General features: G+C 63.0%; 59 protein-coding genes, 1 pseudogene and 1 riboswitch (2 of these 61 cut by a window edge). Of the genes and pseudogenes, 41 read left to right on the top strand and 19 right to left on the bottom strand.

Annotated features, from left to right (window positions below; all coding sequences use genetic code 11):
* The 6 genes from JQ641_RS18220 to JQ641_RS18195 all read left to right on the top strand — a co-directional run.
* On the top strand, positions 1-104 hold the 3' portion of the coding sequence (locus tag JQ641_RS18220; RefSeq protein ID WP_211997348.1) for a TetR/AcrR family transcriptional regulator. The gene continues 538 nt to the left of window position 1, outside the view; 104 of the gene's 642 nt are visible here — the last part of the coding sequence; its start codon lies beyond the left edge, outside the window; its stop codon occupies positions 102-104.
* Between the two features lie 248 nt (positions 105-352).
* Positions 353-607 (top strand): PilZ domain-containing protein, encoded by a 255-nt coding sequence (locus JQ641_RS18215; RefSeq protein ID WP_211997347.1) that lies wholly within the window; start codon positions 353-355, stop codon positions 605-607.
* 211 nt (positions 608-818) lie between these two features.
* On the top strand, positions 819-1301 hold the full coding sequence (locus tag JQ641_RS18210; protein ID WP_211997346.1) for a peptidoglycan-binding domain-containing protein: 483 nt from the start codon (positions 819-821) through the stop codon (positions 1299-1301).
* A gap of 123 nt (positions 1302-1424) precedes the next feature.
* Positions 1425-2102, top strand: a complete 678-nt coding sequence (locus JQ641_RS18205; protein ID WP_211997345.1) for a TetR/AcrR family transcriptional regulator — start codon at positions 1425-1427, stop codon at positions 2100-2102.
* Positions 2099-4789 carry a molybdopterin-dependent oxidoreductase gene (locus JQ641_RS18200; protein ID WP_211997344.1) on the top strand — a complete coding sequence of 897 codons (2691 nt, stop codon included), beginning with the start codon at positions 2099-2101 and terminating at the stop codon, positions 4787-4789. Before JQ641_RS18205 ends, JQ641_RS18200 begins: the two co-directional genes overlap by 4 nt.
* A complete protein-coding gene (locus JQ641_RS18195; RefSeq protein ID WP_211997343.1) occupies positions 4786-5694 on the top strand; it encodes an FAD binding domain-containing protein in 909 nt (302 codons plus the stop codon). Before JQ641_RS18200 ends, JQ641_RS18195 begins: the two co-directional genes overlap by 4 nt.
* Before the next feature lie 10 nt (positions 5695-5704).
* On the opposite strand, the gene JQ641_RS18190 is transcribed toward JQ641_RS18195, so the two are convergent.
* The 3 genes from JQ641_RS18190 to JQ641_RS18180 all read right to left on the bottom strand — a co-directional run bounded on the left by JQ641_RS18190 (position 5705) and on the right by JQ641_RS18180 (position 8712).
* Positions 5705-6172 (bottom strand): hypothetical protein, encoded by a 468-nt coding sequence (locus JQ641_RS18190; RefSeq protein ID WP_211997342.1) that lies wholly within the window; start codon positions 6170-6172, stop codon positions 5705-5707.
* A 56-nt stretch (positions 6173-6228) separates the two neighbouring features.
* Complete coding sequence (locus JQ641_RS18185) at positions 6229-7428, bottom strand: extensin-like domain-containing protein (protein ID WP_211997341.1); 1200 nt, start codon at positions 7426-7428, stop codon at positions 6229-6231.
* 354 nt (positions 7429-7782) lie between these two features.
* Positions 7783-8712, bottom strand: coding sequence for a DUF2147 domain-containing protein (locus JQ641_RS18180; RefSeq protein ID WP_211997340.1), 930 nt, complete (start codon positions 8710-8712; stop codon positions 7783-7785).
* Positions 8713-8879: 167 nt separating this feature from the next.
* On the opposite strand from JQ641_RS18180, the gene JQ641_RS18175 reads away from it, so the two are divergent.
* The 3 genes from JQ641_RS18175 (at position 8880) to JQ641_RS18165 (ending at position 11951) form a co-directional block, all read left to right on the top strand.
* Positions 8880-9749, top strand: coding sequence for a DUF2147 domain-containing protein (locus JQ641_RS18175; protein ID WP_211997339.1), 870 nt, complete (start codon positions 8880-8882; stop codon positions 9747-9749).
* Between the two features lie 244 nt (positions 9750-9993).
* A complete protein-coding gene (locus JQ641_RS18170) occupies positions 9994-10314 on the top strand; it encodes a hypothetical protein (RefSeq protein ID WP_249150523.1) in 321 nt (106 codons plus the stop codon).
* A 206-nt stretch (positions 10315-10520) separates the two neighbouring features.
* Positions 10521-11951 carry a FecR family protein gene (locus JQ641_RS18165; RefSeq protein ID WP_211997338.1) on the top strand — a complete coding sequence of 477 codons (1431 nt, stop codon included), beginning with the start codon at positions 10521-10523 and terminating at the stop codon, positions 11949-11951.
* Positions 11952-12070: 119 nt separating this feature from the next.
* Here JQ641_RS18165 and JQ641_RS18160 read toward each other — a convergent pair whose 3' ends face one another.
* A complete protein-coding gene (locus tag JQ641_RS18160) occupies positions 12071-12607 on the bottom strand; it encodes an NUDIX hydrolase (protein WP_211997404.1) in 537 nt (178 codons plus the stop codon).
* 95 nt (positions 12608-12702) lie between these two features.
* Here JQ641_RS18160 and JQ641_RS18155 point away from each other — a divergent pair, with 95 nt between their 5' ends.
* Entirely contained in the window at positions 12703-13134 is a 432-nt protein-coding gene (locus tag JQ641_RS18155) for an NUDIX hydrolase (RefSeq protein ID WP_211997337.1), read from the top strand.
* A 64-nt stretch (positions 13135-13198) separates the two neighbouring features.
* On the opposite strand, the gene JQ641_RS18150 is transcribed toward JQ641_RS18155, so the two are convergent.
* Together JQ641_RS18150 and asd are read right to left on the bottom strand one after the other, a co-directional pair.
* Complete coding sequence (locus JQ641_RS18150; RefSeq protein ID WP_211997336.1) at positions 13199-13369, bottom strand: hypothetical protein; 171 nt, start codon at positions 13367-13369, stop codon at positions 13199-13201.
* 118 nt (positions 13370-13487) lie between these two features.
* On the bottom strand, positions 13488-14357 hold the full coding sequence (gene asd / locus JQ641_RS18145) for an archaetidylserine decarboxylase (RefSeq protein WP_211997335.1): 870 nt from the start codon (positions 14355-14357) through the stop codon (positions 13488-13490).
* 34 nt (positions 14358-14391) lie between these two features.
* Here asd and JQ641_RS18140 point away from each other — a divergent pair, with 34 nt between their 5' ends.
* Entirely contained in the window at positions 14392-16056 is a 1665-nt protein-coding gene (locus tag JQ641_RS18140) for an aminotransferase class III-fold pyridoxal phosphate-dependent enzyme (RefSeq protein ID WP_211997334.1), read from the top strand.
* A gap of 195 nt (positions 16057-16251) precedes the next feature.
* Here the strand turns inward: JQ641_RS18140 and JQ641_RS18135 are convergent, their stop codons facing one another.
* The 3 genes from JQ641_RS18135 to JQ641_RS18125 all read right to left on the bottom strand — a co-directional run bounded on the left by JQ641_RS18135 (position 16252) and on the right by JQ641_RS18125 (position 18774).
* Positions 16252-16869 (bottom strand): hypothetical protein, encoded by a 618-nt coding sequence (locus JQ641_RS18135; protein WP_211997333.1) that lies wholly within the window; start codon positions 16867-16869, stop codon positions 16252-16254.
* Positions 16870-16989: 120 nt separating this feature from the next.
* Positions 16990-17679 (bottom strand): class I SAM-dependent methyltransferase, encoded by a 690-nt coding sequence (locus JQ641_RS18130; protein WP_211997332.1) that lies wholly within the window; start codon positions 17677-17679, stop codon positions 16990-16992.
* 39 nt (positions 17680-17718) lie between these two features.
* Entirely contained in the window at positions 17719-18774 is a 1056-nt protein-coding gene (locus JQ641_RS18125; RefSeq protein WP_211997331.1) for a glycosyltransferase family 4 protein, read from the bottom strand.
* 135 nt (positions 18775-18909) lie between these two features.
* On the opposite strand from JQ641_RS18125, the gene JQ641_RS18120 reads away from it, so the two are divergent.
* The 6 genes from JQ641_RS18120 (at position 18910) to JQ641_RS18095 (ending at position 27009) form a co-directional block, all read left to right on the top strand.
* The gene (locus tag JQ641_RS18120) at positions 18910-20310 is read left to right on the top strand and encodes a TAXI family TRAP transporter solute-binding subunit (RefSeq protein WP_211997330.1); all 1401 of its coding nucleotides are present in this window, start codon (positions 18910-18912) and stop codon (positions 20308-20310) included.
* A gap of 226 nt (positions 20311-20536) precedes the next feature.
* Positions 20537-21220, top strand: coding sequence for a L,D-transpeptidase (locus tag JQ641_RS18115; protein WP_211997329.1), 684 nt, complete (start codon positions 20537-20539; stop codon positions 21218-21220).
* Positions 21221-21471: 251 nt separating this feature from the next.
* A complete protein-coding gene (locus JQ641_RS18110) occupies positions 21472-22449 on the top strand; it encodes a Bug family tripartite tricarboxylate transporter substrate binding protein (RefSeq protein ID WP_211997328.1) in 978 nt (325 codons plus the stop codon).
* Between the two features lie 334 nt (positions 22450-22783).
* On the top strand, positions 22784-23149 hold the full coding sequence (locus JQ641_RS18105) for a GYD domain-containing protein (protein WP_249132819.1): 366 nt from the start codon (positions 22784-22786) through the stop codon (positions 23147-23149).
* A 438-nt stretch (positions 23150-23587) separates the two neighbouring features.
* Entirely contained in the window at positions 23588-25225 is a 1638-nt protein-coding gene (locus tag JQ641_RS18100) for an N-acyl-D-amino-acid deacylase family protein (RefSeq protein ID WP_211997327.1), read from the top strand.
* A gap of 215 nt (positions 25226-25440) precedes the next feature.
* Positions 25441-27009 (top strand): DUF4403 family protein, encoded by a 1569-nt coding sequence (locus tag JQ641_RS18095; RefSeq protein WP_211997326.1) that lies wholly within the window; start codon positions 25441-25443, stop codon positions 27007-27009.
* Between the two features lie 199 nt (positions 27010-27208).
* Here the strand turns inward: JQ641_RS18095 and JQ641_RS18090 are convergent, their stop codons facing one another.
* The 4 genes from JQ641_RS18090 to JQ641_RS18075 form a co-directional block, all read right to left on the bottom strand.
* Positions 27209-27421: a dodecin family protein gene (locus tag JQ641_RS18090; RefSeq protein WP_192738120.1), complete on the bottom strand. Its 213-nt coding sequence runs from the start codon at positions 27419-27421 to the stop codon at positions 27209-27211.
* A 192-nt stretch (positions 27422-27613) separates the two neighbouring features.
* Positions 27614-28135 carry a PRC-barrel domain-containing protein gene (locus JQ641_RS18085; RefSeq protein ID WP_211997325.1) on the bottom strand — a complete coding sequence of 174 codons (522 nt, stop codon included), beginning with the start codon at positions 28133-28135 and terminating at the stop codon, positions 27614-27616.
* A 91-nt stretch (positions 28136-28226) separates the two neighbouring features.
* Positions 28227-28604, bottom strand: a complete 378-nt coding sequence (locus JQ641_RS18080) for a PRC-barrel domain-containing protein (RefSeq protein ID WP_211997324.1) — start codon at positions 28602-28604, stop codon at positions 28227-28229.
* Between the two features lie 130 nt (positions 28605-28734).
* On the bottom strand, positions 28735-29322 hold the full coding sequence (locus JQ641_RS18075) for a hypothetical protein (protein ID WP_211997323.1): 588 nt from the start codon (positions 29320-29322) through the stop codon (positions 28735-28737).
* Between the two features lie 183 nt (positions 29323-29505).
* Between JQ641_RS18075 and JQ641_RS18070 the strand changes: the two genes are divergently transcribed.
* Both JQ641_RS18070 and JQ641_RS18065 read left to right on the top strand, forming a co-directional pair.
* Positions 29506-30258 (top strand): response regulator, encoded by a 753-nt coding sequence (locus JQ641_RS18070; protein ID WP_211997322.1) that lies wholly within the window; start codon positions 29506-29508, stop codon positions 30256-30258.
* A gap of 2 nt (positions 30259-30260) precedes the next feature.
* Positions 30261-31586 (top strand): ATP-binding protein, encoded by a 1326-nt coding sequence (locus tag JQ641_RS18065; protein ID WP_211997321.1) that lies wholly within the window; start codon positions 30261-30263, stop codon positions 31584-31586.
* Between the two features lie 68 nt (positions 31587-31654).
* Here the strand turns inward: JQ641_RS18065 and JQ641_RS38720 are convergent, their stop codons facing one another.
* The gene (locus JQ641_RS38720; protein WP_349628584.1) at positions 31655-32089 is read right to left on the bottom strand and encodes a hypothetical protein; all 435 of its coding nucleotides are present in this window, start codon (positions 32087-32089) and stop codon (positions 31655-31657) included.
* Between the two features lie 40 nt (positions 32090-32129).
* Between JQ641_RS38720 and JQ641_RS38880 the strand changes: the two are divergent.
* The 10 genes and pseudogenes from JQ641_RS38880 to JQ641_RS18010 form a co-directional block, all read left to right on the top strand.
* Positions 32130-32534, top strand: a pseudogene (locus JQ641_RS38880) (transglycosylase SLT domain-containing protein); the annotation flags it as partial.
* A gap of 263 nt (positions 32535-32797) precedes the next feature.
* A riboswitch (TPP riboswitch) is annotated at positions 32798-32936 on the top strand.
* Positions 32924-33937, top strand: coding sequence for an FAD-dependent oxidoreductase (locus tag JQ641_RS18050; protein WP_211997319.1), 1014 nt, complete (start codon positions 32924-32926; stop codon positions 33935-33937). It overlaps the preceding riboswitch by 13 nt.
* Positions 33928-34125 carry a sulfur carrier protein ThiS gene (thiS, locus tag JQ641_RS18045; RefSeq protein ID WP_211997318.1) on the top strand — a complete coding sequence of 66 codons (198 nt, stop codon included), beginning with the start codon at positions 33928-33930 and terminating at the stop codon, positions 34123-34125. Before JQ641_RS18050 ends, thiS begins: the two co-directional genes overlap by 10 nt.
* Before the next feature lie 178 nt (positions 34126-34303).
* On the top strand, positions 34304-35086 hold the full coding sequence (locus tag JQ641_RS18040; protein ID WP_211997317.1) for a thiazole synthase: 783 nt from the start codon (positions 34304-34306) through the stop codon (positions 35084-35086).
* On the top strand, positions 35073-35681 hold the full coding sequence (locus JQ641_RS18035) for a thiamine phosphate synthase (protein ID WP_211997316.1): 609 nt from the start codon (positions 35073-35075) through the stop codon (positions 35679-35681). Before JQ641_RS18040 ends, JQ641_RS18035 begins: the two co-directional genes overlap by 14 nt.
* Before the next feature lie 141 nt (positions 35682-35822).
* Positions 35823-37739, top strand: coding sequence for a phosphomethylpyrimidine synthase ThiC (gene thiC, locus JQ641_RS18030; protein WP_211997315.1), 1917 nt, complete (start codon positions 35823-35825; stop codon positions 37737-37739).
* A gap of 161 nt (positions 37740-37900) precedes the next feature.
* A complete protein-coding gene (yaaA, locus tag JQ641_RS18025; protein ID WP_211997314.1) occupies positions 37901-39457 on the top strand; it encodes a peroxide stress protein YaaA in 1557 nt (518 codons plus the stop codon).
* A 24-nt stretch (positions 39458-39481) separates the two neighbouring features.
* Positions 39482-40525, top strand: coding sequence for a tRNA guanosine transglycosylase family protein (locus tag JQ641_RS38875; protein ID WP_211997313.1), 1044 nt, complete (start codon positions 39482-39484; stop codon positions 40523-40525).
* A gap of 92 nt (positions 40526-40617) precedes the next feature.
* The gene (locus JQ641_RS18015; RefSeq protein ID WP_211997312.1) at positions 40618-41016 is read left to right on the top strand and encodes a hypothetical protein; all 399 of its coding nucleotides are present in this window, start codon (positions 40618-40620) and stop codon (positions 41014-41016) included.
* A 293-nt stretch (positions 41017-41309) separates the two neighbouring features.
* Positions 41310-41591 (top strand): helix-turn-helix domain-containing protein, encoded by a 282-nt coding sequence (locus tag JQ641_RS18010; RefSeq protein ID WP_211997311.1) that lies wholly within the window; start codon positions 41310-41312, stop codon positions 41589-41591.
* A 259-nt stretch (positions 41592-41850) separates the two neighbouring features.
* Here JQ641_RS18010 and JQ641_RS18005 read toward each other — a convergent pair whose 3' ends face one another.
* A complete protein-coding gene (locus tag JQ641_RS18005; protein WP_211997310.1) occupies positions 41851-43623 on the bottom strand; it encodes a caspase family protein in 1773 nt (590 codons plus the stop codon).
* Positions 43624-44559: 936 nt separating this feature from the next.
* On the opposite strand from JQ641_RS18005, the gene JQ641_RS18000 reads away from it, so the two are divergent.
* Together JQ641_RS18000 and JQ641_RS17995 are read left to right on the top strand one after the other, a co-directional pair.
* Positions 44560-44946, top strand: coding sequence for a RidA family protein (locus tag JQ641_RS18000; RefSeq protein ID WP_211997309.1), 387 nt, complete (start codon positions 44560-44562; stop codon positions 44944-44946).
* A 4-nt stretch (positions 44947-44950) separates the two neighbouring features.
* Positions 44951-45643, top strand: coding sequence for a glutathione S-transferase family protein (locus tag JQ641_RS17995; RefSeq protein ID WP_211997308.1), 693 nt, complete (start codon positions 44951-44953; stop codon positions 45641-45643).
* Positions 45644-45750: 107 nt separating this feature from the next.
* Here the strand turns inward: JQ641_RS17995 and JQ641_RS17990 are convergent, their stop codons facing one another.
* Positions 45751-46191 (bottom strand): hypothetical protein, encoded by a 441-nt coding sequence (locus JQ641_RS17990; RefSeq protein ID WP_192740022.1) that lies wholly within the window; start codon positions 46189-46191, stop codon positions 45751-45753.
* 274 nt (positions 46192-46465) lie between these two features.
* Here JQ641_RS17990 and JQ641_RS17985 point away from each other — a divergent pair, with 274 nt between their 5' ends.
* From JQ641_RS17985 to JQ641_RS17965, 5 genes are all read left to right on the top strand, one after another.
* Positions 46466-46720 (top strand): hypothetical protein, encoded by a 255-nt coding sequence (locus JQ641_RS17985; RefSeq protein ID WP_211997307.1) that lies wholly within the window; start codon positions 46466-46468, stop codon positions 46718-46720.
* A 176-nt stretch (positions 46721-46896) separates the two neighbouring features.
* Entirely contained in the window at positions 46897-47148 is a 252-nt protein-coding gene (locus JQ641_RS17980; RefSeq protein ID WP_211997306.1) for a hypothetical protein, read from the top strand.
* A gap of 196 nt (positions 47149-47344) precedes the next feature.
* The gene (locus JQ641_RS17975) at positions 47345-48112 is read left to right on the top strand and encodes an SDR family NAD(P)-dependent oxidoreductase (protein WP_211997305.1); all 768 of its coding nucleotides are present in this window, start codon (positions 47345-47347) and stop codon (positions 48110-48112) included.
* A gap of 119 nt (positions 48113-48231) precedes the next feature.
* Positions 48232-49404, top strand: coding sequence for a cytochrome P450 (locus tag JQ641_RS17970; protein ID WP_211997304.1), 1173 nt, complete (start codon positions 48232-48234; stop codon positions 49402-49404).
* A gap of 111 nt (positions 49405-49515) precedes the next feature.
* The gene (locus tag JQ641_RS17965) at positions 49516-50016 is read left to right on the top strand and encodes a collagen-like protein (RefSeq protein WP_349628583.1); all 501 of its coding nucleotides are present in this window, start codon (positions 49516-49518) and stop codon (positions 50014-50016) included.
* A gap of 147 nt (positions 50017-50163) precedes the next feature.
* Here the strand turns inward: JQ641_RS17965 and JQ641_RS17960 are convergent, their stop codons facing one another.
* Entirely contained in the window at positions 50164-50385 is a 222-nt protein-coding gene (locus JQ641_RS17960; protein WP_192740028.1) for a hypothetical protein, read from the bottom strand.
* A gap of 146 nt (positions 50386-50531) precedes the next feature.
* Complete coding sequence (locus JQ641_RS17955) at positions 50532-50798, bottom strand: DUF2277 domain-containing protein (protein ID WP_211997302.1); 267 nt, start codon at positions 50796-50798, stop codon at positions 50532-50534.
* Positions 50799-50931: 133 nt separating this feature from the next.
* Between JQ641_RS17955 and JQ641_RS17950 the strand changes: the two genes are divergently transcribed.
* The 4 genes from JQ641_RS17950 to JQ641_RS17935 all read left to right on the top strand — a co-directional run bounded on the left by JQ641_RS17950 (position 50932) and on the right by JQ641_RS17935 (position 53360).
* Positions 50932-51177, top strand: coding sequence for a DUF2188 domain-containing protein (locus tag JQ641_RS17950; RefSeq protein ID WP_192740030.1), 246 nt, complete (start codon positions 50932-50934; stop codon positions 51175-51177).
* A gap of 77 nt (positions 51178-51254) precedes the next feature.
* Positions 51255-51869, top strand: a complete 615-nt coding sequence (locus JQ641_RS17945; protein ID WP_211997301.1) for a hypothetical protein — start codon at positions 51255-51257, stop codon at positions 51867-51869.
* Positions 51870-51937: 68 nt separating this feature from the next.
* Positions 51938-52996, top strand: coding sequence for an alpha/beta fold hydrolase (locus tag JQ641_RS17940; RefSeq protein ID WP_211997300.1), 1059 nt, complete (start codon positions 51938-51940; stop codon positions 52994-52996).
* A gap of 19 nt (positions 52997-53015) precedes the next feature.
* The gene (locus JQ641_RS17935) at positions 53016-53360 is read left to right on the top strand and encodes an MmcQ/YjbR family DNA-binding protein (RefSeq protein WP_211997299.1); all 345 of its coding nucleotides are present in this window, start codon (positions 53016-53018) and stop codon (positions 53358-53360) included.
* A 37-nt stretch (positions 53361-53397) separates the two neighbouring features.
* Here the strand turns inward: JQ641_RS17935 and JQ641_RS17930 are convergent, their stop codons facing one another.
* Positions 53398-54072 (bottom strand): hypothetical protein, encoded by a 675-nt coding sequence (locus JQ641_RS17930; RefSeq protein ID WP_211997298.1) that lies wholly within the window; start codon positions 54070-54072, stop codon positions 53398-53400.
* Between the two features lie 310 nt (positions 54073-54382).
* Here JQ641_RS17930 and JQ641_RS17925 point away from each other — a divergent pair, with 310 nt between their 5' ends.
* A protein-coding gene (locus JQ641_RS17925) for a pyridoxamine 5'-phosphate oxidase family protein (RefSeq protein WP_211997297.1) crosses the window boundary here: on the top strand, positions 54383-54780 show its 5' portion. The gene runs 208 nt beyond the window's last position; the window shows 398 of its 606 coding nt (coding positions 1-398); its start codon is at positions 54383-54385; its stop codon lies off the right edge, out of view.

Here is a 54780-nt window from a genome sequence, read left to right as displayed (position 1 = left end):
TCATCTTCCAGGCCAAGCCCTCACCGTCGCCAGAGCAGATCGCAACCGTCGTCGACAGCGCGACGCGGGTGTTTCTGACGGCGTATCGGGCGAAGCGGGACTGACGGCGACGTCGCTCCCTACAAAGACTGTCATCCCCCGCGCATGCGGGGGATCCAGTACGCCGCGGCTTCTCGGCTCTATCACTGATGTCTCTGGAATACTGGATCGCCCGCCTTCGCGAGCGACGACAGTTGAGGTTGGGCACACATCTTCGCATTCCAGCGGCGCCTCCGCCTCCCGTTCCTTCAAATTGTCCGCAACTGCAACCGGGCGCTCCCTCTCCGCGTTTGACCCGCGGGAGGAATCCGCCATGGCAATTTTCGGTCGAAAGCCCCGGCCCTCGCGCCGGCGAACCAACCAAGCCGCATGGATGACCATCGACGGCAGTTTTGCCGCGCGTCAATGCACCGTCATCGACATTTCAGAGGGCGGTGCGCAATTGCGGGTGGAAGACCCGCAATTCGTCAAGCCGCATTTTCATCTGAAGTTCGACCGGGCCTCCCCGGGCAGGGCCTGCAAGGTCGCCTGGAAGAAGGGCGACCTGATCGGGATCAAGTTCGTTTAGGGCGGACGGCGCCGCCTGCTTGCGCTGACCGCCGCGCGGCTGCGCGCGATGCGGTGCAACAATCCGCGCACGCCATGGAACAAGTGTTCCCGCCAGAAGTTGCCTGCGACGAAACCAAAATCGACCTTTGATTCAAAAGCTGGGTTCGTATTTGCGCCGACGCAGGCTCTCAAAGCGCAATCATTTGAGAGACTCGGGGGAACAAGAGGCCATGCGTGTCCTGATCCTTGCATTATCGATCCTGGGAATTCTTGTCTGCTCGGACGCTGCCAAGGCGGGGCCCAGCACGACCACGCGCGATCAGGCCGCATCCGTCGATGAGGCGGTCTTCACCGACGAAGCAACCCAGGAAACCGAGGATCGGATCGGCCTCGACAAGCGAAAGCGCCGCGACCTGCAGCGCCGGCTGACCCGGCTCGGCTTCGACACCAGGGCCAACGGGAAGTTCGACGCGCGGACCCGCGCCGTCATCACGCGCTGGCAGGCCGCGCGCGACTATCCCAAGACCGGCTTCCTCAACACGTTGCAGCATCAGGCACTCCTGAACGAGTCGGTCTCGACGGCGAACGCCAGCGCCCGCGACAACAAGTCCGGTAACGAGCGCCGCGCCCGTCGTCGCGGCGGAAGCAATCCGGTTGGCGTGATCGGCGGTGTCGTGGGCGGCGTAGTCGGCGGAATTTTCGGACGCCGGTAATCCGCAAATGCTACTGGGCTTGAACCCGGCCGCCGCGACCGGCGGCGAGACGTGGGGCAGTTAGCCGCGCCCCTACACAAATCCGTCATTTGACACTTCGTCTCATTTTGTCAAATTCGTCAAATGAAGCCCCGCGACCGCATCCTCGATGCCGCCATGCTGGTGTTCCGCCGGCAGGGGTTTCGGCGTTCGTCGATCGAGCAGGCGGCGGAGGCCGCCGGCCTGACGCGGCAGGCGCTCTACCATCATTTCAAATCCAGGGAAGAACTGTTCCGCGCCGTGATCGAGCGGCTGCATGAGAACGCGCTGGCCGCCGAGATCGCGGCGGGCGAGGCCACCGAAAAGGCCGGCGGCGGTCTCGCCGACATCCTGATCGCAGAGATCACCGCGCGGATCGGGCAGTTGATCGCGCCGCTCGAGGGTTCGCCCCATATCGAAGAGCTGTTCTCCGAGCACCTGCTGCAGGCCCGCGACATCTACCAGAAATATGCCGCGCATTATGCCGCGCAGCTGACGTCCACGATCGAACGCGTCTGCCGCAAGCAGCGTCTCGCGATCAAGGGCATGACCGCGCCCGACTTCGCGCGCTGCGTCGAGATGGCGTTCAACGGCACCAAATCAGCCTATCCGGCGATGCAGCCGGCCGACGCCTTCCTGCGGGATTTCGGCATCATGGTGCGCACGCTGGTCGCCGGCGCCGTGAGTCCAGCGCCGAAGCCGCGTTCAAGGGACACTGCAAGAGAAACTGCAAGAAAACCTGTCGCAAGCAAAACCGCCCGCAAATCAGGAGATCGCAGATGAGTACGATGACGATCAACGGCCGTGTCGCGCCCCTGCCCGACGACCTCGACGCCATGCTGATCGATGTGGTCAGAAGCGATCTCGACCTCACCGGCACCAAGCTCGTCTGCGGCGCCGGCGTTTGCGGCGCCTGCACCGTGCTGGTGGATGGTGCGCCGGTGGCGAGCTGCCTGATGCCGGCCCGCGCCGCCGCCGGCAAGACCGTCACCACGGTCGAGGGCATCGGCGCCGAAAAGCTGCATCCGGTGCAGAAGGCGTTCATGGTGCACGACGCGCTGCAATGCGGTTTCTGCACGCCGGGCTTCATCGTCGAGGCCGCGGCGTTCCACGGCCACTGGCGCGCGACACGAGGAACGGCAACTCCTTCGCGCGACGAGATCGGCGCTGTCCTGTCGGGGCATCTGTGCCGCTGCGGCGCCTATGACGGCATCTTCAGCGCGGTGGCCGCGGCCTGCAGCGGCCAGTTCGACGGCGGCGACATCGTCTCGCCGCGCGTCGAGGCGCGCGACAAGGTGACGGGTGCTGCAAAATACACCGTCGATATCAAGCATGAAGGCCAGCTCGAAGGCGTCATCCTGCGCTCGGAGATCGCCCATGGCAAAATCGGCGAACTCGATTTCGCGCCCGCGCTGGCGCTGCCGGGTGTCGGCGCCGCGATCTCGTTGCTCGCCGAAGACCGTATCGTCCGCTTTGTCGGCCAGCCCATCGCCGCCGTCGCGGCCAGGGATCGCAAGACCGCGCTGGCGGCGATTGCCGCGATCAGGATAACCAGCGAACGTCTGCCCTCGGTGATCGGGCTCGATGAAGCCCGCAAGCCCAATGCGCCCGTGGTGTTCGAAAAGGCGGACCGCAAGAAGGCCGGCAACGTCTCCGAAGGCGGCGGCTCGCCGGCGCCGTGGAAGGCGAACATCCGCGGACCGTCGGCGGCGTTCTCGCTCAAGCCCAAGCTGGTGCGGAGCTGGGTCGAGGGCGCGCGGCAGGAGAAAAATCCGCTGCTGGTCGAAGGCGTATTCCGGACCGGCACGCAATCGCATACCTGCCTGGAGCCGCATGCCACGGTCGCGCATTTCGAAGGCGACCGCCTCACCGTGCACGCCTCGACGCAGAGCGTGTTCCATTTGATGGAGCTGATCGCCAAACGCTACAAGCTCGACCACGACAAGGTCCGCGTCATTGCCGACCACGTCGGCGGCGGTTTTGGCTCGAAGGCCAGCCTCGGCGCGGAGACAACGATCGCGATCGATCTGGCGCGCGCCGCCAACGCTCCGGTCCGCGTCGCCTTCGACCGCCATGAAGAACTTTCGGTGACCGGCTATCGCCCGGCGTCGGAGGTCAAGATCGCGCTGCTGCCCTCCGAGCAAGGCGGCTTGAAAGCGCTGTCGGTGACGGCCTATGCCGACACCGGCGCCGCGATCAATTCCACCATCGCCACCCTGGCGCGGCTGATCTATCCGGCGGAAGGCAAGGAGCTCGCCGATTTCGACGTCATCAGCAATCTGCCGCCGGGGGCGGCGTTTCGCGGCCCCGGCGGACCGCCGATGGCGTTCGCGGTGGAGCAGGCGATCGACGAAGCCGCGCTGCGGATGAAGGTCGATCCGATCGAGCTGCGCAAACGTTGGGATACCGATCCCAACCGGCGGCGGCTTTATGAATGGGCGCAAGGGCTCGACGTCTGGCGCAACCGGAAGTCACGGGCCGAGCAGACCGGCCGCTATCGCCGCGGCGTCGGCGTCGCCACCGGCTACTGGCTTTATCTCTGGCAACCCGGCTCGAAGGTCGAAGTGTCGGTCAAGGGCGGCCGCCTGATCGCGAGCACGGCGATCCAGGATATCGGCACCGGCAGCCGCACCGTGATCGCCAATACGGTGGCGCGCGAATTCGGCCTCGAGCCGCATGAGGTCGAGGTTCACATCGGCGATTCCAATTTGCTGGTAGGCCCGGGCTCGGGCGGCAGCCGCACCACCGCCTCGGTGGTGCCGCCGACATTGCTCGCGATTCAAAAGCTCAAGGCCGCGATCGAAAAAAATGCAAAACGAAAGCCGGCGCCGGGCTCCAATGCGCCGTGGCGCGAATTGCTGGCGGCGTCGCCCGACCTCACCGCATCAGGCGTGCGGCCGGAGGACAGCAGGCAGATGGCGCCGGGCGTTGAGTCGCCGCTGAAGCAGGTGGGGATTTTGGGCTGGATCTTCGGCAAGATGATGCGCTGGATGTCCAACATGGTGATCGGCGCCGGCGTGCCCAGTTCAGTGCAGGTGATCGAGGTCGAAGTCGATACCTGGCTTGGCCATGTCCGTGTCCTCAACGTCCACACCGGCATTGCGGTCGGCAAGATCGCCGCGCCCGCACTGGCGCGCAGCCAGGCGGCGGGTTCGGTCATTCAAGGCATCGGCTATGCGCTTTATGAAGCGCGCGAGATCGATGGACGCACCGGCGATACGCTGAGCGGCGGGCTGGAGGATTACCGGATTCCCGGGATCGCCGACACGCCCGTGATCGACGTGCATTTCGACGAAGCCGGTTTCGATCACGTGCTCGGCGGCAGCGTCGGCATCGGCGAGGTCGCGACCGTGCCGACGTCGCCGGCGGTCGCCAACGCGATCTACAACGCCACCGGCATCCGGCCGATGGAGTTGCCGATCCGGCCCGACCGTTTGATCTCGGCGCTAAAAGGGAGGGCCGCCGCATGACACCGGCCATGACGACCGAATTCCGCGCCGCCGGCACTGACCTTTCCGAACGTCGCCGCAGCGGCGTCTCGAAGGGCCCGCTGATGGATATCGTGCCCGCGTCTGATATCTCGGGCATGAACTGGGGCGCCGACGGCACGCTGCGCATCGGCGCCTACACGACCATCGCCGCGATCGCCGCCGATCGAGGCATCGCCGCCGCCTATCCCGGCATTGCGGCGTCGGCGCAGGGCCTCGCAACACCGCAGATCCGTCACCTCGCAACGCTCGGCGGCAACATCGCGCAGCGTTCGCGCTGCTGGTATTTTCGGAATCCGCATATCGCCTGCCTGAAGAAGGGCGGCACGGATTGTCCGGCCCGCGATGGCAATCATCTCTATCATGTCGCCTTCGATCTCGGCCCCTGCGTGGCGCCGCACCCTTCCACGATGGCGGCAGCGCTGCTGGCCTATGATGCGACCATCATCACCTACACGCGAAGCGGGCTGTCGATACCGGACGTGCTCGGCGACGGCTCCAACGGCACCGTCGACAATTTGCTGCAGCCGGGCGAGATGATACGCGGCATTGAACTGCCCAAGCCCCTGGAAGGCGAGCGCGCATTCTACAAGCGCGCGATCAGCCGCGCCTATGCGGAATGGCCGCTGGTCGAGATCTGCGCCCGCGCGGTCGTCAAGGACGGCGTGTTCCAGTTCATCCGCCTCACCGCCGGCGGCATCGCGCCGGTGCCGCTGCGGCTGAAGGCGGCGGAAGGCGCCATGCAAGGCAAGGCGGCCAATGCGTTGAACATTGAAGTGGCCGCCAAGCTTGCGATGTCAGGCGCAAAGCCGTTGCCGATGACGGGCTACAAGCTCGATCTCCTGGAAGGCGTGGTGCGGGATGTGCTGGAGAAGCTGGGGACGTAATGTTGTAGGGCTACTGAATGCCTAACGCCCGATCGCGCCATGCATTCATCAGCGCGGCCAGTTCCAGGATATTGAAAGGGCCGAGAACCGCAACACTTCGCCGCGGTCCGAAGAAGTCGTCTTCATGGTTGCGGTCCAAATAGATCACGCATGGCGGACGTTCAAAGGAGACATTGAATTCCGAGGCCGCACGCCACGCGCATCTCACCCGGTCACCTCCATAATCTATTGTCGTGAATCCCCACGCACTGAGTTCGATCGTCGAGTCCCTGAAATAATTGACGAGGGCGAAGAGCAGAGAGAATCCGCCGATCACGACCCCCAACGCCTTGTGCTGCGGACCGTCCTGAAAGAAGACGTACACGCAGAACAATGCCAAGAGCAAAGCCGGTACCACGCTGGCGCTCTTGGGCGTGGACAGCGTCACCGGCCCCGGATATTGGGCGAGCACGTCATAGATGGTGATGGATTTTTTCATGCCGTCCGTCCGGCTTTTCCAACCCCCGCATCGCGCGCGACGATGACTGCGGAGGGCTAATGCCCGTCGAATTCGTCTTCTTCGTTGACCTTGCTTGAGTGCCGGTGCGCCCTCCTGCCGCCGAGCGAACCCGTCGTCCAGGGCTCGCGCGATGACGCGTAGGGACTGCGCCCTCCGGCCCTACCCGCGACCTGATCGCCGGAGACCGCTGCCGGCTGGCAGATCACCCGTCCGCTGGAGCGGCGCATCAGATCGACGTGGATATGGTCTTCGTGGTGACGGTTGGAGCCCGGCGCCAGCACGGTGTTGAACTGCTGGCAGGCACTCGCCTGCACGTCGCGCAGAAAGCCCTGCTCTTCCGGCATGCCGCGCCAGCCGCCCTTCACCGTCACGCGCCTGCCATCGGCCAGCGTAAAGGAGGCGATATCGAGCGCGTTGCCAAAAGCATGTTCGGAAATATGCGAATTCGGATTGCCGTTCATGCCGCGGCAGGAATAGGCGGAGATCTGCCTGATCTCGACCACGCGCACGCCGAACCAGCGCTGAGCGGCAGGCTGCACCGAATCGGCGAGCCAGCGGTCGAGCACCGAGACGATCGGACAGGCCAGCGTCGCGGTCGGCTTGATCGCGACCGGCCCTACCGTGTTGACGGGATCGCCCAGCGTTGGCCCGAGCCGCGGCGGCGCGGCGGCGGGCGCCTGCGAATAATTCGGGGATGCCGGGTAGCGCTCGCGCGGCGGATAGGAAGGCGCGGCCATATAAGAGCCGCCGCGCCGGTCGCGCGATTGCGGCGCGCCTTCGGCCGGCAGATCGATTTCGTCGTCCTGCTGGGCCACGCCCGGCGCGGTCAGCGAGATCGGCCCGTTGGACGGCCCGCCATAGCTCGGCTGGCGCAGCGCCTGATCGGAATAGGTCTGCGACGGTGCCGCGGCAGGCGCCGGCCGGACCGGCCAGCGCGGCTGGTTGCCGATCGTGCCGGGCGGCCGCAATTCGTCGGCGAAACCGAAACTCGGGCTGCCCTCGCCGAGGGCTGCGACTTTCAGCGGAAATTGCGCGCCACAGGCGCCGGGACCGGAAATCGGCTCAATCCGGACCAGTTCGGGGGTCTCCTTGACCGCTCCGGACTTCAGGCATGCGACCTCGGCCTCGGCCCGCCACGGTTCACGCTCGGCGGACTGAAACAGTCCGCGGCCGCAACCCGCCAAGGAGACAAGGACGAAGGAGCCGACGAGATACAAACGAACTCCACGCGTCATCCGCGCACGTTCGGCGAATTTATTTAAGAAGTCTTCAACACGTTGATTTCATGAATCATTTACCATGTTGCCTGGAACAGCCCGCTGTGGACAGGTCGGGATGGGCAACAACGCTGACTTGTTTTGGCGGGGAACGCTTTGTTAGCGTCGAGCGTTATGAGCGGGCACGACGTGAACCAAGGGGTATTCCCATGACCATGGTCAGCAGACTGAGCGTTGTAACCGCGTATCTCGCATTCGCCTTCGTCGGCGCCATTGTGATCGGCGTGTTCTAGGCTTCCCCTTCCAGGCGTGAAGCCAATCGAAAACTGTTCGCCCGGTGGTCGCTCCACCGGGCATTTTCATGCGTGATGATTACGAGCGCGGCTCCGCAACAGTCCGCTGCGACGACATCAGGCTTTCCGCAGTAGTGGTAGTCGGCCTGGCGTTGATCCGGCGCCAGTTGTTGCCGGAGCAGTAGAAGCGGCCGAGCGCGCAGGCTTCGACGCGCAGCGTGTTCTCGCCTTTCATATTCATGGTGCCGTAATAGGTGTCGCCGCTGGCCTGGCTGTAGACGCTGCCGGTCCACTGCTTCTCGCTTTTCGGCTTCATGTTGATCAGGACGGCCTCGCCCTTGTCGTTGGACGACGAATTGAGCACGTAGCCGCAAAGCGCGTTGCCGCATTTGGCGATACGTACCGATCCCTTGCCTTCGGTCTGCCAGTCTCCAACAGGCGTGTCGGCATCGTCGGCGACATCATGCGAGACACGCGAAATCTGCGGCACGGCCGTCGGGCGCGCCGGCTCGGCCGGCTTCGCAACCGGTGGCGCAGGTGGTGGGGGCGGTGGCGCGGGCGGAACAGCGAGTGTTGCCGGCGGAGCGGGCGACTGCGGCGCGGGCACGATTTGCGTGGCGGCGGCGGCCGGCCTGTACACGGCCGGCGGCGGAGCGGCGACGGATTGAACCGGCGGCGGCACGACCGCCGGTGCGGTTGGCAATGTCCTCGTTGACTCGCTGATCCTGCGATCATCGCGATAGCGATCCTCGTCGTTGTAACGATCACGGTCGTCATAACGACCTCGGTCGTCATAGCGATCCCGGTCGTTGTAACGACCTCGGTCGTCATAACGGCTTTGGTTGCGCGAGGTGCCCGAAATCGAAACCGAGGCGCAGGAGGTCGAACGGCAATATCTGGACGCGTCGATCTGGATGCGATGGCCGCCGACCACGAATGAAATCGAGTCGCCGGCATACGCGGACGGACTGAGCAGCATCAGTGCGGCGAGAAAACAGAAACGCTTCATCGGACCCTTCCCGGATTAAGCGCCGAAGCTAGGCCGCGGGCGGTTCCCCGGATGTGATTTGAGTCACCTGGTTCCCCCGTGACCTACGTCACAGAAGGCGCGCGCCGCCGGGCATAGGGTCCGCGCAAGTTCATCGCCAACCAATTCAAGCCGCTCAGGAGGCTCTCATGAAGAAGCTCTACATCCTCGCAGCCCTGCTGTTGGCCACCACCTCGGCCCATGCCGGTGGCTTCTCGTTCCAGATCGAAGGCCAGCGCGTGCACATCCATGCGCCGCGCGGCTGTGCCTCGCTGTCCTGCATCAACATCACGGCACCCGGCTTCAAGGGCCTCAATTCCAACCGCGACGACGATGATGACGACGTCGCACCGGCTCCTGGACGGCCCCAAATCAGCGATTCCAAACGCTATGATGACGACCGGCGCTATAACGACGACAAGCGCTACAACGACGACCGGCGGTACAATGACGATTACGCGCCGGCGGCCGGCAAGTCCCGTTACAAGGGCTACCAGGCCAAGCGCTACAACGATGATGACTATGCAGCACCGCCTCCGCGACAGGACCGCGCGCCGGCCCCTGATCAGGCGGCGGCACCCGCGCCTCCCCCGGCCCCGGCTCCGACGACCTATGCCGCCGCGCCTCCGCAGGCCGACGTCGCACCACCGGCCCCTCCTCCGGCTGCCGAGCCTCCTCCCGCCAGGTACGCAGCGCCCGCTCCGGCTCCGGTCGACGCGCCTCCCTCGTTCGATCCGGACTCGCCGATCGGCGTCTGGGCCACCGAAGAGAACAAGGGCAATGTGCGCATCGAGCAGTGCGGCGACAATCTCTGCGGCTATGCCGTCAAGACCGGTGAAAAGATCCTGATCAACATGCGGCCGCAGGGCTCGAAATGGGCCGGCCGGATCAACGATCCCAACAGCGGCCGCAAGTACGACTCGACGATGTCGATGAAGAGCAACGGCTCGCTCCGCGTGCAGGGCTGCGCCTTCGGCGGCATGTTCTGCGGCGGCCAGACCTGGAAGCGCGTGAGCTGATCTTTCTTCGAACTGGACGTGAAGGGCCTCGTGACACGTCACGGGGCCCTTTCTCGCGATTCCATTCGTTAACGACTCCTTACTCGCGACCTGCGACGAAACAATTCTCCGCGCGACGAAACCGTTTTGGTCCCGCGACGAAGAAATCCCGAAACCGAGCCCGCGTAGTTCTCTTGCCCAACGAGGCGCCACCCGGCGCGCAACTCGGGCGCACCACTCACCAAACCTGCAAGAGGGACACTCCATGGCTTTCGCACGCTCCACCATCCGCAACTGCCAATTGCTGATCGCGGCCACGCTTGCATTCGGGATGCTGACGACCGTTTCCCAGGCCCATACGCAAGAGCAGGAGCAGATGTGCGCCGGCGACGCGATGCGGCTGTGCGGAGCGGAAATTCCCGATGTCGATCGCGTCACCGCCTGCATGATCCGGCAGCGCGCGTCGCTCAGCGACGGTTGCAAGGCCGTGTTCCGTTACGAGCCCCCGGCCGCCACGCCCGTCAGCTACGCGCCGTCGGCGAGGCCGTCGAAGCCGCTGAACCTGACCCCGAACAAGCGCGGCTGATCAACTCTCTATGTAAGCTGAGAAAGCGCCATGCCCGGCAATGCCGGACGTGGCGCTTGTCCGTTTTGCCTGACCATGACAACAAGGCGGAAACGTTCATCCTGCATTCAGTCCGGCAGCGCTGAAATCGCGGCGCCGCTCCTCGCCCTCGTCTCTCCCTGGTTTGCTGCCCTGTTTCCCGCCCTGATTTCCCGGAACTCTCCTTGATGCTGCGCCGGTTGCGATTCGCGCTTCTTCTGCTGTTGGTTTGCGGTACGCTGGTTGGCGCGACGAACGGTTTCGCAGGCCCCTCCGTCACAGCACGATCGGCGCAGGCCGAACCTGCGCCTGCGGCGCCGGCACAGGCCGCGCCCGATCCGGCGGCTCCCGCGGCCGACGCACAACAGGCCGCGGAAGAGCCGATCGGCAATGTCGCCACCGTGATCGGCAGCGCCAGCGTGGTCCGCAACAACGAGACCACACCGCTCAAGGTCAAGGACGACATCTATTTGAACGACGTCGTGCAGACCGGCGCAAAATCCTCGCTCGGCATCACCTTCAGCGACGCCACCACCTTTAACCTCAGGGCGAATTCGCAGATCACCATCGACAGCTATGTCTATGAGGATGGCGGCAAGCAAAATGCCGGCGTGTTCGACGTCGCCAAGGGCACGGTTGCCTTCGTCGCCGCCGCCGTCGCCAAGACCGGCGACATGAAAATCACCACGCCGACCGCAACGCTGGGCATTCGCGGCACCACCGGCCTCGTCGAGGTGCCGGAAGGTGCGGCCGCCAACAGCCCGAACAACGTCGCCATCAAACTCTATCCCGACGCCGACGGCAGGGTCGGACGCATCGAGGTCAACGACCGCGCCGGCGCGCGGCTGGGTTTCCTTAGCCAGGGCTCCAGCGGCTTTACGATTCGCCCAGGCAGCGGCGGCATGCGCTTTGCCGCGGTGCCGCTGACGATTTCGCCGCAGCAGGTGCTGCGCGATCAGGGTTTTGTGCGCCAGGTGCACTCGACGCAAAATCTCGGCCGCCGCGTCTTCAACGAGCAGCGCGACTTCCGCCGCGCCAACCCCGGCTTCAATCGTGGCAACGCACCGCGCCGCGGACCGCAGCAAAACGGATTGCCGGGACAGAACCGCACCGGCCAGCAACCGGGCCTGCCAAACCGTCCGGGACAGCAACAGCCCGGTCTGCAGAACCGTCCCGGACAACAGCAGCAGCCGGGTCAGCAGATCCGTCCCGGGCAACGACAATTGCAGAACCGGCCGGGCCAGCCGCAACAGCTGCAGCAACCGGGCTCGCCTAACCGGCAGGGTCAGCAATTGCAGAGGCCGGGATCGACGCCATCAGGTTCGCCGCGAGAGACCGGCTTGCCGCCTCGACCCGGTCAGCCGCAACAACCGGCGACGGCCGGACGACCGGGCGCGCCCGCGCAAACCGGTGCACCTTCGCAAGCTGGTGGGCCGCAGCGCGTCCAGCAGCCCGGCGGTCAACAACAGGGCGTTCAGCAACCGGGCTTCCGGCAAGGCCTGCGGCCCGGCGGTTTGCAGGCTGCGCCCGGTGTGGTGCGGCAAGGTCAGCCGGCTCGGCCCGCGCCGGCTCGCGTGCCTCCGCTAAGAGGAAGCAAGCCGCCGAAGGATGTGCGGTAGCTCAGCTCCGCTCTCCGTCATGGCCGGGCTTGACCCGGCCATCCACGTCTTACTCGCGGAAGCGAAGACGTGGATGCCCGGCACAAGGCCGGGCATGACGAGCTAAATGCTTGAACCACTCACGCTGCGCGCCGAAACCAGTCCCACATCTTCTGCATGAGGCTGCGCCGATCCCGGAATTCACTAACCGTTTCGACACGCACGGGCTCAGGCACACGAGCAACCGACGTACCGGTCTGCATGATGCTCCCCGCAGCCATCGCGATCGGCCCGACATTTTCCAGAAACGCACGCTCATACCCCCGCGACAGCCGCTCGACCGCGTCGGCCAGCGGCAACCACTCGACCGCCTTCACGTCGCGCATCAATTTACGGACCGGCTCGGCGCCCGCCTCCATGCGCCAGAAGTGCACGACCTTGGAGCCGCCGCGGGATTCGTAGACCAGGGTGCCGAGGAACTCGTGCACGGCGACATCGTGCCCGGTCTCTTCATTGACTTCGCGTTCGGCCGCGTCGCGCGGCGTCTCGCCGCGATCGAGCTTGCCCTTTGGCAAGACCCATTCATCGCGCTTGCGCAGGCGCACGATCGCGACCAGCGGCGTCGCCGCCTGCCGCAATACAATGCCTCCCGCCGCCAGCACAGGCGTCCGCGCCATCGCCACCCTCTCCGATCATCGTTGGAATTCCCCACACATAGAGAATTTCACGCGCCGATGCTACCGTCTGTGTTCGTCAGCCCAGAGAAGCCGCCATGCACGACAAAGCCGCCAGAACCGTCGGTGCTCTGTTGATCGGATCAACCGGAAAGGTCCTTCTCGGCTTGCGCGCGCCCTCGAAAAAGGTTTGGCCAGGCCATTGGGACACGATCGGCGGACATGTCGAGGATGGCGAGAACCTTGATGATGCCTTGATCCGTGAGGTTCAGGAAGAGACCGGGGTGACACCGACCGAGTTCCGCCTGATCACAGCGGTCAGGGAGCGCCGGCCGGAGCTCTATGGCGATGCGCTGCATCACATCTACGCCGTGACCGCCTGGCAGGGCGGCGATCCCGCCAATATGTGCGATGAACATACCGAACTGCGATGGTTCAGCATCGGCGAAATGCGCGGACTCGCGAACATCGTGGACGCCGACTATCCCTCCCTTGCCGAGCTCGGCATAGCAGGAGGCGTCCGCACCTGACGGCCGGCACGCAGCAAGATTTATTGAGTACCGCCGCCGGGTCGCTTCGGCGCTGACGACGTGGTCAGCCCTTACGTGCCATTGTTGCAAGTCCTTCCCCGATTGACTTCAGGGCGTCAGAGAACGAGCTTCGGAACATGGCGCCACCGGAGACGGACTCAAGCTCAGCATCCTTCAAGACTTGCTCGTCCAATGTGCGCGGGATTCCATTGATCGACTTGCTGGTCTGCGTCATGGCACTGCTCCCTTGTTTGCTGCGGAGGTGTTAGCGGAGCCAGGATAATCGCACCATGTGTAGTGGCACCTCGGTGATCCTGCTCACAGTCGCGGCAGAGCCTTGCAAGGCACCACAATCATCCCATTGGTTTTCGCAGCAACGCCTCGCCGGCGCGGACGCGGGCACCCTCACTGACATTGTCCGCGAATTCGAAATGTTCCGGCGCCAGCACGATGATGGTCGAACCGTGCTCGAACCAGCCGAGCTCATCACCCTTGCGCACGCGCACGTCACAGGGAAACTCCACCGGCCCCCTGCTCTGCGCGTTGAGGGTCACATCCAGAAAGTGCAGCCGGATGCTGGCGACCAGGATCGCGGCGACCGGCACCAAGGTCAGCGCTTCGCCGGAGGCCAGCCGCGTCTCCAGCACCGCGCGCTCGTTCTTGCAGAACAGCCGTTCCACCCTCTTCAAGGCAATCGGATTGACGTTCCAGACGTCGCCATGGATGAACCTCACCCGCTCGATCGTGGCGTCATAGGGCGCGTGGAAGCGATGGTACATGCTCGAGGTCAGCCGCAGGGTCAGGTAACGGCCGTTGCGGTGACGCTCCACCAAGGCGGGATCGCCGAGCAGGTCCAGCAGCGAATACGGCGCGCTCTTGATCTGGAACAGTTCTGTGTCCTCGATCCGGCCGAACGCGCCGATGATGCCGTCGGAGGGGCTGGCGACGACGCTCGGATCCGGGTCGGCGGAACGAAGGCCCGGGCGCAGCTCGCGGGTAAAGCAATCGTGCAGGCTCTTGAACTCGGTCTTCTTCGCCTCCGACAGGTCGAGATCGGAGAACAGCCGCCAGCAGGCGATCGAGGCATCCCGCACCAGCGGGTTCTCGATCTTGCTGAACCACCCCATGAAGCGGGTGACGGCCGCCCGTGGAATCCGGTTGGTCAGCAGGAAATTGAGGTCTTCCTGCTGGGTAAAGGCCGAAATCAGGCCTTTGACTGTCATGAATCTGTTAGCAGGATTAGCTAGCGCTGGTGGCATGGATTCGCCCCTTTCGATTCTGTCGCTGTCCGCCGTTGCGATTGCCGGCGCCGCGGTGACCTTCCCCAAATTGCAGGCGCGGCTGGCGCTGTCGCGCGCCAAACACCGCTCGCTGACCGGACATTCCAAGATGTCCAAGATGGTCGCCCGGCTGATGCCGCACTACGAGTTCGATATCGGCGAGTTCTTCTCTTCCGACGGCGCGCCGGCCGATGTCGCGGCGCAGCGCCAGGACGGCTTCTTCCGGCTCGCCGGCGTCTATCAGGACCGTTGTCCCAAGGGCCGGCAGATGACCGCCGAGGCGGCCGAGCACATTTCCGACCTGCAATTCACCGAAGCCTACCGGGTGCCGTTCCAGTACAGCCGCCTGGTGCGCGAGCATCTCTCCACCAGCGCCTTCGTGCAGTCCTCTTCCGGCGTCACCGTCACCGATGTCGACGGCAATGTCTCCTACGACCTGACCGGCTCGTACGGCGTCAATATTTTCGGCAACGACTTCTACAAGGACTGCATCACCGAGTCGGAAAAGCGCGCGCATGCGCTCGGACCGGTGCTCGGCCCCTACCACCCCGTCATCACCGACAACGTCAAGCGTCTGTGCGAGATTTCCGGCCTCGACGAAGTCTCGTTCCACATGTCCGGCACCGAAGCCGTGATGCAGGCGGTGCGGCTGGCGCGCTACCACACCAAACGCACGCATCTGGTTCGCTTTGCCGGCGCCTATCACGGCTGGTGGGGCGACGTGCAACCCGGCGTCGGCAACCCCGTCTCGCCGCACGAAACCTATACGCTCGCCGATATGTCCGATCGGACGCTGCACGTTTTGAAGACGCGCCGCGACATCGCCTGTGTGCTGGTCAATCCGCTGCAGGCGCTGCACCCGAACGCCAACGCGCCCGGCGATTCCGCGCTGGTCGACAGCTCGCGTTCCGGCAATTTCGACCGCGCCGCCTATACCGAATGGCTGAAGAAGCTGCGCGAGGTCTGTACCGAGCGCGGCATCGTGCTGATCTTTGACGAGGTCTTTGTCGGCTTCCGGCTCGCCGCCGGCGGCGCGCAGGAATACTTTGGCGTCCGCGCCGACATGGTGACGTACGGAAAAAGCCTTGCTGGCGGACTTCCGGTCGGTGTGGTCTGCGGCCGCAAGGACCTGATGCGGCGTTTTCGCGACGATCGCCCGGCCGACATCTGCTTTGCCCGCGGCACCTTCAATTCGCATCCCTACGTCATGACGGCGATGGACGAATTCCTCGGCCGACTCGCCAGCCCGAATTTCAACTCGGTCTATAACGGCCTCGACGAGACCTGGAACGCCCGCGCCAAGACGCTCAACGACCGGCTCGCGGCGCAGGACCTTCCGGTGCGCGTCAGCAACCTGTCGTCGATCTGGATGGTGCATTATACCGAGCCCTCCCGTTACAACTGGATGCTGCAATATTACCTGCGCGCCGAGGGGTTGGCGCTGAGCTGGGTCGGCACGGGCCGGCTGATCTTCAGCCTGAACTATACCGATGACGATTTTGCCGCGGTCGCCGACCGCTTCGTTAGCGCCACCGAGAAGATGAAGCGCGACGGCTGGTGGTGGCATGATGCAGGCCTCACCAACAAGAACATCAAGCGGCAGATCCTGAAAGAGATGTTTGCCAAGAGGTTCGGGCGCTGAGCGCACGATTTCCATAGTCATCAGCTGGCCTAGCCTCCTTCGTCATTGCGAGGAGCGAAGCGACGAAGCAATCCATCTATCCCCGTGCGGAGAAATGGATTGCTTCGCTTCGCTCGCAATGACGGAGCTCCGAAGACGTAGATGCCCGGGACAAGCCCGGGCATGACGCGCACTTGATAGATTCAAAACCAATTCTCAGGCGTGCTTGACGTGCTTCTCGAGGCCCGGGTCGATCAGCTCGCCCTTCATCAGGGCGATCGGCGCCTTGTAGTAGAGCTTGAGGTCGCTGAACGGGTCGGTGATGATCTTGGTCATCCAGACGAGGCCGGTCTCGACGTCGCGGATGAAGAACAAATGGATGGTGCGGAACAGCAGCCCGCCGATACCGATCGCCAGCCAGATCTTGGCGACCTGACGCATGAAGTCCGCCGTCGTCTCCCACGGCGCGAACATGCCAAGCAGGGTCGGATCGAGATACAGCACGGCCGGCGACAGCGCCCAGATCACCATCAGCACGACCTTGCGCTGCAGATTGTAGCCGACCTTGATCTCTTCCTTGTGCTCGTGGGTGGCGTGGTTGACGTGGTCATAGCCTTTGGGCTCGAAGAAGAAATGCCCGGCCTGGCGTGACGTCATCGACACCAGCCAGCCGACCAGCGCCGACACCACGGGATCGATGAAGAGCATGACATAGGCGAACAGAAAGCTCGCGGCGCTGACGAAGTGCAGCGACTGGTTGATGCGGCTGTGGTGATAGTAGCGATGGTCGTCCCAACGCTGGGTTCGCAGTTCCTGCATGAAGTTCTTGATCATGATCTCCCCCAAATTCTTTCGGGTTAAGGATTAACGGGATTCGATGTCCGGCGTATGACATCATCTAAATGTCATATGAAGTTTCGCGGCGCCGCATTGAAGCGACGCCGCTATCGCGCGCTACGCTGCCTTCGCGACGTCGACCTTGCGGAAACGCACCAGCGAGAAGTGGCCGAGCGGCGGCACCAGGCGGCGCTCCGCCAGCTCCATGCCATCAGCGCCTGATAGCCACTGCGCGTAGCGCGACCAGGCGAACTCGGCGGTGCGGAAGCCGAGCGGGCGAACCACCGGCTGCAGGCGCTGCTCGATGAAGCGGCGCATGCCGGCGTCGGCGCTGACGCGGGTCAGGATGATGAGTTCACCGCCCGGGCGCAGCACGCGGGCGAATTCGTCGAGCGCCGCTTCCGGATTCGGCACGGCCGTGACGACATACTGCGCCATCACGACGTCGAAGGAGTTGTCGGGGAATTCGAGCTTCTCGGCGTCCATGACAGCCAGGCCCTCGACGTTCTTCAGCTTGAGCTCGTCGACGCGCTTCTTGGCCTTCTGCAGCATCGCTTCCGAAATGTCGGTGCCGAAGATGCGTAAGTGGGCTGCGTATTGCGGCAGCGAGATGCCGGTGCCGACACCGACCTCGAGCACGCGGCCGCCGATCTTGTTGGTGGCCTGAATGGCCGCCTTGCGGCCCTTGCTGAACACGCCGCCGAAAACGAGGTCGTACACCGGTGCCCAGCGGTCGTAGGCCTGCTCGACCGTCTCGCGGTCGAAGTCCAACGCCCTGGTGCCGTCAAGCTTGATGATGTCTGCCATGGTCTGCCTTCTCGTCTCTCTTCGTTAGATAGAACTTGCTCAGCCCTGTACGGCGCTGGTGCCGGGGATGCGGCGCGCCGGCAGCGTGGCGCGGCTGGGCTGCAGCGCGGCCAGATTGCCGATAAACTGACGGGCGCTGTTCTCCCAGGAGCGTCCGAGCGCAAAACTCCGGCACGCCTCGCGCGACATGGTGAGCGCGCGCAGGCAGGCGCTGCGCAGATCCCAGTCCAGCGCGCCGATCGGATGATCGGCGATGACGTCCAGAGGTCCGGTGACCGGAAACGCCGCAACCGGCGTGCCGCAGGCCAGCGCTTCCAGCTGCACCACGCCGAACGTGTCGGTGAGGCTCGGAAACACAAAGACATCGGCGGCGGCGAGATGCGACCTGAGATCCTCGCCCTTCTTCTCGCCGAGGAAGACGGCGTGCGGATATTTCTGCGCGAGCTGCGCCCGCTGCGGCCCGTCGCCGACAACGACTTTCGTTCCCGGCAGATCGAGCGAGAGAAACGCTTCGAGATTCTTTTCAACGGCAACGCGGCCCATGGTCATGAAGATCGGGCGCGGCAGGTCGATCGTGGCCGGGTTTTCAGGTGAGAACAGATCGGTGTCGACGCCGCGCGTCCAGAAGCCAAGCTTGCGAAAACCACGCTCGCTCAGCTCCTGCCGCAATGAAGCGGTCGCGACCATCGTGGTCGACGCCGCCGCATGAAAATGGCGCAACAAAGCGTAGCCGACGCTGGCCGGGATCATGGTGCGGACCGCGACATATTCCGGGAAGCGCGTGGTGTAAGACGTGGTGAACGCGAGCTTACGGCGGCGGCAATAGCCGCGCACCGCCCAGCCGATCGGGCCTTCGGTCGCGATATGAATTGCCTCGGGCGCCGCCGCCTCGATGCGGCGAGCGATCTCGCGGCGGTTCGGCAGCGCGATGCGCAAGCCGGGATAGGTGGGGACGCCGACGGAGGGAAATCCGTCGGGGGTCAGGAAGCTGATCTCGGCGTCAAGCTTGGACGCACTGCGCGCCAGCGAGGTTAACGTCCGGACAACGCCATTCACCTGCGGATGCCAGGCGTCGGTTGCTATCAATACCCGCATGTCGGGACCCCGGGATTATCCATGATTCTCACTTCCCGACGTTCGTTCATGGATATTTCAAGCGTATGACGTCATCGATCTGTAAGGATGTTTTTCCCGTCGCCCCGGCGCTTTTTCGTGTAACGTGACAGTACGATGTCAAACCCGAACGTAAATTCCGCTCCATCCCGTCCGCGCCGGAAGCGAAAGAACAATTCGCTGCTGGTGCTCGCCGCCGGAATTTTCGTTTTCGGCGCCGCTGCCGCCACGCTTTATTATCTGTTGCAGCCGACTACTTTGCGGATCGCGGTTGGCCCGCCCGGAAGCGACGATCAGAAACTGATCCAGCTGATGGCGCAGACCTTCGCGCGCGACCACGGCTCGGTTCGGCTGTCGCTCGTTTCGACCCCGGGCGCGGTCGAGAGCATCGCGCTGTTCAACAGCGGCAAGGCCGACCTTGCGGTGGCGCGCGGCGATCTGAACCTGCCGGCCAATGCCGAGTCGGTCGCCATCCTGCGCAAGAACGTCGTCGTGCTGTGGGCGCCGTCAGGCATCGCGCCAAAGGGGTCCAAGAAAACGCCGGTGGCCAAGATCAAGAGCCTCGACGAACTCGCCGGACACCGCGTCGGCGTCGTCGGACGAACCGAGGCCAACGTCAAGCTGCTGCGCACGATCCTGACCGAAGCCGGCATCAAGGTCGACAAGGTGACGATCACCCAGTTCGGCGTCAATCAGCTCGCCGAGATGGCGCGCGACCAGACCGTCGACGCGTTCATGACGGTCGGCCCGCTCAACAGCAAGATCACCGTCGACGCGATCAACGCCACCGTCGCGGTCCGCGGTGAACCGAAATTTCTCCCGATCGACGTGTCGGAGACGATTTCGAAGAAGCACCCGGTCTATGAAGCCGAAGAAATTCCCGGCAGCATCTTCGCATCATCGCCGGCGCGCCCCGAAGACAAGATCGATACCGTCAGCGTCAACCATCTGATCATCGCGCCGAAGACGCTGTCCGACACCGCGGTCGGTGCGCTCGCACGCCAGATCTTCACCCACCGCCAGCAGCTCGCGCGCGAATTGCCGAGCGCCTCGCAAATCGAGAAGCCGGACACCGACAAGGACGCCGCGCTGCCCGCGCATACCGGCGCCGCCGCCTATATCGACGGCAACGAGCGGACGTTCCTCGAGAGAAACAGCGACTATCTCTGGTTCGCGATCATGGTGTTCTCGGGCATCGGTTCGGCCTGGGCGTGGCTGCAGCATTACTGGAAGCGCGAAGAGCGCGAGCAATATGCCGGGCATCGCGACAATCTGCTCGACCTGATTTCGAAGGCGCGCACGGCACAAACGCCCGAAGAATTGTTCGAGATGCAGGGTACGGCGGATGCGCTGTTGCGCGAGGCGCTCGACTGTCACGAGGACGGTGCGATCGAGGACGGGGAATTAGCCGCCATCGGACTGGCGCTCGAACAATTCCACCATGCAGTAACCGACCGCCGCGCCACGATCGGTACCGCCGAACCCGACATGCAGCGGCTGCGGGCGCTGCAGAGCTGAGCAAGAACGGCAGCATTTTCTCTATTCTTTTAATGCTTTGCGCACGAACTGCGCCCCGCTGCCGTCCTTAAACCCTGCGACGAAGCCGTCCTGAAACAATTCCCTAACGCGACGAAACCATTTTGGCGGCATTGTGCAAATGTCCTGAAACGGTTCGCCTGTACTGGTTTGCCTCAACGACGCGCTGGAACTGGCGCGACAGGGCGCAAACTGAAGAGGACGACCGATGTTCAACTCATTCAAGCTGAATACCCGCCTCGCCGCCGCCGCTTTCGGCGCAATCGCGATTGGCGCGACCGCATTTTCCACACCCGCCGCCGCAGCCCCGCTGCCGCTGTTTCCCTTCTTCATGGCGCCCCCGGTTGAAGCCGCTCCGCCGCCGGTCGCGGTTGCTCCTTCGCAGGATGAAGAGCGCTTCGAACTGCCCGCCCGCCTGCGCCGCCAGGTCGTGAACTACAACACCCGCGAAGCTCCGGGCACCATCATCATCGATACCCCCAACACCTATCTCTATCTGGTGATGGGCAACGGCCAGGCGATGCGCTACGGCATCGGCATCGGCCGCGACGGTTTCACCTGGTCCGGCACGCAGACGATCACCAAGAAGGCGGAATGGCCGGCCTGGACGCCGCCCCCGGAAATGATCGCCCGCCAGCCTTATCTGCCGCGCCACATGACCGGTGGCCCGGGTAACCCGCTCGGCGCCCGCGCGATGTATCTCGGCGGCACCATCTATCGCATCCACGGCACCAACATGCCGGAGACGATCGGCACCCGCGTTTCCTCCGGTTGCCTGCGCCTCACCAATGAAGACGTCACCGACCTCTATTCGCGGGTCAGCGTCGGCACCAAGGTGATCGTGCTGCCGATGACGGATCGCCGCGCCGACCTCGGCCGCACCATCCGCTAAGACTTTCAATCTTCGAAATCCAAAACGGCTCCGGCATTCGCCGGGGCCGTTTTTGCGTTGCGGAGTTCGCTGCCGCCAGTCCCGTCCTCCAAAAACATCTTCGCGCACGGCCGAAGTGCGTTATGTTCCTCGAGAGTTCGGCAATAAAAAGCAACGACGCCGTCGGCTGGCACAATCAGCACCACGAACAGCCGGCTGTGTTCAGCGGTCAAAAAGGCGGAACAACGCCGCCGTCGATTGTAGGAGGATTCATGAGGCTTCAGCGCCGTCGATTTTTGAATCTGGCAGCGGGTGCTGCCGCGTTCCCGGCCGCTTCGCGGATAGCGCGGGCGCAGACCTATCCGTCGCGCCCGGTTCGGATCATCGCCGGGTTCGCGGCCGGCGGCATCGTTGACATCCTGGCACGCATCATTGGCCAGGCCTTGTCGGAGCGCCTCGGGCAACAATTCATCGTTGAGAACCGTCTCGGCGCCGGCAGCAACATCGCCACCGAAGCCGTGGTTCGCGCGTCTCCCGATGGCCATACGTTGCTCTTGATCAGCGTCGGGAATGCAATCAGCCCGGCGCTTTACGACAATCTCAGTTTCAATTTTATCCGCGACATCTCGCCGGTCGCAGCCATCATGCGTGTTCCGAATGTCATGGAGGTAACACCATCACTCCCGGTCAAGACGGTTCCTGAGCTTATTGCCTATGCCAAGGCCAATCCCGGCAGCATCAGCTACGGGTCGGCCGGCATCGGAACCTCCGTCCATGTCTGCGCCGAGTTGTTCAAGCAAATGACCGGCGTCGACATGGTTCATGTGCCGTATCGCGGCATGCCGGGCGTGCTGACCGACCTGCTGAGTGGCCGAATCCAGGTCGCCTTCGATAACGTCTCCAACTCGATCGAACACATCAGGGCCGGCAGACTGCGGGCATTGGCGGTCACAACCGCAACACGCTGGCATGGCTTGCCGGATGTTCCGACGGTAGGCGACAGCGTCCGGGGCTTCGAGGCGAGCGCGTTTTTCGGCGTCGGCGCCCCGAAGGACACGCCGGCCGAAATTGTCGCCCTGCTCAACAAGGAGATCAACGCGATCCTCGCCAGTCCTGTGGCAAGGGCGCGGCTTACCGATCTCGGCGGCACGATGCTTTCAGGCTCGTCTGCCGACTTCGGCACATTCATCGCCAATGAAACCGAGAAGTGGGGCAAGGTAATCCGCACGGCAAACATCAAGGCGGAATGACTCAAGTCGGCACTTCGCCGACGATTCCATCAGCCCGATACCGCTGCAGCGCGTTGGCGATTTTCACCGCGCGCTTTTTCCTGCGCCGGACCGGTCCTTCGACGCGAGATGGCTCGTCGACTTCGATTTAGGATTGGGTCGAGCGGTCTCAGGCCAAACGCTCTTCCGCATGACGCGTGATTGATGTAGGTTAACCGACAGCCGCAAGCGGGCAGTGCCGAAGGCCCGTTGGAGTGCTAGCGGTATTTTGCCCACGGCGGGCTTGCAATGTTCATCTCACGTTTTGGGGGGCCGATCCGTTTTCAATGGAGTCGGCAGGGAGGCGTGCGCCTCGTTGATCAAACACACCCAACAGGAGAACATCATGCATTTTTGTATGACAGCACAGTATACGCCTCAAGCTCTCAACAAGATCATGGAAAATCCCAAGACCAATCGCCATGAAGCGGCGAAAAAGCTGATCGAAGCAGCTGGTGGCAAATTACTCTCGATGTACAGCACCGCTGCCGATGGACCTGGCGTTCTGGTAATCTTCGACGTACCCGACCCCAATGCAGCACCGGCCATTTCAGGCACGGTGGTGGCATCCGGTGCCATCCACAATGTACACCTCACTCGTTTGTGGACGCAGGATGAAATCATGCTGGTTCGCCAGAAGGCAGTCCAGCTTCGTGCCTCATACACGCCGCCCGGCGGCTAGTTCGAAAGATGGAGTGAGCCCAACGGGCGTGCGCAAAGCGCGGCCCGTTGGGCTCAACTCGCAACTCTATCCTGCGCCCGACGAACTATCGTCGTCCGCCATCGATGTGCGGGGATTTTGGTGAAGATGATCGCGCGGGCCTTCGCTGACCATTGGCGAAGCCGGGCGCCAGCGAACCGAAGCCCAATCCAGCCTCACGGACAGGATCAACCTCAGCAGTGCTGAGGCCTTCGTCAACTACGGTTCGCTGACTTCGAGCGAATCTACACACCCGTCGCCACCAGCGCAAATCCTCGTGCCAGGTCCGGCCTGTCCAATGTGAATTTTGCATTGGACCGGTCAGATCGCGCCAACTAGCGTCCCGCTGGACATCACGATCAATTCCCAAGACGATCAATTCCCAAGACGATCAATTCCCAAGACTTGGCGGCAACGACGATGACGCTCCTCGCCGCGCTGTTCCAGGACGCCGTCCGCCTGCGGAGATTGCCAATGAAATGCACGCCTGCCCTGCTTGCCGCCTTGTGCGCCGGATTCATCGCGAACGCCGGCGCAGCCGTCGCACAGACTGCCGATCTCGCCATCCGGGGCGGCACCATCTACACCGGTGGCGACGAAGCCCCGCTTGTCGGCGACATCGCGGTCACCGCGGACAAGATCGTCTATGTCGGCCCTTCCGCCGGCGCACCTGCCGCAACAGCGAACATCGCCGCACAGGGCATGATCGTGGCGCCCGGATTCATTGACGTTCATACCCACCCGGAGAGCTTCATCCGCTCGCCCGATGCGACCAAGCGCCTGAACGCGCCGTGGCAGATGCAGGGTGTCTCGACCATCTTCATCGGCGTCGACGGCAGGGGCGATCCGGCGGTGGCCGCCGATCACGCCCGGCTGGAAGCGGAGAAGATCGGCACCAACATCGTCAGCTATGTCGGGTTCGGCGCGGTGCGCGAGGCGGTGCTCGGCCATAATGCCCGCGCGCCCACCCCACCGGAACTGGAGCGCATGAAGGAACTCGTCGCCAAGGGCATGTGCGAGGGGGCGATCGGGCTTTCCGCCGGGCTGTTCTACGCCCCGCAGAGTTTCGCCAAGACTGACGAGGTGGTGGCCCTGGCCAGGGAGGCCGCCCGGCGCGGCGGCATCTATGACACCCATCAGCGCGACGAGAGCTCCTATTCCATCGGCCTGATGAACTCGGCCAGGGAGGTTTTGCAGATCGGCCGCGAAGCCGAGATCCCAGTCCATTTCGCGCATCTGAAAGCGCTCGGCGTCGATCTGCAGGGACAGGTGCCGGATGTGATCCGGCTGATCGAGGCGGCGAGAGCGACCGGCCAGCGGGTGACGGCCGACCAGTATCCATGGCTGGCGTCGAGCACCAGCCTCGACGCTGCGCTCGTGCCGCGCTGGGCGGTCGACGGTGGCTATCCGGCCATGATCAAGCGCTTCGATGATCCGGCGGCGATGGTCAGGATACGCGTTGAGATGATCGAGAACCTGCGACGCCGCGGCGGCGCCGAATCGATCCTGCTGACCAGCGTCGAGCGGCCATGGACCGGCAAGCGGCTTTCGGAGATGGCGGAAACATGGAAGGTCGAACCGGTCGACGCCGCGGTGCGGATTCTCCGCGCCAATGTCAAGGACTCGATCGCCTCGTTCAACATGATCGACAGCGACGTCGACCTCGTCATGAAGCAGCCGTGGGTGGTCACCGGTTCTGACGGCACCGATGGCCATCCCCGCCAATATGCGACCTTTCCGCAAAAATATGCGGTCTATGTCCAGGAGAGGCACGTCATCGACCTGAAGACGTTCATCCGCCAGTCCACCGGCCTGTCGGCCGACATTTTCAAGCTCGACCGGCGCGGTTATTTGCGGCCCGGCTATTTTGCCGACGTCGTGGTGTTCGACCCTGCCCGCTACGCCCCCAGGGCGGACTATGTGCGCCCTCGCGAACTGAGCGTCGGCGTGCAGACACTATTGGTCAATGGGGCGGCCTCCGTTCTGGACGGCAAACTGACCGCCGTAGCTGCCGGCCGCGCGCTCAAGCACACGCCGCCAGCTGGAACCTGCCCTTGAGAACCGACGGTGCCGCGGGCTGGCCGAACAGCAACGGGCTCGCCAGGCGCCGGCGTTAACGCATCCGACGACCGGCCTGATCCCGCTCTGGCGCCGCCCGCCCCGTCCCTGTAAAACTCCCGCCGGAGCCGGTCGGGCTCCAGCCTTGTTTTTGACGCGTTTTCTTCGCGCGAAGCGGTCCGAAAATGCCAGGGCTTAATCGGTCCGGGGGGACGATGCGTCTGCCGATGCATTCCAAAACGATCCTGATCGGGGCCGCGGTAATCGCGCTCTCGTTTCTGATCAGCCTGAAAGCGATGGATTGGCTGGCGCCGCGCGGCACGGTCAAACCGCCGGAGCTTGTCGAATTGCCGCCGCTCGCTCCCGCCCCGCGCAGCTCCACTGTGATGGCGCCGATTTCGGTCGCGCTGACGGCGATCCGTGACGCCGCCGACCGCGGTTCGCCGCGCGCCTTCAACGGCAAGGCCGAAAATCCCATCTCGCAGATCCTGCAGAACGCCGATATCGGCTGGACCGCCTCGCGCGGTCCGATCGCCGCGACCGGCGCGCAGGACGCACTGACGCTGACGACGCCGCTGACCGGCACGCTAAACGTCACCGGTTCACTGTCGGCAAAGGCAACCGGGGCGGTCGGCGATGCGCTCGGCGGCCTGCTCGGCGGCAACGTCGCCAAACAGATCGGCAGCGTGAACATCAAGAACCTCAACGCGTCAGCCGAGATCAAGGGCAATGTCGTCATCACCGCGCGACCGAAGATCGCCGCCGCCTGGCGCATCGAGCCCAATCTCGCCGCGCAGGTGAATCTGGGCGACACCAGCCTTATGATGGCCGGTGCCCGCATCAACGTGCCGGCCCAGGTCAAGCCGCTGATCGACAAGACGGTCGCCGATCAGATCAATCTGGTGCAGGCGCGGATGCGTAACGATCCGGCATTTGAAAACAACGCGAAGGTGCAATGGGCCAAGGCCTGCCGCTCGATCCCGCTGCAGGGCACCGGCGCCTCTTCGTCGCTGCCGGCGCTGTGGCTGGAGCTGCGGCCGACAAGGGCGATCGCCGCCCAACCGCGTGTCGACGCGCAGGCGCTGATACTAACGCTCGGCATCGAGGCAGAGACCCGCATCACCCCGGTCGAGACCAAGCCCAGCTGCCCGTTCCCCGCCACCATCTCGATCGTGCCGCCGACGCCGGGCCGGGTCGCGATCGGCGTCCCCGTCGACATGCCCTTCACCGACATCAACAAGATCGTCGAGGCGCAGTTTGCCGGAAAGACCTTTCCCGAGGACGGTTCGGGTTCAGTCGACGTCACCGTGAAGCGCGCCACGGTAGCGGCATCCGGCAATCGCCTGCTGATTTCGCTGTTGGTGAATGCCAAGGAGAAGAAGAGCTTCTTCGGCTTCGGCGGCGAGGCCAACGTGCATATCTGGGGCAAGCCGGTGCTCGATCAGGCACAGCAGACCCTGCGGCTGACCGATGTCGAGCTCGCGGTCGAGTCGGAAGCGGCGTTCGGCCTGCTCGGTGCCGCCGCGCGCGCGGCGATGCCACATCTGCAGAAGGCGCTGGCGGACAAGGCCACCGTCGACCTCAAGCCCTTCGCCAGCAATGCGCAGAAAAAGATCGCCGCCGTGATCGCGGACTTCCAGAAGAACGAGGACGGCATTCGCGTCGCCGCCGAGATCACCAAGCTGCGGCTGGCCGACATCGCCTTCGATTCAAAAACGCTGCGCGTGATCGCGGAAGCCGAAGGCGCCATCAATGTGTTTGTGACCACGCTGCCGGGATTGTAGCGCGGGAATGCGACGGGACTACTGCGCAACCCTCATGGTGAGGAGCGCACCTTGCGCGTCTCGAACCATGAGGCCCGAACTGTATCCGCGGCCATCCTTCGAGACGCCGCTTCGCGGCTCCTCAGGATGAGGTCTGAATGCCCGGACAAAAAAGGGTGGGCACGGCGCTTGCGCGCCTTTGCCCACCCTACGCTTCTTCTCACCCTTCGAATTTGAACGAGACTTTCACCTTGGCGCGGTAGGCTTCGACCTTGCCCTTGGCGTCCAGTTGCAGATCGAGCTGCACGATTTCGGCGACGCGAAGATTGCGCAAGGATTTTCCGGCCCTCGCGACGGCCGCGGTCGCGGCCTTTTCCCAGGAGTCTTTGCTGGTACCGATCAGCTCAATCACCTTGTAGACGCTCTCAGCCATGTCGTCCTCCCGTTGATGTTACAGGCAGGACTTAAAGGTGCTCCTGCCGCGCCTCAGCCTAACATCGGGATTCGGGGCCTGATAGGATGCGGTGCAGCAATTGCACGCAGAGCGAGCTTCAGCAAAACAAAAGGCCGGGCGGCAATGATGCCGTCCGGCCTTTCAGATCAGTCGCGGCTTAAGATCGCGAGCTTAGTTGGTCGAATATTTGAACTCGCTCATCGCCTTCAGCTCATCCTTGGTCGCGCTGAGCACGGCGTGATCCGGATACCAGGGATTCGGCTTTGCCGCGGGCGTCGTGGCCGCCCCCGTGGTCGTGGTCGATCCCGGCCGCGCGCCGCCGCTGGCCGGCGTATTTGCGGCGCCGGTATAGGCGACAGGCTCCATCACGAACTTGACCTTGTCGAGCGGCACCGCAACCAGATGCTCGCCGACGCCGAGGAAGCCGCCAACGCCGATCACGACGGCCTTGATGTCACCGCTCTTGTCGGTGAGCAGGTCGTTGATCGAGCCGAGGCTTTCATTCTTGTCGTTGTACACGTTCAAGCCGACCATCTTCGAGGCGCGCCAGGTGCCCTGGAACGACGAAGACATGTCCGACGCTGTCGCAGGCGCCTTGCTCGGTTCAGCGGGAGTCGTCGGCGACTGTGCGAACGCGACAGATGCAAGCAACGCAGAGCCGGCCAGGCCGGCGATGGTATATTTGGCTAACATATCGGTTCTCCTCAGTTTCGAAATCGTGCTGAGAAAACCCGCCACATGTGCAACTGTTCCAGCGATTTAATGATGGAACACAGGAACGATTTCAGAATCCGCCCCAGTATGGCGGCATGCCGTAGTAGCGATGCAGTTCCGCTTCCTGCGCGCGATCGCCCCAATCGAAATCCTTGTCGGCGCGAAACGACGGCGCGCGCCTCAACTCTTCATCGTCGATGTCGAGTTCGTAAGCTTCGAATTTGCTGTTGTATCTTAGCCGGCCCCAGGGCAACGGAAGCAGGCTGGTGCCCATGCCCAGGAACCCACCGAAACTCAACACGGCGTAAGATACTTTGCCGGAGATCTTGTCGATCATCAGCCGTTCGATATGGCCGATCATGTCGCCGTTCGGTCGTCGCACCGCGGTGCCTTCGACACGGTCGCTCGCGATCAACTGATGCGGCTTGGTCATGACGTCGATTGGCATCGGACCCTCCACACATGAATCAAGGGCCTAACGTTCCAGCCGGTGGCCGGTTCCCGCACCGCAAAATGAGACAGCCACCCTTCCCTTTCGGCAAGGATGGCTGCGTCGCACGCTGCGCAGAGAAAAGACGTCAGCTCCGGTAGTCGATCAGCAGCGCCGTGAACGACGCACTGGTGCTCGATGTGCCCGAGCTGCCGGTCGCGCTGTAGCTCGTGGATGACGACGCCGACAGTGACTCCTGCAGCGTCTGCAGAAATTGCTTGAGAATGTCGTCGAGCGATGTGGTGCTCGAAGAGCTCTCATCACTCGAGGACGCGCTATCCGCGGGCGGCGGACCGCCGGGAGGCGGACCACCGGCGCCGCCGGGACCACCCGGTCCGCCAGGACCAGCCCCGCCGGGGCCATTGGCGAAGGCGGCCTTGAAGACGCCCTGCAATTCGGTGGCCTGCTCGCTCGTCAGCTTGCCGCTGGAAACCTGGCTCTCGATCAGATCGTCGATCTTCGACTTCATCTCCTCGGGCGAGGGCCTCGTGCCGCTGGCCTGGTCGCTGGCCCGGCTGGACTGCATCGCCGAGTCGATATCGGTCAACGCCGCCGACAGCGCATCCTTGTCCGACGAGCTGATGACGCCGGAATTGACTTCCGACAGCAACTCGTTCTGCAACTTCTGAAGGGGCGACTGGTAGGACTGGCCCGAGGCCGCCGAAATCGAGGTCATGATGGCTCCAAAGTTTCGTAGCAAGCGGTGGTAAGAGACCTCACGACCGTAGGGTTAACGGTCTTAACGAGGTCTTTGCAGCCGCTCCCTGGCCTGTTGCCCCGTATTGCCCGACTCCACCTGGAAACATTGCGAAACAAAAATCCTTCGCCGACATCCCCGAATCACCGACAAAAGGTCGACATGGCCCAGGCACAACCCAACATCCTCGTCGTCGAGGACGATCGCGAGACGCGCACGCTGATCGCGAAATATCTGCGCAACAATTCCTGCAACGTCACGACGGCGAGCGACGGCCGGGAAATGGCCCGCGCCATGACCGACCATCGCGTCGACTTGCTGATCCTCGACGTGATGCTGCCCGGCGAGGACGGTCTCAGCCTGTGCCGCAAGGTGCGCGCGACATCGCAAACCCCGATCATCATGCTGACCGCGCGCGGCGAGGACGTCGACCGTATCCTTGGCCTCGAGATGGGCGCCGACGATTATCTGCCAAAACCGTTCAACCCGCGCGAATTGCTGGCGCGGATCAACGCGGTGCTGCGCCGGCAGGCCGCCGCGCAAACCGCCAGCGCGGTGGAAGGCGCAAGCGTGCTGACATTCCTGGGTTGGCGGATCGACTGCCGGCTGCGCGAGCTGCGCAATCCCGAGGGCGCGCGGGTCGCCATGACCAGCGCCGAGTTCGACCTGCTGCGGACCTTCTGCGAGCGGCCCGGCCGCGTGCTGTCGCGCGACAGCCTGCTCGACCTCACGCAAGGCCGCAACGCCGGCTCGTTCGAGCGCTCTATCGACGTGCTGGTCAGCCGCATCCGCCGCAAGATCGAACCCGATCCGCAGGACGCCACCATGATCAAGACCGTGCGCTCGGGGGGCTACATGTTCACGCCAAGGGTTGAAGCGACAGGAATAGAGGCAGTGACCGCCGGCGGCAGGTGATCATGAAGCTTTTTGGCTTTTTGAATCTTCGCGGCATCAGCGGCCAGATCGCGGCCCTCGTCATCGTCTCGATCGCAGCGCTGCATCTGATCATCACCGCAGGTTTCTGGCTGCACCGGCCGGACCAGCCCGACCCGTCATTCGACCGCGGGCACGGCCAGCTTGTCAGCGCCGTCCAACTGCTCGGCGCGGCGCCCGCCTCCGAACGGCCGCGGCTGTCAGGCGACATCGCGCGCGCCTTTCCGCAGCTCGGCCTCCAGATCCTGCCGCCGGGCTCGCCGCCGGAGGCGCGCGAACCCGAGGGCCAGCTGCGCGGCCTGCAGCGGCGGCTCGGCCGCGATTGTCGCATTTTTGCGCTGCCGCCTGACGGAGACGTCCGCAAGATCGGCGTGGCCTTGCCGGACGGCGAGATGATTTCGACGAACCTGATGCCGGACCAGCACCGGCCACCCTTCCTGGGCGGGCCGTGGATGATGACGCTGCTGTTTGCGGTCATCAGCGTCACCCTGCTCGGCCTGTGGGCGGCCCGCGCCCTGACCGCGCCATTGTCGTCGTTCGCCAAGGCCGCCGAAAGCTTCAGCCTCAACGGCGCGGCGGCGCCGCTGCCCGAGCGTGGGCCGGAGGAAATCCGCTCGGTCGCACGGGCGCTGAACCGGATGCGCGCGCGCATCACCGGCCTGATCGACGACCGCACCAAAATGCTCGCCGCCATCAGCCACGATCTGCGCACGCCGATCACACGAATGCGGTTGCGTTCCGAGTTCATCGAGGACGAAACCCATCGCAGCCGCATGCTTTGCGATCTCGACCAGATGCGTTCGATGCTGGAATCGGTGCTGTCGTTCCTGCGCAACGACCGCAGGCTTGAATCGATGACGCTGGCCGACGTCGCCAGCACGCTGCAACTGATCACCGATCAATTCGGCGACACGGGACGCAAGGTCGCTTACGACGGCCCCGCGCATGCGATGGCGACGGTGCGGCCGGACGATCTGCACCGCAGCGTCACCAACCTCGTGGAAAATGCCGTGCGGTTCGGCGCCGAGGCGACCATCCGTCTTCGCGTATCGGATGACCAGATCACCATCGACGTCGAAGACGACGGCCCCGGCATTTCGGACGCGCAGAAGCAGAACGTGCTGGAGCCGTTCGTGCGCGGCGACGACGCCCGCAACATGGATGAAGCCGCGGGCTTCGGCCTCGGCCTTTCCATCGCCAACGCCATCGTGCTCGCCCACGGCGGCACGCTGTCACTGCACGACCGGCAGCCGCGCGGGCTGGTGGTGCGGATACAATTGCCCGTTCATCAGCAGAGCGTCGCGGCGTAGATTCCAGTTTTTGACGCGTTTTGTTTACGCGAACCGGAATCCACTTCGCTCGAAAACGCTATGGCTGGTTAAGCCGCCAGTGAATCCGGATGCGATTCCTCGTAGATCGCGACCGCCTCGAACTGATAGTCGCAGGCGCGGCAATACCACAGGAAGGACGTACGGCCCGCGTTGCTTTCGATCCAGTCGGGTCTTGAGATCGGCGTTCCGCATTGGGCACAGGGATTCTCACGGGGCAAATAGCTGGAATCCAATCGAGCCATGGCGCATCTCCCCTCGCTGATATTTTTTGCTTTGTATTTGAAATAGACAGCTTTGCTGTCGATACTGAACACGCTGTCGCGAGGTCTTTTAAACCTTCCTCGACTCATTTGCACGACAATCATGCTCGGGCGAATCGCCGCAATCCTGTTTGAACCAATCGCCGCAATGGCGTCGAATTTTTCCGCTATTGCCGGTCGATCCTCCGCAATAATCGTGATACGCAAACCGTTAACGCGCAAGTTGCGCTCGAGACTCTTTGATGAAGGCTTTGATTTGTTGATGAAAGCTTTGCTGAACCTGGCCGCGTTCTCCGTCGTGGCAACTTTTTTGGTTGCGCCACCAGCTGCAGCGCAACAGCGCGCGCAATATGAAAGCCTTGTCGCCGCCCATGCCAGCGCCAACAATGTGCCTGAAGCGCTGGTGCATCGCGTGATCGTTCGCGAGAGCAGATATCATCCGGATCTGGTCGGACGCGGCGGCACCATCGGGCTCATGCAGATCAAGCTCGCGACCGCGCGCGGCGTCGGTTACACCGGTGACGCGGCGGGCCTGCGCGATCCCGCCACCAACCTCGCCTATGGCGTGAAATACCTCGCCGGCGCCTGGCGCGCTGCCAACGGCAACCAGGACCGCGCCGTGCGCCTTTATGCCGGCGGCTATTATTACGTCGCCAAGCGCCAGCGGCTGGAACGGTTGAACCAGCCCGGACCGGTGCTGGCGAGCGCCCCGGTGGAGGCGACGGAAGCCGCTATTGAGCCGAAACGAGCTTTGAAACCGGCTGAAGCGTTCGAAAAGCCGAAAGCGGCGGTGACGCTTGTCCCGATCCCGAAGAAGCGTCCGAAGAAACTCGCCGAGGCCAAGCCGCAGGTTCCGCACCCGCCAGACGCCTTATCAGGTGCAAACGCCGCAAAGCCGCGTTGACACGCCCCCACATCGGCCTACATTAGACCTGTTCCGAGGGGAGCTCCGATGAGGAGCTGAGATACCGCAAGCTTGGACCTGCCAAATGGCACGGTTTGGGACCGCGGTGACCCTTTGAACCTGATCCGGGTCATGCCGGCGAAGGGACAGGGATGTTTCAGAGTTCGAGCCCGCGGGGGGATTCCTCCGTATCTATCATCGGCGCCGGCATTGCCGGCGCGTGGCAGGCGTTGCTGTTCGCAGAGGCCGGCCACGCCGTCACTCTGTACGAGCGCAGTGACGCCGGGATGACGCTGTCCACCAGCCATTGGGCCGGCGGCATGCTGGCGCCCTGGTGCGAGGCCGAGGCGTCGGAACCCGTGATCGGCCGGCTCGGCATCCGCTCGCTCGACCTCTGGCGCGAGCATTTTCCAAACACCCCGTTCAACGGTTCGCTGGTCGTGGCGCATCCGCGCGACCGCGCCGATTTCGAACGCTTTGCCAAGCTGACGTCAGGCCATGTCAGGCTGGACGCGCAAGGTTTGCGCGAACTCGAGCCGTCGCTTGAAGGCCGGTTCCGCGACGGGCTGTTTTACGCCGACGAGGGCCATGTCGAGCCCCGGCGCGTGCTGCCGGAACTGCACGCGCGTATCGCCGCGGCCGGCGGAAAAATCAAATTCGAGAGCGATGCCAGTGCGGACGACCTCGACGGCATCGTGATCGATTGCCGCGGCCTGGCCGCGCGCGATGCCCAGCCCGAGCTGCGCGGCGTCAAGGGCGAGATGATCATCGTCGAGACATCAGAGGTCGAACTGGCGCGCCCGATCCGGCTGATCCATCCGCGCTGGCCGCTCTACGTGATCCCGCGCGGCGACGGCAGGTTCATGCTGGGCGCGACCTCGATCGAAGCCGAAGACACCGGCGTCAGCGTGCGCTCGGCGCTGGAGCTGCTCGGCGCCGCCTACGCGGTGCATCCGGCATTCGCCGAAGCGCGCATCGTCGAATTCGGCTCGGGGCTGCGCCCGGCCTTTCCCGACAATCTGCCGCGAATCGCCATCAACGATGAAAAGATCGCCGTCAACGGACTCTATCGCCACGGTTTTCTGCTGGCGCCGGCGCTGGCGGAACTGACGCTTGGCTACGTCAAGCGCGGCGTGATCGACAATGAGGTGATGCAATGCGTGTGACCATCAACGGCGAGGCGCGCGAGATCAACGCCTCAAGCGTCGATGCGCTGCTGCGCGAGCTCGAATACGAAGGCACCCATTTCGCGATCGCGCTGAATTACGACGTGCTGCCGAAGAGCCGCTGGGCCGAAACGCCGATCAACAGCGGCGACGAGATCGAGATCATCACGCCGAGGCAGGGAGGGTGAGGATGGTGCACGCAAACTCTCTCCCCCCGTCGTCCCGGCTGCGCCAAACTCCGCTGTCATCGCCCGGCTTGACCGGGCGACCCAGTACGCCGCGTCCTCTCGATTCAACACCACGGCCTCTGGAATACTGGATCCCCGCTTTCGCGGGGATGACAACCCGTATGCTGGGAAATCGACCATGCTGAACTTCTACGGCAAAACCTTCTCCTCCCGCCTGCTGATCGGCAGCGCGCTCTATCCCTCACCCGCGATCATGCAAGGTGCGATCCGCGCGTCCGGCGCCAATATCGTGACCGTGTCGCTGCGGCGGGAAGCCGCCGGCGGCAAGACCGGGGATGCGTTCTGGTCGCTGATCCGCGAGCTCGACGTGTCGGTGCTGCCGAACACCGCGGGCTGCCGCAGCGTCAAGGAAGCCGTGACCACGGCCAAACTGGCGCGCGAATTGTTCGGCACGCCCTGGATCAAGCTGGAAGTGATCGCCGACAACGACACGCTGCAGCCCGACGTGGTCGGCCTCGTCGAGGCCGCCGGCATCCTGATCAAGGATGGCTTTGAAGTATTTCCCTACTGCACCGAAGACCTCGGCGTTGCGATGCGGCTGGTCGACGCCGGCTGCAAGGTCGTGATGCCATGGGCCGCGCCCATTGGAAGTGCAAAAGGCATCACCAACCGCGATGCGCTAAAGCTGCTGCGCGACCGGCTGCCTGACATCACGCTGGTGGTCGACGCCGGCCTCGGCGCGCCGTCGCATGCCGCCCACGCGCTCGAACTCGGCTACGACGCGGTGCTGCTCAACACAGCAATCGCAAAAGCCGCCGACCCCATCGCGATGGCGAATGCGTTTCGTCTCGGCGTCGAGGCGGGACGTACCGCTTACGAGGCCGGGCTGATGGAAGCCCGCGATTTCGCCTCCCCTTCAACCCCTGTCATCGGGACACCGTTCTGGCATGCCGTATCCTGATAAATTCTATCCCGTCGTCGACAGCGTCAAATGGGTAGCGCGGCTGACCGCGCTCGGCGTCGGCACCATCCAGCTGCGCGCCAAGGATCTCAATGACTCCGAGGCGCTGCAGATCGTCAGCGACGCGCTCGCGGTGACAAAAGGCACCGCGACAAAACTCGTGGTCAATGATTACTGGCGCGCGGCGATCGTGGCCGGCGCGGAGCACCTGCATCTCGGCCAGGAAGATCTTGCCGACGCCGATCTCGACGAGATCCGCAAGGCAAAGCTGACGCTCGGCATCTCCACCCACGACGACGAGGAACTGGCGACGGCGCTGCGCGCCGCGCCTGATTACATCGCGCTCGGGCCGATCTTCCCGACCACGCTGAAATCGATGCGTTTTGCGCCGCAGGGCATTCCCAAAATCACCGAATGGAAAAAGCGCATCGGCGACATCCCGCTGGTCGCGATCGGCGGCATCAAGTTCGAACAATCAGCCGAGATCTTTGCGGCCGGCGCCGACTCGATCGCTGTCGTCTCCGACGTCACCCAGAACACCGACCCCGACGCGCGGGTGAGGCAATGGCTCGGCCAGGATGCGAAGGCCGCGTGATGATGCTCACACCAATCACCGTCATTGCGAGGAGCGCAAGCAACGAAGCAATCCATCTATCACCGGGCCACAGCCCGATGGATTGCTTCGCTACGCTCGCAATGACGGAACCAACCAATCAGAAATTCAACGGAGGATAACATGAACATCCGCTCCAATCCCGACACCACCCTGCCCGCCGTCACCACCGGGCCCCTTCCGACCTCGCGAAAAATCTGGGTGACGCCCGATGAGGCGGCGGATGTCCGCGTTCCCCTGCGCGAGATCATTTTGAGCGAAGGCGCCGGCGAGCCGAACCTGCCGGTCTATGACACTTCCGGCCCCTACACCGATCCTGACGTCACCATCGACGTCAACGCCGGCCTGAAGCGCGCGCGCATCGAGTGGGTCAAGGAGCGCGGCGGCGTCGAAGAGTATGAAGGCCGCGACATCAAGCCGGAAGACAATGGCAATGTCGGCGCCTCCCACGCTGCAAAGGCCTTCACCGCGCACCACAAGCCGCTGCGCGGGCTCGACGGCCACATGATCACGCAGCTCGAATTCGCTCGCGCCGGCATCATCACCAAGGAGATGATCTACGTCGCGACCCGCGAAAACCTCGGCCGCAAGCAGCAGCTCGAACGCGCGGAAGCCGCGATCGCCGACGGCGAAAGTTTTGGCGCCGCAGTGCCTGCATTCGTAACGCCGGAATTCGTCCGGAGCGAGATCGCGCGCGGCCGCGCCATCATCCCCTGCAACATCAACCATGGCGAACTCGAGCCGATGATCATCGGCCGCAATTTCCTGACCAAGATCAACGCCAATATCGGCAACTCCGCGGTGACTTCGTCGGTCGAGGAGGAAGTCGACAAGATGGTGTGGGCGATCCGCTGGGGCGCCGACACCGTGATGGACCTTTCCACCGGCCGTAACATCCACACCACGCGGGAATGGATTCTTCGCAACGCCCCGATCCCGATCGGCACCGTGCCGATCTATCAGGCGCTGGAGAAGTGCGACGGCGATCCGGTCAAACTGACCTGGGAACTCTACAAGGACACGCTGATCGAGCAGTGCGAACAGGGCGTCGACTATTTCACCATCCACGCCGGCGTGCGCCTGCCCTACATCCACCTTACCGCCAACCGCGTCACCGGCATTGTCTCGCGCGGCGGCTCGATCATGGCGAAGTGGTGTCTCGCGCATCACAAGGAAAGCTTCCTCTACACGCATTTCGAAGATATCTGCGACCTGATGCGCAAGTACGACGTGTCGTTCTCGCTCGGCGACGGCCTGCGTCCCGGCTCGATCGCCGACGCCAACGACCGCGCGCAATTCGCCGAACTGGAGACGCTCGGCGAGCTGACGCAGATCGCCTGGAAGAAGGGTTGCCAGGTCATGATCGAAGGCCCCGGCCATGTGCCGCTGCACAAGATCAAGATCAACATGGACAAGCAGCTCAAGGAATGCGGCGAAGCGCCGTTCTATACGTTGGGCCCGCTGACGACCGACATCGCGCCGGGCTACGACCACATCACCTCAGGCATCGGCGCCGCCATGATCGGCTGGTTCGGCTGCGCGATGCTGTGCTACGTGACGCCGAAGGAGCATCTCGGCCTGCCGAACCGCGACGACGTCAAGGTCGGCGTCATCACCTACAAGATCGCCGCCCACGCCAGTGATCTCGGCAAGGGCCACCCGGCAGCGCAACTGCGCGACGACGCCCTCTCGCGCGCCCGCTTCGATTTCCGCTGGGAGGACCAGTTCAACCTCGGCCTCGATCCGGAAACCGCCCGCGCCTATCACGACGAGACGCTGCCCAAGGAAGCCCACAAGGTCGCCCATTTCTGCTCGATGTGCGGCCCAAAATTCTGCTCGATGAAGATCACCCAGGACGTGCGCGACTACGCCGCCACGCTGAACGACCCTGATAAACGCGCGGTCGCCGGCAGCGTCGGCATGTCGATGTCAGGCGTGATCGAGGACGGAATGGCGACGATGTCGCAGAAGTTCAAGGATATGGGCGGACAGGTGTATCTGGACGCGGAGAAGGTGAAGGAGAGCAATCGGGTGTTGTAGTCACACCCTCTCCTCGTCATGCCCGGGCTTGACCGGGCATCCATCGGAAATGTGGAAGGCCGGGCGAGAGCCCGGCCTTTTGCGTTATTGGCCTCCGTAAGCTCGACATACGTCGAGCCACAACCTAAAATAGGCAATGATTTGGGAGAGATAATTAGAAAATGCCAGGTTTGATTGTATTTCTACATGGGCTCAGGGGCAACGAACACTCCTGGGGGGCCGTCCCCGATTTCTTGCAAAGTGACGATTTTGACGTTGTAACTCCAACATACAACGCAACGATCGGAAGTCGCGCTGACGTCGAAATTAGCGCACAGCGCGTCCTTACTGAAATCCAGACGCGATTTCCTGAGCATAGTCCAATCTGTTTCGCAGGGCACAGCCTTGGCGGTTTAGTGGCGAGAGAAATCTGTAGACGCTTACTGCTGAAGGGACCAGACGATTTTCTGAACAAAGTTCCTGCTGTCATGACATTGGGGACCCCCCTTGAGGGAGCGAGATATGGGAACTGGCTCATCCGAAATTTGCCGTACGCTTCTCCCAAGATTCATCAGATCGCCACGGACGGTTACGCTTTTGAAGAGTATCGACAAGCCATCGCCGCGGCAAAGCAGCGCAAGGTTAGTCGACCAAAGCAACTGCACATTCAGATGGAGGAAGATGGCGTTATCGCTCGACAGGTGGAAGCGCGCTTTACCGAGGACGACCGCAGCGCTGCTGTGATAGGCGGGTCGCACAGGCACTTCGCCGACAACAACAAAGATGCGCAGTTTCTCGCTGATCTACTTCTAAGGCTAATTAGAGACACACAAAACTCTCTAAGCGCGCCGAGCATTCTACGCCCTGCCCCGCCCGTGGTGCATGATCTACCTGATCGACTAGTACTCATCGCTTGCTCGCATAACAAGCGTGACGGCGGCAACCGCGGACTCGACAATCTACGACCAGTCGCTTGGATAAACGAACAAAATCTCCGCCAACGAATCATCAACAAAAGAACCTACATGTACAATATAGTCAAAGATATAAAGCTCGCCGACGGATTCGAACGCGGCGGCAATCGCGGATTTCAACCCGCGAATTTGACTCTTCAGCACGGTCCTGACCTGGGCGGAACAAAAATTCTAGGGGAAGATATCGCTTACCTCCCTGCTTGGAATCGGTACAACGGACGAATTTATGGACCTGTAACCCAAGCATCGTGGAACACTTACTTTGGCAATAAGAACAGGATGCGCGTACTGATAATGTCCGGCCTCTATGGATTGATCGAGCCCGAGGAAATGATTCAGAATTACGACGTGCATTTGACCGACACTCACATCGACTCTGGCTTGTCAGCCTCATCGATGTGGTCTGAACTTTATACCGAAAGCCTAGAAAACTATGTCCGGCACGCATATCGGACTCGAAAGGTTCATATTTATAACTTGCTCTGCGATCATAATTACGTTGACTGCATAAGATGGCACAAACTTCCTCGCTCGCAATGTTCAGTGTTCCATTTGGCCTCTCCTGATTTTGAAGACGTCGACCTTCTTCCTCCGGCTGGCGTCCTCCTAAATTCTGTTCTCGCAGACCCGCAACTGCTAGAGACGCTCGATGTGAACGATCGTGACAAAAAGCAGTACACGATGGCCGACTTCGGCGCGGCACCACAAGGCTTAGCTGACGCGAGAATTATTTTTGAATCGCGAGTAGGCAATAGTAAGAACTGATGCTTAAGCCAGTGGAATCAATCGTTGGTTAAAGCGAGAGGACAGCCACCCACTGTTTGGCTCGGGCAGAGCGTAGATACGAGCTGCATTTGCTCAACTCATCCAGAACTGAGCCACAAGCCGTTTCTGACGAGCCTTGGATGCGCTATTCGCCGTCCCTCACTCCACCAAACTCATTTTAACGGACAGCTAAAAAGCAAGCTCGGTGTAACGGGCCCCCTCATGGTCGACTCCGGGGGATTTGCATTACTCACGAACCCAACCGCGAGGTGGACCTTACGTGAAGTCGCGAGAGCCATCGAAAGAATCGAAGCGGACGTCTTTGTGAACCTTGATTTACCTCCAGCAAAAGGAGATAGCGCTGAAGACCGTAAGCGAAAAATCATAAAATCGACCAAGAACTTTAATACGCTATTTGAGAGATTTCCGGACAAGACGATAATGCCAGTCGTCCACGGTCGTACAATTTCCGAAATTGAGTTTTCCGTGCGTCTCCTATCAAAACGATATGGCGAACTAAAATGGATCGGGCTCGGCGGAATAGTACCGCTACTGCAACACCGAAATGTTTCGAGGGAAATTTCCTTGATGGGAGCCGAAGTTTTCATTGCAAGAGCGCTGGAAGTTATTCGTAGTTCTAATCCACGCTCTCAAATTCACGCGTTTGGCGCTGGTGGAACTCGGACCTTTCCTGCGGTATTTGCGTTCGGCGCCGACTCGGCCGACTCGATTGGATGGCGTCAAGCCGCCGGATTTGGCTCGATCTTTCTTCCAATGAAAAGTCAACGGACGGTCAAGTGGAATGAGGATAGACCAGCACCTAGAAAGCTGTTGGACGGTAGTGACATTGCTCAACTCGCAAGATGCGCATGTCCCATATGTATCTCGGTCAGCTCAATCGATGACAAACTCTCACTACTGCGAAATGGCTTTTACAGCCGCTCTATCCACAACGCGTGGACTATTACTCAGCAGCATAAGTACTGGCCGTCGACACGAACTGCAATGCGGCTGTTCGTTGCGAACGGTGGGCTGGGAGCGCAGTGGGCTAAGGCTTGCAGCGCGTAGGACGAATTAGCCAGCGTAGCCCGGATCAGCGCAGATCCGGTGATCGCGACAGGTATCGCTGCTCATACGGCAACACGAAGCAGGACCAGAAAATGACCGACGATCTGACTGGCGTCTGGGACGGCACCTATATTCAGCCGTCAATTGGCATGGTCACGTTTCTGACGACGCTCATCGATTCCGGTGGCGCGCTCGGAGGAAGCGTGACCGAACCTTGCATGACATCAGGCTGCCCGGTGAGCACCCACAACGCTTCGATTTCAGGTCACCGATCCGGCAGCGCGGTTTCGTTCGTCAAGACGTACGAACCGCCGGGCTACGGCTATGACAAGGTCTTCTATGAAGGCGCGGTCAATGCAGACGCCACGGAGATCAGCGGCCGCTGGCGATTGCCGGGCGCCACGCTCTCGGGGACATTCTTGATGGTCCGCTCGAGCAAGACGGCGGAAACGACCGCAGCCGAACAACAGGCTAGGGAGCCGGTGCGCTAGCGGGCGCGGGAAGCCATCGTAGCCCGGATGAGCCCAGTGACATCCGGGTGGGAATCCCGCATATCGCGGAGCCTGCCATCGGGCGCGAATTCGCGACGCGTTGGCTCATGCGGGCTACACACCCGGAGCTCCAGAACCTGGCGCTCCAACCAGGAGTAGCGCAGACCCTTCCTTCCCCCCGTTAGGATTTCGTTAACCATTTCCGCCCACCTTCCCCTCAGCGGCTTGGGGGCCGTTGATTCCTGATGCTTCTGCTCCGTGTTTGGGGGCTAGCGTTGATCGGGAGGTGTTGTATGTCCCAAGAGTTTCGTGCTCATTCCGTTGAGCAGTCCTTTGCCGGCGCGCCGGAGTTTACGTCGCCGCATCCGCACGACCTTGCGCCCCATGAAATTGTTCCGATGCTGATCGGTTCCACCGTCGAAGCGGTCGAGCGCGAGCTCGTGGTGCAGACGCTGGTGCGCTGCGACGGCAATCGCACCCGCGCCGCGCGCGTGCTCGGCCTTTCCGTGCGCACGCTGCGCAACAAGATCCGCCTGTACACTACCGACGGGCTTGATGTTCCCGGGCCGGAGTAGACGGCAAGTGTAGGGCGGATTGGAGCGAAGCGTAATCCGCCATTCCATCACTGTGCGGCCGCGCAGCGGCGTCTCGAAGAATGAATGGCGCCAGCGGGGCCTCGTGGTTCGAGACGGCGCTACGCGCCTCCTCACCATGAGGGCTTAAGAGATGCTAGCTCTGCGAGCTGCGTCGCCTCGCACGCAAGGTGGAAGGCCCGCATGTCGCTGCGCTCATGCGGGCTGCACGACCCAATCGCGAGTCACATCTCGCTGATCCCTACTCCACCCGCCCCGCATTGATCGGGTTCGACGCCCGCAGCGCCTCAAGCGCCGTGAACGTATTGCCGTCAAACTCACCGTCCGTGCGCCCGACCTGGAAGCCGAACTCCCTCAGCAGTTCCTGCACCTGGGCCCTGGTGTCGGCCTGCCAACTGGCGTGTTTCTTGAACAGACTTTCGCGTGCGTCCGGCGAGCCCATGCGGAAGGCGGTCAAGAGATACTCGGCCGATTGCTTGGGGTTACGCGGCACCGCTTCGCCCTGGTCCAGCACCAGCGCATAGTTGCGCATGCCGCCGGGATGGCCGCCGGCCGCCGCACGTTCGAACCAGCGCGCCGCCTCGACGCCATCCTTCTCAACTCCCTCTCCGCGCTCGTAGAGATAGGCCAGATCCGACATCGCCGCGCCAAGCCCCTTGTCGGCGGCCTGCCGAAACCAGAAGGCGGCCGCGCGCTTGTTTTCCTTGAGGAGTTCGCCGCCATAATAGCAAATGCCGATCCGCCACATCGCCGCGGGATAGCCGTCCTTCGCGAGGTCAAGCAGCATGTCGAGGCCGGCGACCTTGTCCCGCTTGGCCGGTGCGTCCAGCAGCGCGCGGGCCAATTGGGCGCGCAGGCGCGGCGTGCCGGGTTCTTGCAGAATCGCGGCGACGCAGGCCGGTAGGGCCTCCTTGACGCGGATATCGTCCCGCCTGACGCGCGGCGCCCGCGAGTCCGGGACGTCGGAGCCGTAGCTGGCGAGGCGGTCGCAATTCGCGACCGCGTTCGGGTTGGCGAGATCGGCGCGCACCATTTGCGGCTGTCGCTTGAGAAAGTCGTTGAAGGCGCGATTGTTGAACACCGCGCGAGCCACCGGCTGTGACGGTTTGGGCTGTGACGGCTGCGGCGGCAGGCTGGCCACCACCGGCGGCCTGGCCGGCTTGTTGCTCGCAACAGGCGCTTCCTGCGCGCTCTTCGCTGGCGCTGCACCGTCGCTGGCGAGATACAATTGCCCGATGATCTGGTCGTAATAGGCCGGCACCTGGGTGTGGCTGACCGTCAGCGAAAGGTCACGCACCGCGACCTGGGTGGATTTCGCGATCGCGACCAGCGTGTTCTCTTTCTTCTGAACCTCCTTGAGGAAGACCCGCGTGAACACCGAGTTCGGATCGGCGTCGCTGTCCGACATGCGGTCGAGCGCCGCCTGCCCGACACCAGCCGAATAGAGCACGAACACCCCTTCCGGCGGCGTGCCCTGCGCCAGCCCGCGCACGCCGCCCAGGCTTCGGGTCGTGCCTGTCTTGAATGGATTGTCGCGGCAGGCATCCAGCACGAACACCGAAGCGCGCGCGCCGCGGTCCTGCAGATCGGTGATGATCTTTTCGGTCTGCACCGCCTCGCCGGTGAGCAGGCTTTCCTGGCCCTGCTTCACCGGCGGAATGTCGGTCGGCAGGATGTAGTTGACGCCACGAACCTCGATGCCATGCCCGGCGTAATAGATCAGCGCAAGATCGCCCGCAGACACCTTGTCCATGAAGGCGGAAAGCTGCCGGATGAAATCGCGGCGGTTCAAATCGGTCGCGAGCTGAACCTGGAAGCCGAGCGATTGCAGCGAGGACGAAACCGCCTTCGCATCGTTCACCGCCTTCTCGAGTTTTGGTACGCTCTCATAGGCATTGTTGCCGACCACCAGCGCGAGGCGCTTTTCCGCGCGCGCCGGGGTCGCCGACACCGCCGCAACAAGGGCGAGAACGGCGAAGGTCGCGCGAACAGCGGATTTAGCTGCGGAACGCAAGAGTTCGTCCTTGAAATAAAACTGCGGCGGCTATGCCGCCCGAAAATGCCGCGATCGGTTCGATCAGCATCTTAAAGGCTCAGTCCGGCACTTTGAAAGAGCGTATCATCACCCTTGAGCCAAGTGCGTCGCCTCGCGCGCAAGCAAAATTTCCCGCCCGGACTGCGACAAATCAACCCGACGGGCAAATCAGTTCTGCTTTTCGGAATTAGTGTCAAGCCCTGAAATTAAAAATATTTCTGTTTTACAGAACGAAAAATCGATTTATATGTGGGCCATCCCGTCCTGGTCAGAAGGGCGTCGGCCGTCGTCACGGACGTTGGACGGGTTGCGATGGACGCTGGGCTCACGTCTGACGACGGCGTGGACTAAGCGTACGGCAAAACCGTGTGGTCCTGGCGCCCGTTGCAGGCGTCAAGCTGTCGGAGAAGCGCAAGCGGGAACGGCAGCGACGGAGTCAACCAAGAACTCGTCTCCGGGGAGATCACGGCATAAGCCGTAAAGCCATTGCGCAGGGAAGGCCGGGTGTTCTCCGCTGCCCTGTATGCTCGTGTGCAGCTTTTTTAGTGCAAATCGCACACGGGACCGCGGGTGCAGCGCGCACCCGGTCTTCCCTGCGCCCTCTGTTTGAGGGCAAGGAACTTCTGGCAAAGCTCGGGCGCGATGCGTCGCGAGAACGTCGAAGTGTGTGTCACGCCCACAATTGTCGTCCCCGCCGAGTGCGCAATTGCGCACGGGGGCGGGGACCCAGTATCCCAGAGACAGTAGTGATCGAACCGAGAAGCCGCGGCGTACTGGATCCCCGCCTGCGCGGGGATGACAGCGTTGTTGGAAGCCGCACCGTCCCCGTCATTGCGAGCGCAGTGTCGAACTTGTAACTGCCGCCCGAGTTGGGCAAGCTGCCGCGCGACGGCAAACAAATTCCGGAGAAGCCCCATGCCCATCCAGCATTTCCTCCCTCCCGCCGGCATCAAGTCCCCGCCGCTGTCGTTTGCCGCCCGCGTCGGCGACCTGCTGTTCATCTCAGGCATTCCCGGCTTCGACGACAAAGGCGCGCTGCCCGATGGCTTCGAGGCGCAGTTCGGCAACGTCGTGATCAACATCAGGCGCATCCTCGATGAAGCCGGCACCACGTTCCGCGACCTGGTCAAGGTCAACGTGCTGCTGACGCGCGCGTCCGACGTCGCCACCATGAACAAACTCTATGCGGAAGCGTTCGGGCCGGCGCCCTATCCCGCGCGCACCACCTGCGTGGTGGTGGCGCTGCCGAACCCGCAGATGCTGATCGAGATCGAGGGCGTAGCGTCGTTGAAGGCGCGGTGATGCGATGCTGACGCTTTATTCCTATCCAGAACTGTTCGGTGTCGCCGACAATAACGGCTATGGGCTGAAAGTGTTCGCCTTCCTCAAGCTCACAGGCGTGCCGTTCGTCCATGAGCATGTGTTCGACGCCTCGGCGGCGCCGCGCGGGCAGCTGCCTTACATCGTCGACGACGGCGAGACGATCGGCGACAGCGAGACCATCATCGCGCATCTGGTGCGAAAATATCGCCTCACCATCGACGCCGCACTGACGCCGGCGCAGCGCATGACCGATCATCTGGTCACGCGCATGCTCGACGATCTCTATTGGGTGATGTCGTATTCGCGCTGGAAGGACGATCGCTATTTCCCCGCGTTCCGCGACGGCTTCATGGCCCAGCATTCGCAGATCGACGCGGCCGGGCTGGACAAGGCGCGCGACTACAACGCGAAGCGCTATTATTACCAGGGCATCGGCCGCTACACGCCCGATCAGGCCTACGCGCGCGGGCTTTCGGATCTACAGGTGCTGGCCGATCTGATTCCAGCGGATGGATATGTGCATGGGGTGACGCCGACCAGCGTCGATGCCGGGATCTACGGCTTCATCGCCAACATCCACTTCTTCCCGATCCCGACGCCGCTGAAAGCGTTCGTATCGGATCATCGCAATCTCGTGCGCCATTGCGAGGCTGTTCACGCGATGGTGAGCAAGTAGGTGGGTGAGAACGTAGGGTGGGCAAAGCGCAAGCGTGCCCACCATCACGAGCGGAGTGCTGGACGGTGGGCACGGCGCTTCGCGCCTTTGCCCACCCTACGCACCTTCTACCTCAGCGTAATCGCGAGCCCGCTCAAATCCGCATTCGCCATCAGCCCGGTCTGCTGGCCGGCGAGTTCGAGCACCGCGCCCTTCTGGTTGGTCAGCACGATCGCGCGCGCGCCGCGGCCGATCGCAAGGCCCGCGCCCGCCGCGCCATAGACGCCGGCGACGTCGGACGGCCGGTAGATGTTGCTGACGCGGCCGCGCAGCACCGTCTTCGAGCCGCCGAACACCAGGCCGTAATCCAGCCCGCCGGTGGAGAGCGCGTAGCGCCGGCCACGGAAGTTCAACGTGCCGCTGCCGCCGGAGCCGCCGATGACCCACCCGGCCTTGTAGATCGTCATCGCGATGGTGCCCTCATCGGCGCGGGCGACGGAGGACAGCGTAGCGCCGGCGAAAGCGATCAGCGCGGCGAGCGCGATACCAATGGCGGATGACTTCTTCATGGATTGTTTCCTTAAAAGTAGGGAGCAAGCGCCGCGACGGTGAATCAGGTCGCGCTCCGCCGATTGTAACCGATTGACGGGATCGACAAAGCCTATTCGCGCCGCGCGATTTGCAGGGTTCCACCGCGCTTCAGGCCCGGCCATTTCTGCCGCACGGCTTTGAACCAATCGGCCACTAGCGGGACATAATTCATGACCGGGGCATGACGCCTCGGGCGCCTCCCCGATGGCACGCGGGAGAGCAGCAAACCCCTTGATATCCAGGAGACCCTCGATGCGCCGTCTTTGCCTGTTCGCCACCACCGCCGCTGTTGCCGTCACCACGCTTGGCGCCATGAGCCCCGCCGAGGCCTCTTTCCACCTGATCCGCTGGCAGGATTCCGGCTTCTGCCAGATCTGGGACCAGAACATCCCGACCGCGCCGTATCCCGGCAACTACACCGTCGTCGTCGGCAGCGAAGTGCCGACCTTCGGCGATGCGCTGGTGCTGAAAGACGGCCTGCTGCACAACGGCACCTGCTCGTTCTGAGCGCGCGTTAACGCTGCGATCAAGGCCGGCCCCGCCGGCCTTTTTCGTGGCGGAGAAATTGAACCAATCACGCTTTCGCCACACTCAATGAATGCCCGGATCCCCATCGGGCGCCGTCCCCGCCAGCACGCATTGCGGGGGCCGGCCAGACATTTCCCAACAGGAGACCTTTATCCATGCTTCGAGTTACCGCTCTCAGTGCCGCCGCCGCTATCGCGCTGTCCGCTTTCGCCGCGACCGCGCCTGCCGAAGCCGCGTTTCATCTGATCCGCTGGGAAGGCACCGGCGCCTGCCAGATCTGGGACGAGAGCGTTCCGGGCAAGCCGATCCCCTCGAACTACAAGACCGTCAGCAAGCCGGTCCCGACCTTCGCCGCCGCGATCGCGATCAAGGACGGCATGCTCAAGAAGGGCGCCTGCAATATCTAAGCTTGCGCGCTCAATCATCATCAATTCGTCGATCAAGGCCGGTGGCGATGCCCCGGCCTTTTTCATATCGTTGCTCCGGCTCCATGCTGCGCACACACCTGCCCCGCGCATGAGGGCATCCTCCGGGGGCTGACGGCCCGCGATCCGCATCCTAATATGGTCCTCACACAAAAACAGAACCGTTGAGGAAACACCCATGCCCCTGCTCCAGAATCACATCGCTGTCATCACCGGCGCAGGCTCCGGCATCGGGCGCGCGATCGCGAAAGGCTACGCCAGCGAGGGCGCGCGCGTGGTGCTGCTCGACATGAACGAGCAGGCCGCGGCCAGCGTCGCCGGCGAAATCCGCGACGCCGGCGGCAAGGCGGAGAGCTTCCTGCTCGACGTCACCAAACGCGACGACTGCGTCGCGCTCGCTAAACGCGTCGCCGAAAAAGTTGGTCAGGTCTCGATCCTGGTCAACAATGCCGGCATCGCCCGCCGCAACGGCATGCTGGGCGCGGCGGAAGCCGTGATCAACGATTGGGAAGACATCATCGCGATCAACCTCACCGGCGTCTTCAACGTGACGCATGCGTTCCTCGAACCGCTGCGATCAGCCAAGGGACGCATCGTCAATATCGGCTCGATCCAGTCGTTCGTGCATCTGAAGACGCCGAGTTCGCCGGCCTACACCGCCTCCAAGCACGGCGTGCTCGGCTTCACCAAGGCGCTCGCCGCCGAACTCGGCAAGGACGGCGTCCGCGTTAACGCGATCGGCCCGGGCTTCATCGAGACGCCGCTGAACGAGAAGGTCCGCGCCAGCAATCCGGCGCTGGTCAAAGTGTTCGTCGATCACACCCCGCTCGGCCGCGCCGGCACCGCCGAAGACATTGTCGGCCCCGCGGTCTTCCTGGCGTCCGATCTGTCTGCCTATGTCTCGGGGTCGATCGTGATGGTGGATGGCGGCTACCGGACGGTCTGAGCCGACGGGACCTGCCGATTTGGTGCGGGAACCCCTGAAAAACGGATTGCCGGGTCAGGCCCGGCAATGACATACTTGCCTAGGCAACTAGTTAGTTCTCCCACCCACGGCAACCGATCATGTCCAACGCCCCGCATTTCGACATCGACGTATCAACGTTCTGGGCCGATCCCTATCCGGCCCTGGCTCGGATGCGGAAGGAGGCGCCGATCGCATTCGTGCCGCAGCTGGGCTCCACCGTGTTCACCCGGCGCGACGACATCTTCACCCAGGAAAAACGCATCGACGTGTTCTCCTCGCATCAGCCGGCGGGGCTGATGAACACGTTGATGGGCCACAACATGATGCGCAAGGATGGCGATGCGCATATGTCGGAGCGCGCGGCGATGTTTCCGGCGGTGTCGCCACGCACGGTGCGCGACACCTGGGTGCGCCAGTTCCAGGCCCATGCCGACCGTATCCTCGACGAGCTGGTGCCGCAGGGCAAAGCCGATCTGTGCAAGGCGCTGGCGCTGCCGCTATCGGCCGAATGCCTGAAGGACATCACCGGGCTGACCAACATGCGCTACCAGGACATGGACGCCTGGTCGCAGGCGATGATCGACGGGATCGCGAATTACACCGGCAACAAGGAAGTCGAGGCGCGCTGCCATGCCGCCACCGCCGGCATCGACGCCGCGATCGACGACATGGTCCCGGTGGTGACCAAACATCCCAATACCTCGATCCTCAGCGTGCTCCTGGCCTCGGGCCAGAACATGGAAAGCATCCGCGCCAACATCAAGCTGGCGATCTCGGGCGGCCAGAACGAGCCGCGCGACGCCATCGCGGGCGCGACCTGGGCGCTGCTGACGCATCCCGAACAGCTGGCGCTGGTCCGCGAGGGTAAGGCAAAATGGCTCGACGTGTTCGAGGAATATGCGCGCTGGATCGCGCCGATCGGCATGTCGCCGCGCCGCGTTGCGAAACCGTGGTCCTATGGCGGCGTCGATTTCGAACCGGAGGATCGCGTGTTCTTCATGTTCGGCTCCGCCAACCGTGACGAATCCTGTTTCGGCGACCCTGACCGTTTCGACATCACCCGCAACACGTCGAAGAGCATCGCCTTCGGCGCCGGCCCGCACTATTGCGCCGGCGCCTTTGCCTCGCGCGCGATGGTCGCGGATGTCGCGCTGCCCGGCATTTTTGCACGGCTCAAGGGTCTGCAACTCGACGACAGCGAGCCGGTGCGGATCGGCGGCTGGGCGTTTCGCGGCCTGCTCAATCTGCCCGTGAGATGGAACGCGAACTAGTGTCCCGCTTCACTAGGCTGTTGATCGCGACCGCAGATGCGGTTGCGTAATTGAAGCCGTCATCTAACGTCTGATATGACGCAAGCCTGCGTTGACAGGCGGAGTAAGCACGTGGCCAACGACACCAAACAGGGACGACAGGGACCACAGGGCCCGCGCGGCGAGCCCGGACGTCCCGGACCGCAGGGGCACCCCGGACCGCCCGGCCTGGAAGGCCCGCGCGGCAAGCCTGGAGCGGACGGCAAGGCCGGCGCGCAAGGTAAGGCCGGACCGCAAGGCAAGCGCGGCGAGGCTGGCCCGCAGGGCAAGCCCGGTGCGCAAGGCGCAGCCGGTCCGCGCGGCGAACCTGGACCGCCCGGCCAGTTGCCCTCGATCGAGCAGGTGATGCCGTGGCTGCATCTGATTTTCGATGCCTGGGAAGATCACCGGAAAATGCGCGAGCGCGAGGCGGCGGAGCGCGAAGCCGCGGCACTCGAGGACGCCGAACGTGAAGCCGCCGAGCGAGAGGCGCTAGAGACGGCCCTGCACGGTGATGATGGTGACGCTGATGATGACGACGATCGCCACAAGGAAAAGAAGAAGCACAAGCGCAAACACAAGGACAAGAAGTAAGCGCGCTGCTCAGCGCCGCTGACAAACAGGCCCGCGAGCGTCGCCTGCCATTCGCCCAAAGGGATCATGGGATCGACCTGGCCACGCAGCCAGGCCGTCGCCAGTCCAGAACAACATCAGCAACGCCCGGCCCAACAGACGCGCGATTCAATGCGCGGCGCTGGGCCCGGCGCCAATATCCGGCAGCAGGCGCATCAGCCGGAAGCACCAGCGCATGACGCGATACCAGAGAAAGCCTGCAATGGAGCCCGAGATCGCCAGAATGGTGATGATGGCGGGCTCGTAGCTTCCGCCCATCCACAGCATCCAGCCGGACCACAGCACGGTGAAAGCGATGGCGCTCAGTTTCAGGGGAATCGTCGGCTGCATGACACCCTCCACGGCAATCGGATGGTGCCAACCTATGCCCGGGCGACCGGCCGCACTGTGAGCTACGTCACGTGGGCTGCGGAACCCGGGAAAACGCGATCAGGAACGTCTCCAATTCAATAGCCGGGCGGCGAACGCAGCCCGTCTTATCCGAATCTCGCCCGCGAACGCTCCCGTGCCTTCTCGGCCTCGACCTCGCGGTCGCGGGCCGGCGCGTTGGTCTGCAGCGAGGCCAGCAGGCGGCGGGCGCTGTCGGAAACCTCGGAGACCGCGCGGTTGAAGGCCTCCGCATTGGCCTGCGACGGCGAGTTGAACCCTGAAAGCTTGCGCACGAATTGCAACGCCGAAGCATGGATTTCCGCGTGCGTCGCCGGCGGCTCGAAATTGAACAGGGTCTTGATGTTGCGGCACATGGTTCTCTCCTCCGGGATGCAAGCTGGCCATTCCAAGGACGAACGGCCGATGCAAAATCCGACAGTTTCGACTATCCTGTCATAGATTGAGCGGCGCGTTCACCCTCTCGGCAATGGCAACAGCGAGTTCCCGATGAGCCACGTGACCTACAAGATCGTCGAGCATGACGGCGGCTGGGCCTATACCGCCAATGGCGTATTCTCCGAACCGTATCCGACCCATGCCGCGGCGCTCGCGGCCGCGCGGCGCGCGGCGGCCGAGCAGCGGGTGCCCGGGCGCACCGAGGTGATCGAATACGAAACCGCCGACGGCAAGTGGCAGACCGAGACCGCGGCCGGCAACGACAGGCCGGAGACCGATGTCGAGGACACCGCCTAGCCGCGAACGCACACAATCCGGTGAACGCGCTAGACAGAAACGGCGACCAACGGTCACGCGCCAGTGAAAGGCATCCGATGATCGTACGGTTCGGCCGCGGCCTAAGCATCCTGCTCGCATTGTTCATCCTGAGCCATACCAGCCCGGCCCTTGTCTCCTCCGCCCTCGCCTGTGCCTGCTGCACCAATGAAGGTCAGCGCAACGTCGCCACCGTGGCGCTGGATTCCGGCAAGCAGCATGAGATTGAAAGCCTGCGTTTCGGCAGCAATGCGACCTTGTTCACGGGTGAAGGCGACGCCCTGGGCATCCAAGGCATCACCACGCCCGCCGGCACCTACAAGCTTTCGGCGCAATGGCGCGAGGACAGGCTCGTGCTTTCGTTCCGCGACGCCGCCGGCCACACCGGCACGTTATCGTTGACGCGTCCCCCAACGATCTCGGTGTTCGAGGTCGACCCGCGCGACCGGCCCGACAGGGGCCAGGGACCGACGCTCTACAAGGAATGGAAACTGTCAGCGCCTGCCTCAGGCAGCGGCGTGTTTCAGCCTGGCATCGCAAGGCAGCAGATCCTGACGCTGATCCTGCAGGGCGGCGGCAATTCCTGCACCTCCGGGGTCGACTTTACGCACTGGACGCTGGTGATGCAGGGCCCGAAAGCCAATTACACGCTGTACGGCAATCTGGTGCGGTGAAACCGCCGTTGTGATAGGCTCTCCGACAAGTGGCCCTAAAAAAGAGCGCCGCATCAGGGGAGATCAGCATGAATTTTTCGCAAATCACATTGACGGCTGCACTCGCCTTGACCACCTTCGCCGCGTCTGCCGCAGATTATCCGGCGCCCAAACAGGGCGACTGGATCGCCAGGGATTTCAAATTCCACTCCGGCGAGACCATGGAGCTGCGGCTGCACTACACCACGATCGGCGAGCCGACCGGCCAGCCGGTGCTGGTGCTGCATGGATCGGGTGGCTCGGCCACCAACATGCTGACGCCGACCTTTGCCGGCGAATTGTTCGGCCCCGGCCAGCCGCTCGACGCGGCGAAATACTACATCATCATCCCGGACGGGCTCGGCCACGGCAAATCGTCAAAGCCCTCCGACGGCATGAAGACGGCATTCCCGAAATACAATTACGAGGACATGGTCGACGCGCATTATCGCCTGCTCAAGGAAGGCCTCGGCGTGAAGCACCTGCGGCTGGTGATCGGCAATTCGATGGGCGGCATGCATACCTGGATCTGGGGCGGCAAATATCCGCAGTATATGGACGCGCTGGTGCCGATGGCCGCGCAGCCGACCGAGATGGCGGCGCGCAACTGGATGCTGCGGCGGATGATGCTGGAGACCATCCGCAACGATCCCGACTACAACCGCGGCAATTACGTCACTCAGCCGCGCATGATGAAATACGCCATCGCCGCCTACGGCATCGCCACCGGCGGCGGCACGCTGGCCTATCAGATGCTGGCGCCGACGGGCGCGAAGGCGGACAAGATGGTGGACGACCGGCTGGCGCTGCCGATTACGGCCGATGCCAACGACTTCATCTATCAGTGGGAAGCCTCGCGCGACTACAATCCGTCCGCGGGACTCGACAAGATCGACGCGACGCTGCTTGCGATCAATGCCGCCGACGATGAGCGCAATCCGCCGGAAACCGGCGTCACCGATGCAGCGATGAAGCGCGTCAAGAACGGCCGCCTGTTCCTGATCCCGGCCTCGACCGAGACGCGTGGGCACCTCACGACAGGCAATGCGGCATTCTACAAGAAGCAATTGCAGGAATTGCTGCAAACCGCGCCGCAGCGGACGATGTAGACCCGGAAGAAGGCGTGCAATGTCAACCAGCCGTTTTCGTCGGACCGCACTCGCGCTTTCCGACACGGTGGAGAGCGCGCATCACGGCAAGGCCGATTTCCGCGTCGGCAAACGTATCTTCGCTACGCTGGGTCATCCCGACGAAAGCTGGGGCACGTTGAAGCTGACGTACGCGCAGCAATCGTTGCTGGTAGAGGCGGAGCCCGAAATCTTCCGCCCGGTGCCGGGAGGATGGGGCAAACAAGGCTACACCAATGTTCGCCTGGCCAAGGCCAATGCGGCGACGCTAAAAAGCGCGCTGACAATGGCCTGGCAGAATGTCGCGCCAAAGGCTTCCGCCAAGCGACGCGGGATGCCGCAGTAACTGTTGCTGCAACCCTATAGCGCTTCCGATTGCTGCATCATTTATCGTCGACCTGCCGGGATATTCGAAACTCGGGACAACTACCCCATGGGACGTTGCGCGCGCGATTCTTGTCGGGGGTACCTTTCAGCCCGGCATGCAGAACGTTCACTTCCTGCAACTCGTGTCGGCCGGTGGCAAAATCATGAGAAAAGATCACGTCAATGGTCGTGTGCGACCATATCAGGCAGAGAACGCACACAGGCGCGAAACGCACTTGAGGCAAGTAGTATTGGAAATGGACGCGCGAACCGGCGCGGTCCCCGCCCTTGTCCGGTACTTCCTGCGTTTGGACGTATTCCGCACCCATGCTGCGCATCACGGCATGGGCCGAGGCCAGTTGACGATTAGCGGACGGATCGGACCCAGCAAGCTCTCTGATGTGTGAGAGAAGCTGATCATTGAGGTTGCTGTTGAAAGATGCTGTCGGGCCCCGAAAGCCATTGTCCGACGGCCAAAACACCCCATTCGACAGGCCGGGCCATACTGTCCAGCGTTGCGCGCCGGCCCGAGACAGGATGCGCTCGTATTCAGCAACGCTGATCGAACCGACGCTGCATTTCTCCAGCCCTACGAGTTCGGTAAAGCTGAAAGCCCAGAGCAGGACGGGGAGCGCAAACAGCAATCCCACGGGCGAAAGCAGGCCTATTGCAATCTTCGGGTTCGTGCTCAACGCGTTTCCAATCGTGAAGATTGACCGTAGAGCGGTTCCTGCCCCCAACCACGGGAAGTCAGGCCGGATATTAGGCAACTTGCAGCGCACAGCTCACCACGAATCTGCACGCACGGTCGATAGCACGTTCGTGCTGCGCCTATTTCAAGCCAGCAATCAGCCCGGCGCGACGAATGAGCCAGCCAGCTGTTTTGTGCCCGCGGACGCAGGATCCTGGATCGTAGGATCATTCCAAAGATAATGGGTGGCTGCCGGAATACCGCGATGGTATCTTCACGTTATCGCGCCGCATTCATTCAGGAGATTCGCCTTGACCGACTTTGCCGCCAGCGACCTCGCCGCGATCTATCCTGCCCCCTCGCCGCGCGTGATCGCGAAGGCGCGCCCCGAGATCGACGTCCATGCGAAGAAGTTCATCGGCATGTCGCCGTTCTGCGTGCTGGCCACATCGGGCTCGGACGGCAGCGTCGACGCCTCGCCGCGCGGCGGGAATCCCGGCTTCATCCATGTCGCCGGACCGAAGGCGCTGCTGATGCCCGACCGCTCCGGCAACAACCGGATCGACAGTTTTCGCAACATCGTCGAGGGAAGCGGCTTCGTGCAGCTGATCTTCTTCGTTCCGGGGATCGACGAGACGCTACGCATCGGCGGCAAGGGCAAGGTATCGGTGGATCCGGAGGTGATGGCGTCGATGGTGGAGTTCGGCAA

Origin of the sequence: Bradyrhizobium sp. JYMT SZCCT0180, from assembly GCF_018130165.1 — a bacterium.
Taxonomy (GTDB): domain Bacteria; phylum Pseudomonadota; class Alphaproteobacteria; order Rhizobiales; family Xanthobacteraceae; genus Bradyrhizobium.
Note: the sequence above shows the minus strand (reverse complement) of the source record. Positions and strands in the feature narration are given on the sequence as shown.

What these genes read in the sequence shown, in the direction of transcription:
- JQ641_RS18065 (WP_211997321.1), top strand. Translation starts at nt 30,261, where the DNA reads ATGAAGCTTTTTGGCTTTTTGAATCTTCGCGGCATCAGCGGCCAGATC.
- asd (WP_211997335.1), bottom strand. Translation starts at nt 14,357, where the DNA reads ATGACAGTCAAAGGCCTGATTTCGGCCTTTACCCAGCAGGAAGACCTC.
- JQ641_RS18070 (WP_211997322.1), top strand. Translation starts at nt 29,506, where the DNA reads ATGGCCCAGGCACAACCCAACATCCTCGTCGTCGAGGACGATCGCGAG.
- thiC (WP_211997315.1), top strand. Translation starts at nt 35,823, where the DNA reads ATGAACATCCGCTCCAATCCCGACACCACCCTGCCCGCCGTCACCACC.
- JQ641_RS18015 (WP_211997312.1), top strand. Translation starts at nt 40,618, where the DNA reads ATGACCGACGATCTGACTGGCGTCTGGGACGGCACCTATATTCAGCCG.
- JQ641_RS18075 (WP_211997323.1), bottom strand. Translation starts at nt 29,322, where the DNA reads ATGACCTCGATTTCGGCGGCCTCGGGCCAGTCCTACCAGTCGCCCCTT.
- JQ641_RS18125 (WP_211997331.1), bottom strand. Translation starts at nt 18,774, where the DNA reads ATGCGGGTATTGATAGCAACCGACGCCTGGCATCCGCAGGTGAATGGC.
- JQ641_RS18155 (WP_211997337.1), top strand. Translation starts at nt 12,703, where the DNA reads ATGCACGACAAAGCCGCCAGAACCGTCGGTGCTCTGTTGATCGGATCA.
- JQ641_RS17975 (WP_211997305.1), top strand. Translation starts at nt 47,345, where the DNA reads ATGCCCCTGCTCCAGAATCACATCGCTGTCATCACCGGCGCAGGCTCC.
- JQ641_RS18180 (WP_211997340.1), bottom strand. Translation starts at nt 8,712, where the DNA reads ATGAAGCGTTTCTGTTTTCTCGCCGCACTGATGCTGCTCAGTCCGTCC.
- JQ641_RS18150 (WP_211997336.1), bottom strand. Translation starts at nt 13,369, where the DNA reads ATGACGCAGACCAGCAAGTCGATCAATGGAATCCCGCGCACATTGGAC.
- JQ641_RS18215 (WP_211997347.1), top strand. Translation starts at nt 353, where the DNA reads ATGGCAATTTTCGGTCGAAAGCCCCGGCCCTCGCGCCGGCGAACCAAC.
- JQ641_RS18140 (WP_211997334.1), top strand. Translation starts at nt 14,392, where the DNA reads ATGGATTCGCCCCTTTCGATTCTGTCGCTGTCCGCCGTTGCGATTGCC.
- JQ641_RS17940 (WP_211997300.1), top strand. Translation starts at nt 51,938, where the DNA reads ATGAATTTTTCGCAAATCACATTGACGGCTGCACTCGCCTTGACCACC.
- JQ641_RS18010 (WP_211997311.1), top strand. Translation starts at nt 41,310, where the DNA reads ATGTCCCAAGAGTTTCGTGCTCATTCCGTTGAGCAGTCCTTTGCCGGC.
- JQ641_RS18085 (WP_211997325.1), bottom strand. Translation starts at nt 28,135, where the DNA reads ATGTTAGCCAAATATACCATCGCCGGCCTGGCCGGCTCTGCGTTGCTT.
- yaaA (WP_211997314.1), top strand. Translation starts at nt 37,901, where the DNA reads ATGCCAGGTTTGATTGTATTTCTACATGGGCTCAGGGGCAACGAACAC.
- JQ641_RS18135 (WP_211997333.1), bottom strand. Translation starts at nt 16,869, where the DNA reads ATGATCAAGAACTTCATGCAGGAACTGCGAACCCAGCGTTGGGACGAC.
- JQ641_RS17985 (WP_211997307.1), top strand. Translation starts at nt 46,466, where the DNA reads ATGCGCCGTCTTTGCCTGTTCGCCACCACCGCCGCTGTTGCCGTCACC.
- JQ641_RS18035 (WP_211997316.1), top strand. Translation starts at nt 35,073, where the DNA reads ATGCCGTATCCTGATAAATTCTATCCCGTCGTCGACAGCGTCAAATGG.
- JQ641_RS17950 (WP_192740030.1), top strand. Translation starts at nt 50,932, where the DNA reads ATGAGCCACGTGACCTACAAGATCGTCGAGCATGACGGCGGCTGGGCC.
- JQ641_RS18095 (WP_211997326.1), top strand. Translation starts at nt 25,441, where the DNA reads ATGCGTCTGCCGATGCATTCCAAAACGATCCTGATCGGGGCCGCGGTA.
- JQ641_RS18175 (WP_211997339.1), top strand. Translation starts at nt 8,880, where the DNA reads ATGAAGAAGCTCTACATCCTCGCAGCCCTGCTGTTGGCCACCACCTCG.
- JQ641_RS18130 (WP_211997332.1), bottom strand. Translation starts at nt 17,679, where the DNA reads ATGGCAGACATCATCAAGCTTGACGGCACCAGGGCGTTGGACTTCGAC.
- JQ641_RS18000 (WP_211997309.1), top strand. Translation starts at nt 44,560, where the DNA reads ATGCCCATCCAGCATTTCCTCCCTCCCGCCGGCATCAAGTCCCCGCCG.
- JQ641_RS18160 (WP_211997404.1), bottom strand. Translation starts at nt 12,607, where the DNA reads ATGGCGCGGACGCCTGTGCTGGCGGCGGGAGGCATTGTATTGCGGCAG.
- JQ641_RS18165 (WP_211997338.1), top strand. Translation starts at nt 10,521, where the DNA reads ATGCTGCGCCGGTTGCGATTCGCGCTTCTTCTGCTGTTGGTTTGCGGT.
- JQ641_RS18115 (WP_211997329.1), top strand. Translation starts at nt 20,537, where the DNA reads ATGTTCAACTCATTCAAGCTGAATACCCGCCTCGCCGCCGCCGCTTTC.
- JQ641_RS17980 (WP_211997306.1), top strand. Translation starts at nt 46,897, where the DNA reads ATGCTTCGAGTTACCGCTCTCAGTGCCGCCGCCGCTATCGCGCTGTCC.
- JQ641_RS18210 (WP_211997346.1), top strand. Translation starts at nt 819, where the DNA reads ATGCGTGTCCTGATCCTTGCATTATCGATCCTGGGAATTCTTGTCTGC.
- JQ641_RS17995 (WP_211997308.1), top strand. Translation starts at nt 44,951, where the DNA reads ATGCTGACGCTTTATTCCTATCCAGAACTGTTCGGTGTCGCCGACAAT.
- JQ641_RS18090 (WP_192738120.1), bottom strand. Translation starts at nt 27,421, where the DNA reads ATGGCTGAGAGCGTCTACAAGGTGATTGAGCTGATCGGTACCAGCAAA.
- JQ641_RS17970 (WP_211997304.1), top strand. Translation starts at nt 48,232, where the DNA reads ATGTCCAACGCCCCGCATTTCGACATCGACGTATCAACGTTCTGGGCC.
- JQ641_RS17990 (WP_192740022.1), bottom strand. Translation starts at nt 46,191, where the DNA reads ATGAAGAAGTCATCCGCCATTGGTATCGCGCTCGCCGCGCTGATCGCT.
- JQ641_RS17945 (WP_211997301.1), top strand. Translation starts at nt 51,255, where the DNA reads ATGATCGTACGGTTCGGCCGCGGCCTAAGCATCCTGCTCGCATTGTTC.
- JQ641_RS18040 (WP_211997317.1), top strand. Translation starts at nt 34,304, where the DNA reads ATGCTGAACTTCTACGGCAAAACCTTCTCCTCCCGCCTGCTGATCGGC.
- JQ641_RS17960 (WP_192740028.1), bottom strand. Translation starts at nt 50,385, where the DNA reads ATGCAGCCGACGATTCCCCTGAAACTGAGCGCCATCGCTTTCACCGTG.
- JQ641_RS18110 (WP_211997328.1), top strand. Translation starts at nt 21,472, where the DNA reads ATGAGGCTTCAGCGCCGTCGATTTTTGAATCTGGCAGCGGGTGCTGCC.
- JQ641_RS18120 (WP_211997330.1), top strand. Translation starts at nt 18,910, where the DNA reads ATGTCAAACCCGAACGTAAATTCCGCTCCATCCCGTCCGCGCCGGAAG.
- JQ641_RS18205 (WP_211997345.1), top strand. Translation starts at nt 1,425, where the DNA reads ATGAAGCCCCGCGACCGCATCCTCGATGCCGCCATGCTGGTGTTCCGC.
- JQ641_RS18190 (WP_211997342.1), bottom strand. Translation starts at nt 6,172, where the DNA reads ATGAAAAAATCCATCACCATCTATGACGTGCTCGCCCAATATCCGGGG.
- JQ641_RS18170 (WP_249150523.1), top strand. Translation starts at nt 9,994, where the DNA reads ATGGCTTTCGCACGCTCCACCATCCGCAACTGCCAATTGCTGATCGCG.
- JQ641_RS17935 (WP_211997299.1), top strand. Translation starts at nt 53,016, where the DNA reads ATGTCAACCAGCCGTTTTCGTCGGACCGCACTCGCGCTTTCCGACACG.
- JQ641_RS18080 (WP_211997324.1), bottom strand. Translation starts at nt 28,604, where the DNA reads ATGCCAATCGACGTCATGACCAAGCCGCATCAGTTGATCGCGAGCGAC.
- JQ641_RS18185 (WP_211997341.1), bottom strand. Translation starts at nt 7,428, where the DNA reads ATGACGCGTGGAGTTCGTTTGTATCTCGTCGGCTCCTTCGTCCTTGTC.
- JQ641_RS17955 (WP_211997302.1), bottom strand. Translation starts at nt 50,798, where the DNA reads ATGTGCCGCAACATCAAGACCCTGTTCAATTTCGAGCCGCCGGCGACG.
- thiS (WP_211997318.1), top strand. Translation starts at nt 33,928, where the DNA reads ATGCGTGTGACCATCAACGGCGAGGCGCGCGAGATCAACGCCTCAAGC.
- JQ641_RS18195 (WP_211997343.1), top strand. Translation starts at nt 4,786, where the DNA reads ATGACACCGGCCATGACGACCGAATTCCGCGCCGCCGGCACTGACCTT.
- JQ641_RS18100 (WP_211997327.1), top strand. Translation starts at nt 23,588, where the DNA reads ATGACGCTCCTCGCCGCGCTGTTCCAGGACGCCGTCCGCCTGCGGAGA.
- JQ641_RS18200 (WP_211997344.1), top strand. Translation starts at nt 2,099, where the DNA reads ATGAGTACGATGACGATCAACGGCCGTGTCGCGCCCCTGCCCGACGAC.
- JQ641_RS18050 (WP_211997319.1), top strand. Translation starts at nt 32,924, where the DNA reads ATGTTTCAGAGTTCGAGCCCGCGGGGGGATTCCTCCGTATCTATCATC.